Consider the following 55710-nt stretch of genomic DNA (forward strand, 5'->3'; position numbering starts at 1 on the left):
ATCACCCCGTCGGGGCCGGCCAGCATCGGCAGCATCTCCTGATACAGGTTGTCGCGCAGGAACGTCCAGCCGAGCCCGGTCTCCCGGATGTACTGCTCGGTGTACCAGTGGTCGCGGCCGAACGTGAAGGTGCAGTCCGGTGCCGCGCCGGTGAAGGACAGGTACACGATCCGCTGCACCCCCGCCCCGACCGCGGCGTCGACCGCGCTGCGGTGCTCGGCGAGCCGGTCGGCCGACTCCCGCCCGGACACCAGGAACAGGGTCCCGACCCCGTCGAGCGCCTGCCGCATCCGTGGCGTGTCGCGGTATGCCGCGTCCTTGCGCGTCAGCCGCCGTGCCTCCGGCAGCGCCGCGGCCACCCTGCCGCCGACCTGGCCGGACGATCCTGTCACCGCGATCATCTTCGTCGAGCTCCTCTGGTGCTGCCGGCAGAACCGGGTCAAACGGTGTGAGCGTTTGAAGTCCGTCCAATGGGTACCACACACTGTTGACCAGCGATCAGTAGCCGATCCGCAGCTCAGTTCGCGAAGGGACATGGCACAACGTGGTCAACGACGGGACGGTATGGGAGCTGGCTGTGCACCGCGCCGGCGGGCTGGTGCGCCTCGAGGCAGTGGGTGACCTCGATCTTGACACCGCGCCGAAGCTGCTCACCGAGGTGGTCAAACAGCTGGACGCGGGGATGACGGAGCTGGTGATCGACCTGACCGCGCTGGAGTTCATCGACTCGAGCGGCCTGGGCACGCTGGTCGGCTGCTGGCGCCGGATCCGGGACGCGGGCGCGACCCTGACCGTCGCCAACCCTAACGATGACGTGTCGATGACGCTGGCGATCACCGGTCTCGACCAGATCCTGCCGATCCGCAACGAGAAGCAGGCGGCCTGAGCCAACCGGCCGCTATACCAGCTCGGCCCAGACGACCTTGCCGGTCGGGAGCGGGCGGACGCCCCAGGAGCGGGCCAGTCGCGACACGATGAACATGCCCCGGCCCGAGGTGCTGGTCTCGTTGTCGATGTCGGTGATCCGCGGCAGCGCCGGGCTGGCGTCGCCGACCTCGATGAGCACCGCGCCTTCCCGGCGGCGCAGGCGCAGTGCCGCCGGCGGCATGCCGTGCCGCAGCGCGTTGGCGACGAGCTCGTGGCCGACCATCACCGCGGCCTTGGTGAGGTGGGTGAGCCCCCAGACGGCCAGCGTGCGGGTGATGACCCCGCGGGCCTGCTGGGCGGCGCCTACTGGCACCTCGACGGTGACCTCTGCGCTATCTGGCTCGGTGACCACATTGCTCATCGTGCCCGTTCGTGCCGGAGTTGAACAGTGACGCCGTGCCCAGAGTCGGGGATGAGTCAGGTTTGCGGGCGGTCCGTGGTGGGCACACCGGATTCCAGTCGAACGCGATTCCGCGCCAGTACAGGGGGCCCAGGATGCTCGTCCAGCCAGAAATGACGGTTGCCGGTGGCGCGCAGCGCTCCTCGGATCTTCGTTCCGCGCTGGGTGCGCGTCATCGGGAGCTCGCCGCCGAGTATGCCGACGCGGTCGCCGAGATGACCCTCGCGGGCGTGGTCGACGCCGGTGACGACGTCGCCGACCTGGGCACCAAGGCGTTCAGCCGGGATCAGGAGTTCGCGCTCGCGCAGTCCATCCGGAGCAGGATGGAGCAGGTGGAGCGGGCGATGGAGCGGCTCGACGAGGGCACCTACGGCCGGTGCGAGCGCTGCGCCGAGGACATCCCGGTCGCTCGGCTCACCGCGTTCCCGTCGGTCACGTCGTGCGTGCGGTGCAAGAGCCTCAGCGAGCGCCGCTAGCGCTGAGCCGTTCGACGACGCCGAGCGCCCGGTTGGCGGCGCTCTGCAGGTGCGGCAGGTAGTCCGCGGCGGCAGGGTTGTCGCCGAGGTCCTCCGACAGGAACGCCACATAGTTGAGGATTGCGCCCAGAGCGTTGGAAAGGTCATGGGTGCCGTCGGCGATCTCGGCCCGTAGTAGGGCGAGCTCGTCGGCCGGTTCCTGCTCGCCCATCCGTCCCCCTGGCTAGAGTGAGTCCCGTCTACTGTTACGGGGCGTAGTCGGATGATAACTCTAGTCACAACACTGCTGGTAGTAGCCGTGTTCCTGCGTGCGCTCGGCGGATTTCTCGCCACCAGGGACCCGGTCCAACGAAGCATCACGCTGATCTTCCTGCCGCCGGTGGCGGTGTGCGTCACCGCGGTGGCCCGCGAGGTCGTCGAGCGGCCGCTGCCGTCGGTCGTGGGCGCGACCGCGACCGCGCTGCTCATGCTGCAGCCGTACCTGACGCTGCGGCTCACCGCCCGGTTGCGGCACGTGCCGACCTGGCTGGACCGCACCCTGCTGCTCTCACTGGTGGCGAGCATCGTGGCCGTCGCGGCCGCGCCTCGCCCGCTCAACGTCGCGTATCTGCTGCTGGCCTCCGGCACGTTCGCCGTGACCGAGGGGATCGCCGGCACCTTCCTGCTGCTCGGCGCGCAGCGCCGCTCCGGTGCGGCCAGGGCCAGGCTGCGCCTCGCCGCGGTCGCCACCTACGCCTTCGTGCTGATGATGTTGCTGCTGTACACCGGCGCCGCGCTGTCGCCGAGCACCAGGACCTGGGTCGCGCCCATCGGGCGGGGCGTCGCGCTGGTGTCCGCGGTCGGCTACCTCATCGCGTTCATGCCGCCGGCCTGGCTGCGCCGGATGATGTCGGCCACCGTCTGGTACGAGGCGACCGAGGACCTCCAGCGGCTGCCGGCGGCCGTCAGCACCGGCCAGGTGTGGCGCCGGTTCGTCCAGGTGGTGCACGAGACGACCGGCACCGACGCGGTCGTGCTGGTCCGCACGGCGCCCGGCGGCCGCCTCGAGCAGGTCGCCGCCGTCTGCCGGTCCGGCGCGAGCCTGCCGCACGACCCGATGCCGGAGCTGACCGGCAAGGACCTCGAGCTGCTGCTCGCCGCCCGGCAACCGGTCTCGGCCGGCTCGAACCGCAGGCCCGTGCCCGCGCTCGCGGCGTATTTCGCGCAGACCACCGGCGCCCGCCTCGTCACCGCGCTGGAGCTGCCCCTGTCCTCGCAGGAGGGCGGCGCCGTGCTGCTGCTGGACCGCTACCGGGCCATGTTCACCGCCGATGACCTGCGCCTCACGGCCGTGCTCGGCGGCCAGGCGCAGGCGCTCGCGGAGCGCAGCACAATCCTCGCCGAGCAGCGCCACCTGACCGAGCAGCTGGCCGCGTCCGTCGAGGCACTCACCCACGCCAGCCAGGCCAAGAGCGACTTCCTCGCGGGGATGAGCCACGAGCTGCGGACCCCGCTGAACGCGATCATCGGGTTCAGCGACCTGATGCGCGCCGAGCACCCCGACGGCGACCGGCGCACCGTGCCGGCCGACTGGGTCGACCACATCCACAACAGCGGCCGGCACCTGCTCGGCCTGATCAACGACATCCTCGACCTGGCCAAGGTCGAGGCGGGGCGGCTGGAGCTCAACCCGGAGCCGCTCGCCCTCGACGTCGCGGTCAACGAGGTGATCACCGGGCTGCGCCCGCTCACCGACCGCAAGCGGCTGGAGGTGCAGATCGACGTGCCGCAGGTCGCGGTCCGCGCCGACCCGCTGCGCTTCCGGCAGATCCTGGACAACCTGCTGTCCAACGCGATCAAGTTCACCCCCGAGGGTGGCCGGATCGCGCTGAGCGCCGCCCAGGAGGTCGATGAGGTGGCTTTGACCGTCGCCGACAGCGGCGTCGGCATCGCCGCGGAGAACCACGTCCGGGTGTTCGAGGAGTTCCAGCAGGTCGGCAGCGCCGCCCAGCGGCAGGCCGGCACCGGGTTGGGACTCGCGCTGACCCGCCGGCTGGTCGAGGCGCACGGCGGCTCGATCGTGCTGCAGTCCGCGCTCGGCGAGGGCAGCCGGTTCACCGTCCGGCTGCCGGACGCGACCGCCGAGATGCCCGCCACCGCGCCCGCCGCGACGCCGGTCGCGGAGCCGTCCGGCACCGCCCGCGGCCGGGTGCTGATCATCGACGACGACGCCCGCGCCGCCGAGCTGCTGATGACCTACCTCGCCGCGGCCGGTTACCGGGTGCGCGTCGCACCAGGCGGGGAGGAGGGCCTGCGGGCCGCGCGGGCGTGGGTGCCCGACGCGATCCTGCTCGACGTCGTCATGCCGGGCCTCGACGGCTGGGACGTGATCCGGGAGCTGAAGCACGAGGAGTCGCTGCGCGGGATCCCGGTCTTCTTCGCCACGATCATCGACGACCGGAAGGTCGGCATGTCGCTCGGCGCCACCGACTTCTTCGTCAAGCCGGTCGACCACGACCTGCTGCTGGCGCAGCTCGCCCGGCACGTCGTGCCGGCGAGCGGGGGCGAGGCCGCCTCGGTGCTCGTCGTCGACCGCGACGACCAGACCCGGCACGTGGTCGAGCAGCACCTCCGCGACGGCGGCATCGACGTCGTCACCTGCGACGACGGGCCGGAGGGGCTGCGGCTGTCCCGCGACCGCCGCTTCGACCTGATCATCTGCGACCTGCAGATGGCCGACGTCGACGGGTTCGCGCTGCTGGCCGGCCTGGAGGGCGACCCGGCGACGCGGGGGATCCCGGTCCTGGCACTGACCGAGCCCGACCTGTCCGACGACGACCGGGTCCGCCTGACCGGCAAGGTCATCGGCACCATGCCCCGCAGCGCGGCCGCCTCCGACGGCGTCCGCGAGTGGGTCGACCTGGCCGCGGTGGCCAGCACACTGTCCGACGCGCGGGGAAACGGGGCGACAACATGAGCAAAGTGCTGCTGGTCGAGGACGAGGAGCTCAACCGGGTGCTGGTCCGGGCGATCCTGGCCCGCGCCACCGACGACGTGATCCGCGAGATCGAGCTGGTCGAGGCGGGCAGCCTGCAACTGGCCCGCGACGCGCTCACGGAGACCTCCGTCGACGTGATCCTGCTGGACGTCAACCTGCCCGACGGCAACGGACTCAGCCTCGCCGCGGACCTCAGCGCGCAGCCCGGGCGTCCGCAGGTCATCGCCCTGACCGCGAGCGTGCTGCCGCACGAGCGGGCGGCCGCGATGAGCGCGGGCTGTGACGCCTTCCTCGACAAGCCGTACGGAGCCCAGGACCTATTGAAGATCCTCGCTACGCATCTCCCCTCCTAGTCGCGTTTGAGCGTCACCTACCCGGGGGTAGGTGAGATGACGCTCACTCGTCGTCAAAGGGGAGGAACGGGTGGAGACTCTCGCCGAAGGTCTACGCCTACAGATGGACGCGCTGGACTACGTCCTCCTGTCGCTCTACTTCATCACCGTGCTGGGCGTGGGTCTCGCCGCCCGCCGCTCCATCAAGAACAGCGCCGACTTCTTCCTGTCCGGGCGCTCGCTGCCGGCCTGGGTGACCGGTCTCGCCTTCATCTCCGCCAACCTTGGCGCGCTGGAGATCCTGGGCATGGCTGCGAACGGTGCCAAGTACGGCATCATGACGGTCCACTACTACTGGATCGGCGCCGTGCCGGCCATGGTGTTCCTCGGCATCGTGATGATGCCCTTCTACTACGGCTCCAAGGTCAGAAGCGTCCCGGAGTACATGCGGCGCCGCTTCAACCGCCCGGCCCATCTGCTCAACGCGCTGTCGTTCGCGCTCGCCCAGGTCCTCATCGCCGGCGTCAACCTGTATGCCCTCGCGCTGATCATGCAGGCGCTGCTCGGCTGGCCGCTGTGGACCGCGATCGTGGTCGGCGCGGCCATCGTCCTCACGTACATCACCCTGGGTGGTCTCTCCAGCGCGATCTACAACGAGGTCCTCCAGTTCTTCGTGATCATCGCCGGTCTGTTGCCGATCGCGATCATCGGCCTGGTGAAGGTCGGCGGGATCGACGGGCTGTTCGACGCGGTCCGCAACACGAAGCTCGGCGAGGCCGGCCTGCACACCTGGGCGGACACCGGCGGCAGCGACAACCCGCTCGGCGCGCCGTGGTGGGGCATCGTGTTCGGCCTCGGGTTCGTGCTGTCCTTCGGCTACTGGACGACGAACTTCGCCGAGGTCCAGCGTGGTCTGTCGGCCCGCAACATGAGCGCCGCCCGCCGCACGCCGATCATCGCGGCCTACCCGAAGCTGGTCATCCCGTTCGTCACCGTCATCCCCGGCCTGGTCGCGCTCGTCACGGTCAAGGGGCTCGGCGCCGACAAGGGCGACCTGCAGTACAACAACGCCATCCCGCTGCTCATGCGCGACTTCCTGCCCAACGGGGTGCTCGGCATCGCCGTAACCGGTCTGCTCGCGTCGTTCATGGCCGGCATGGCGGCCAACGTGTCCGGGTTCAACACCGTCTTCACGTATGACATCTGGCAGGAGTACATCAAGAAGGACAAACCCGACGGCTACTACCTGCGCATCGGCCGCTGGATCACCGTCGTCGGCGTCGTGATCGGCATCGGCACCGCGTTCATCGCCTCCGGATACAGCAACATCATGGACTACATCCAGGCGCTGTTCTCGCTGTTCAACGCCCCGCTGTTCGCGGCGTTCATCATCGGCATGTTCTGGAAGCGGATGACCGCCTGGGCGGGCTTCTGGGGTCTGCTGTGCGGCACGCTCGCCGCGTTCATCACCTACGCCGGCTACAAGTGGTGGGGGCTGTTCAACTTCGGCTCCGACCTGGACGAGTCGTTCTGGGGCGCCGGGATCGCGTTCGTGACGGTCGCGATCGTCTCCGTCGTCGTCACCCTGTTCACCACCCGCAAGACCGACGAGGAGCTCAGCGGCCTCGTCTACGGCATCGGCCGCCACGACCTGAGCGCCGGCGCGATCGCCGGTGACCAGGCCTGGTACCGCTCGCCGATCCTGTTGGGCGTCGGCGCGCTGGTCCTGGCCGTCGCGTTCTACCTGCCGTTCCTGTAGTGGAGAGGGTGTCTGCACATGTCTGACCAGACGACGGAAGCGGAGACCGCCAGGGCGGCCCGGCTGTTCGACGTGCGCCGCGTGATCGGTGGGCTCTTCACCGTGTACGGCGTGATCGTGACGATCCTCGGCATCTTCGACTCGCAGGCGGAGATCGACAAGGCCGCGGGGGTCCGGATCAACCTCTGGATCGGCCTCGGCATGCTGGCCCTCGGGCTGCTGTTCCTGCTCTGGCAGTGGTGGCGCCCCGCCGAGCCGCCCCCGCCGAGCGACATCCCACCGGCCGACGAGATTCGGGAGTAACAGCCAGTTCCCCGGGTTCGGCGCGGTGCGGGAAACTGCGGCATGAAAATCGTGCTTGCGGACATCGCACCGGACCCGGATCCGGCCTCGGCCGGAGTGATCGTCGTGATCGTGCTCGGCGTTGTCGTGGTGATCGCCGCCGTCGTCCTGCTCGCCGTCTGGCTCCGCCGCCGGGCCCGGCCCTAGGTCACCAATCCGATGAGCAGCGACGCGGCGTTCGCGCCGAGACTCGCCACCAGCAGCAGCGCCGGGTCGCGGCGGGTGGCCAGCCACAGCACCCCCGCCTCCGCGACCACGACCGCCGCTTCCGCGGTCCAGAGCGCGCCGGCTGATGGGCTGGGGGCGAGCGACCACCACAGCAGCGGATGCGTCAGCAGGTTGACCGCCACGCCCAGCAACAGGGCGCGTCCGGCTGTTGCGAAACGCAACGCCGTCAGCGCCAGCACGTACAGCGGCACCTCCACGGCGAGGGTCAGCAGCAGCGCCCGGATCATCCGATGAAGGTAACGCTGCCGTTCCTGCTCGCGGCCGCCGCGGCGCTCGCCGTCGCGCTCGGCGCGCCGCTCGCCACGACCGTGCTGGGGCTGATCGCGTTCGGGGTGCTGCACAACGTCCTGGAGCTGCGGTACGTCACCGGCCGGTTCGCGCCGGTGCTCAACGGGCGCTTCCTGGTCGTGCTGTTCGGGCTGATCAGCGCGATCGTGCTGTGCCGTCTCGCGGCGCTGGTCGTCGGGCAGCCCGCCCGGTACGCGGAGATCCTCGTCGGCTACGCGGTCCTCGCCGCCGGGTGCGCCCACGCACTGCGGGGCTGGCTGCTCGCGATCGCCGGCGCCGTCCTCGTTGTCGCGGGGGCGGTCTCGCTGTCCTGGCCCGGATATCACTTCGTGGTCCTGGCGCACCTGCACAACGTGGTGCCGCTGTTCTTCCTGTGGGAGTGGGCCGCCGCGCTGCCTGTCGTGACGCGCCGCTGGTTCCGGACCGCCCAGGTCGGCTGGGTGCTCGTGCTGCCTTTTGCCATCCTCCTCGGCGCCTTCGACGGAGCGCTGTCCAACGTCTCCGCCTCGACGGTGGCAGCCTTCGCCGGCGACCCAGCGAAGATCATCGCGTTGAGTGCGCCGCCCGGGTCCGACGCGCTGATCGGCGCCCGGTTCCTGGTCGTGTTCGCGTTCCTGCAGACCATGCACTACTTCGTCTGGGTCTGGTTCCTCCCGCGCCACGCCCCTTCCGCGGCCCGGGCCTTCGAGCGGCGGGTGCCCTGGCTGCGCGGGCCACGGGCGTGGGCCCTCGGAGCCGGGCTCGGCGCCGCGCTCGCCCTGCTGTTCGCCGTCGACTACGCATCCGGGCGGGCAATGTACAGCGCATTTGCCTCATATCACGCGTATCTCGAGTTTCCGGTGTTGCTGGCGATGCTCCTTGGCGCCGGTGCAGCGCGTTCACAGCTGGTTTTCAGGGAAACCGCATCCAGTGGTCAGCAAGCGGCGGCAGGCTCGAGTTAGCAAGAGTGCGGCGCGCAGCGTCGCATGGGGGGTGTGGGGTGGCGCAGCCCCCCACGGAACCGCGGGGCGCAAGCCCCGGGGAGCTAGAAACTGCCAAGGAATTTTGACGGAACTGGGAGCACATCATGACGCGGCTGCTTGTGGTCGACGACGAGCCGGACATCGTCGAGCTGCTGTCCGCGAGCCTGAAGTATCACGGCTACGACGTGGCCAGCGCCACGAGCGGCCGCCAGGCGATGGAGGAGGCCCGCCGCTTCCGGCCCGACATGATCCTGCTCGACGTCATGATGCCCGAGCTGGACGGCTTCGAGGTGCTGCGCAAGCTGCGCGGTGAGGGCACCCGCGTGCCGGTGCTGTTCCTCACCGCCCGCGACGCCACCGAGGACAAGATCAAGGGCTTGACCCTCGGCGGCGACGACTACGTCACCAAGCCGTTCAGCCTGTCGGAGATCCTCGCCCGGATCCAGGCGGTGCTGCGCCGGGTCGCCGACCCCGCCGGCGGCGCCGCGGCTTCGTCGTCGCGGCTCACCTTCGCCGACATCGAGCTCGACGAGGACACCCACGAGGTGTTCAAGGCGGGCCAGGAGGTCCAGCTGTCGCCGACGGAGTTCAAGCTGCTGCGGTACTTCATGACCAACCCCGGCCGGGTGCTGTCCAAGGCGCAGATCCTGGACCACGTGTGGCAGTACGACTTCGGCGGCGACGCCGGCGTCGTCGAGTCCTACGTGTCCTACCTGCGCAAGAAGATCGACACCTCCGACCCGCGGCTACTGCAGACGCTGCGCGGGGTCGGCTATTCGCTGCGGCTGCCGCGGACATGAAGGCCTTGCCGCTGCGGGTCAAGCTGGTCGCACTGATGCTGGTGCTGCTGACTTCCGCACTGGTCGTGACCGGCGGCGTCAGCCTCTACAGCACCCGCTCCTTCGCCAGCCAGCGGGTCGACGAACAGCTGCAGAACAGCACCCGCTCCGCGGAGCAGGACTGCAGCCACGGCCAGATCATCGACCGCGTCGGGCCGGCCCTGCGCAGCGCGTATTGGGTCGGCTGCGCAACCTCGACCACCGGTCCGATCGTCGCCCTCGGCCTCACCCCGAGCGCGAGCAACACCAGTCAGGGCGAGCCGGACCTGCCCGCGGCCACCGTCCTGGGCCTGGTCGCCAGGGCCGATCGCGCGCCGCAGAGCGCGACCCTGTTGACCGTCCCGCCGAAGGGCGGCGTGGGCCACGACTGGCGGATCCTGGTGAAGCCGGCCGGCGGTGGCGGTGGCCCTCCCGGGGCGCCCTCCTTCCGCGGCTGGGTCGTGGTCGGCCTGAGCGAGGACGAGGTCGACGAGACCGTCAGCCGGCAGCTCTGGGTCACCGTCGGCGTCGGCGGCGGGGTGCTGCTGGTCCTCGCGGTCGTCGCGTACCTGCTCGTGCGGTCCAGCCTGCGACCCCTGGTGGAGGTCGAGCAGACCGCGGAGGCGATCGCGGCCGGGGACCTGACGCGACGCGTGCCGGAGGCGGACCCGCGCACCGAGGTCGGTGGCCTGTCGACCGCGTTGAACACGATGCTCGGGCAGATCGAGACGGCGTTCGAGGAGCGCCGGGCGTCGGAGGAGGCGGCGCTCGCGTCCGAGGAGCGGATGCGGCGCTTCGTCGCCGACGCCAGCCACGAGCTGCGCACCCCGCTCACGTCCATCCGGGGATTCGCCGAGCTGCACCGCCAGTCGGGGCGCGCCGACGACAACGTCGGGCGGATCGAGCACCACGCCACCCGCATGGGCCTGCTCGTCGACGACCTGCTGCTGCTGGCCCGCATGGATCAGCATCGGCCCCTCGAGAAGAAGCCGGTCGACCTGCTCGCGCTCGCCACGGACGCGATGATCGACGCCCGGGTCACCGGGCACGGGCACAAGGTGCGCCTGCGTACCCAGGGCGGGGAAGACGACGACGTCGAGCCGGCCATCGTGCTCGGCGACGAGGCCCGGCTGCGGCAGGTGCTGCAGAACCTGATCACCAACGCCATGACGCACACTCCGGCCGGCACCGAGGTCACCGTTTTCGTCGGTACCGAGGGCCGCGACGCGGTCCTGGAGGTGTCCGACAACGGCCCGGGCATGACCGCCGAGGACGCGGAGCGGGTGTTCGAACGCTTCTACCGCACCGACCCGAGCCGGACCCGCGCGCTCGGCGGATCCGGCCTGGGCCTGTCGATCGTGAGTGCCCTGGTGGCCGCGCACGGCGGCAAGGTAACGCTGCGCACTGCGCCCGGGGAGGGTGCCGCCTTCCGCGTCACCCTCCCTCTGGCGTAGTTACGGGTGCGTCCAGGTCTGGGCGCCCGTGCCGTTGCAGTCGTAGATCTGCAACTGGGTGCCGTTGGTGGTGGTCGAACCGGGGATGTCCAGGCACTTGTTGGCCTGGGGGTTGCGGATCGAGTTGTTCGCGCCGATCACCCACTGCTGGGCGGCGGTGCCGTTGCAGGTGTACAGCTGCACCAGCGTCCCGTTCGTCGTCCCGCTGGCCTTCACGTCGAGGCACTTGCCGGCCAGGCCGGTGAGGGTGCCGTTGGCGTTGACCGTCCACTGCTGGGCGCCGGTGCCGTTGCAGTCGTAGATCTGCACCTTGGTGCCGTCGGCGGTCTGGCTCGCGTTGATGTCGGCGCACTTGCCGAGCGCCGTCAGCGGGCCGGTCCGGGCGCCGGGGGTGCCGATGCCGGGGCCGGTGAACGTGTAACTGTCCAGGTCGAGGATCGCCCCGGAGCCGCCGGTGAACACGATGTACAGGTCGTGCGTGCCGTCGTCGGGCTTCGTCACCGGGCCGCTGACCTCGGCGTAGGTCTCCCAGCCGCCCGTGTTCGGCACGGTCAGCCGGGCGACCTCGGTGCCGGTCGGTGAGTCGTAGCGGAACGAGACCGTGCCGCCGCCACCGCCGGAGGTGACCCGCGCCTTGACGCCCGTGATGTTCTTCAGCGAGACCGCGTGGTGCCGGACGCTCTCACCGGACTGGATGTCGCCGAGCCGCTTGCCGCCGTCGGCCGCGGCCGCCGTGATGACCTGCGGGCCGGACAGCGACACGTAGTGCTCGGCCTGCCAGTACTTGGGCCACAGCGTGAACTCCGAGGAGCCGGTCAGCGGCACCGAGCCCGTCGCACCGTTGTCGGTGTAGGTGGCGCGCACGACGAAGAACAGCACCGAGTCGGGTCCGGCGTGCACCGGTCCGGTGTTGAAGGTGGCCGAGCAGCCGGTGCCGGCGCCCTCGTCGTGGGCGTGCTCCTGGTGTCCGAGGGCGACCGCGATCACGATCTTCGAGCAGTCGATCGGGCCGTCCTGCGGGTCGGTGGCCGAGGCGGTGACGGTGAAGTTGTCGTTCCAGTCGAACATGCCGCCCGCCGGTACACCGGAAATCGTGACGGAAGGACGGTTGTTGCCGACGGTGATCGGCACCAGCGTCGTCCCGGTGTGTCCGGCCGGGTCGCGCACCGTCAGCCGGGCCTGTTTGGCCCCGTTGGTGGTGTACGTGTACGCCGGGTTCGCCGCCGTCGAATCCGTGGTGCCGTTGTTGTCGAAGTCCCAGGCGTAGGTGATCGCGTCGCCGTCGGGATCGCTGGAGCCCGCGCTGGAGAAGGTCACCGCGAGCGGCGCGAGGCCGTTGTCCTTGTTCACGGTGGCCTTGGCGATCGGCGAGCGCCCGCCCTGCACATAATTGATCTTGTACAGGCCGGCGTCGGCGGCGCCGGAGAAGTAGCCGCTGCCGTACTCCAGCATGTACATCGAGCCGTCGGGGCCGAACTGCCAGTCGATCGGGTGCACGAACGGCGACCCGGCCAGCACCGGCTCGACCTGGCCCGCGACCGGGTTGCCGGTGGCCGGGTTGCCGTTGTCGAAGTTGACGGCCTTGACCCAGTTGCGGCAGTACTCCGAGATGATCCACTTGTTGTCGTAGTACTGCGGCCACTTCACCGCCGAGTTGAGGTTGGGGTCGTAGTGGTACACCTCGGTGTGGTTCGGTGATCCGCAGCCGCCCGGGCTGTCCAGCTGCGGCCACTGCACGCTGCCGCCGTGCTGCTCCCAGACCAGCGCCGGTTTGGTCGGCGGGAGCTGCTGCAGGCCGGTGTTGCGGGGCGAGTTGTTGACCGGCCCGGTGCTGCCGCCGCACGGGAACCAGCCGCGGGGCGCGTTGGCCGCGAAGTCCCAGTCGTTGTAGGCCACGTTCGGCCCGCCGCAGTAGGGCCAGCCGTAGTTGCCCGGCCCGGTCGCCCGGTTGAACTCGTCGAACGCCGCCGGCCCCCGGTTGGCGACCGTGGCACCCGCGTCGGGGCCGACCTCGCCCCAGTAGAGGGTGTTGTTCGCCTTCGTGTCGACCCAGATCCGGTACGGGTTGCGGTTGCCCATCGTGTAGATCTCGCCGCGGGTCTGCGCCGTCTGCGCGAACAGGTTCCCGGCCGGGATCGTGTAGGTGCCGTTGCTCTCCGGGTGGATCCGGTTGATCTTCCCGCGCAGGTCGTTGGTGTTGCCCGCGGTGCGCTGGGCGTCGTACTGCGGGTCGCGGGTGGTCCGCTCGTCGATCGGCGCCATGCCGGCCGAGTCGCCGCCGGAGTTGGTGTTGTCACCGACCGCGAAGTACAGGTTGTTGTTGCTGTCCCAGGTCATCGAGCCGGCCGAGTGGCAGCACAGGTTCCGCTCGGTGGGCCACTCGATGATCATGTCCTCGCTGGCGGGGTCGAGGACGTTGGTGGCGGTGTTGAACGTGAACCGGGAGATCCGGTTGACCAGCGGGGTCACCTTCGGGGAGTAGAAGATGAAGACCCAGCGGTTGGTGGCGAACTGCGGGTGCAGCGTGATGCCGATCAGGCCGTCCTCGAAGCGCGCGTCCAACTGGAGCGTGAGCGCCACGGTCGTGGCCTGGGTCGTGGGGCTGTACAGCCGGACCTGACCGCCGCCGGCGGTGGTGCCCCGGTTGATGTACAGGACCTTGCCGTCCGGCAGGACGGCCAGCTCGATCGGCTCACCCATGGTGAGCCCGCCGTCGAGCTTGACCTTCTCGAAGTCGCTGGCGGGCGGCGGTGCCGCGGCGGCGGCGGTGGGAGCGGCGGTCTCGACGGCCGCGAACGTCGCAAGACTCACGAGACTCGATGCGATCAGGGCCAGGGCTGACGTGCCGACGGTCCATCGTCGGCGGTGGGGTGGGTTCACCAGACCTCCTGTTAGCGGACTGCCCGATGGACTCCCGCCGACTGGAGGACATCGATGTGCGCCAGACAGTAGCGTCTTTCGTTCAGAAGCAACAGACTTTCCTCTATATCGACGAAAGTTGACGCGGGGTCGTTCACTCTTGTGAGGAGTGCGAGGGCCATCTGGCGCCAGTTGGGTATGGAATGGGCATGTTCGAGGACCGGGTCGACCTGTGGGACGTGACGCTGCGCGTCCGCCGCGAGGGCACCGGCCCACCGGTGCTCCTGTTGCACAGCCACGCCGGCACCCTGGACGTCTGGGACGACCTCGCCGCGACCCTCGCCGCCAGGCACACCGTGGTGCGTCCCGACCTGCGCGGCTACGGCGGGTCGGGCCGCGCCGGCGACGAGGCGTGGGCGGCGCTCGAGCACGAGATGGCGCTGGACTGTCTCGCCCTGATGCACGCCTCGGGGCACGACACCTTCGCCGTGGTCGGCGTCGACCTGGGCGCGCACGTGGGGGGCCGGCTGGCAGCGGAACACCCGACGAAGATCGACCGGCTGGTCGTCATCGACGCTGTTCCGCTGCCCCCACCGACCTGCCCGACCCTGGTGCTGTGGTCCGGCGGGGCCCCGTTCGGTGGGCCGCTGCTCGACTTCCTCGGCGCCGAACCTCAGGGCCGGTAGAAGGCGACGGCGCCGGCGTCGTGCGCCGGGACCGGGTAGGTGTGCACCACCTTCAGTCCCTTGTCGAGCACCTTCACCTGGGTCGCGGTGACCACCACGGCGCCATCGCCCCGGAACCAGACGTGCTCGAACGTGCCGAGCGACAGCCGCTTCCTGGCCACCGTGTCGTAGATCAGGACCGTGCTGTACACGTGCGACGGGTCGCTGTTGACGTTGCCCAGCGCGAGGTACCGGCCGTCGTCGGAGACCGCTTGGACCGAGGTCGGGCAGCCGGCGGTGTTCTGGCACTCGGCGAGCCCGGTGACGGACACGGTCCGCGGTGCGGTGCCGTCCACCTTCGCGATCTTGATGGCGTCGTACTGGGTCGGCGAGATGTACGCCATCGTCGTGCCGCTCGGGGAGTACGCCAGGTACTGCGGCGAGTCCGGGAACGGGCTGCTCGCGCCGGTCGTGGCGTCGTACCGGACACCGTCGGCGATCAGGGTCGTGCCGTCCGGCGTCCAGACGACGGTGCTGCCGCCGGACCAGTTGACGTTGCGCGCGACCGTGCGCCGTGCGCCGCCGGGGGTGACGACCACCAGGTCACCCGGGTGGATGTTGCTCATGTCCGGTGAGGTGTTGATCGCCAGGCGGGTCCCGTCCGGCGACGGCGTCGCGTATGCGTCCTTGCTGGTCGCGGTGCCGAAGGTGACCGTCTGCAGGGTGCCGTCGACGTAGCGGCGCAGCTCGATCGGCTTGCCGGCCTTCAGCGTGAGGAACGACAGCGCACCCGGGACCGCGTCCACAGTGGACGCCGGTGCGGAGGTCGGTGTGGACGTCCCAGTGGACGCCCCGGTGGACGGCGGCGACGGCGGCGGCTGCGACGGGGACGCCGAACCCCCCGGCAGGACCGGCGGCCTGTCCTCGGACTGGAGCTGCAGCAGGGTCGCGCCGCCGGTCAGCGCCGCCACCACCGCCACCGCGACCGCGGACGTGGCCACCGTCCGTCGGGTCCGCAGGCGCCGCGAGGTGCGGTCCACCCGGTGCCGGAGGTCGGCGAGGTCGGTGCCGGTCATCTCGTCGGCCAGGTCGTCGAACTGCTCGTGCAGGTTCATCGGAACATCCCCTCCGTCGCCAGGTCCGGCAGCGCCTTGCGCAGCGCCGCCAGTCCGCGCGCCGTGTGGCTCTTCAGCGTGCCGACCCGGCAGCCCAGCAGTTCGGCGGCCTCCGCCTCGCTGTGGTCCTCGAAATAGCGCAGCACCAGGGCCGCGCGTTGCCGGGCCGGCAGGGTCAGCAGCGCCTGTCGCAGCGCCAGCCGGTTTGCCGCGTCTCCGGCCTGGTCACGGCCGTCGCGGCGCTCAGGCAGGTCGCCGGGGAGCGACTCCGGGACGCGGTTGCGGCGCCATCGGCTGACCTGCAGGTGATACATGACCTGGCGGGCGTACGCCTCAGGGTTGCCCCCGTCACGCAGCTTCTTCCACGCGCGGTGCGTGCGGGCCAGGGCATCCTGGACCAGGTCCTCGGCGAGGTGCCGGTCACCGGTCAGCAGGTACGCCGTGCGCAGCAGCGCGGGAGTCCGGGACCGGTAGAAGGCCTCGAAGTCGTGCTCGTCCTGTTCCATCGCGGCGGGAACCTACGCGCTGTAGAAGAGTTCGCCGGCGGTGGGCGCCGGGAATGTGCCGGTGACGTGCCACGAGGCGTCGACGACGTGCAGCCCCTTGCCGTCGGCGATGACGGCGCCGCCGGCGGCGGTGAACCAGACGTGCTGGAGCTGGGGGTACGCGCTGAGGTCGACGGGCTCGCCGGTGCGGGTGTCCACGACGAGCATGGTGTTGGTGGTGTGGCCCGGGTCCGTGTTGCCGCGGCCCAGCGCCACGTAGTCACCGCTGTCGGAGACGGCCTGCACGGCGGACGGGCAGGCCGTTTCGCACTCGGGGAACTTGGAGACGTCGACGCTGCGGCGCTTGCCGCCGTCCGCGGCGGTGACCGTGACCCCCTGCTCGCCGCCCGCGTACGCCCGGGTGGTGCCGCTCACGGAGTACACCAGGTAGCCGGTCTCGGCGGGGAGCCCGGCCGTGGTGTGCGCCCCATCGGGCACCGCGTAGCGGACGCCGGCATGGATGACCGCCGTGCCGTCCGGGATCCAGGTCGGCGCGATGCCGCCGCCCCAGGGGAGGTTGTGCGCCAGCACGTGCCGCTGCCCGCCGGCGTCGACCACGACCAGGTCGCCGGGGGAGACGTTGCCGGCGTCCGGGCTGCTGATCAGGGCCAAGTGCTGCCCGTCGGACGACGGCCGCGGCACCCTGTCCCCGACCCCGGCGGTGCCGAACGCGATGGTCTTGCCGCCGCGCACCAGCAGGATCGGTCTGCCCCTTTCGAACGTGAGCGCCGAGAGGGTCCCGGGGAAGCCCTTGGCGGCCGACGTCGCGGCGGGGGGCGCCTTGTCCTGGACCGTGGACGTCGGTGCGGTGCTCGGCTGCCCGCCCTCGCAGGCGGCGAGTCCGGTGGCCAGTCCGGTGGCGAAGGCGACTGCGGCGAAGGTCCGGGCGATGCGGTTCATGAGGGGTGGCATTCCTTCCGTGGTGTGCCAGTGACCTCTATAAACGCCGCCCCTCCGTGAATGGGTTACACGGATCCAGAAAATCTTCTGGAAGACAGCCGGGTGCCCGGGATCCGGAGTGGATCCCGGGCACCCGACCCTGTGGGAGTTAGGCCTTGGTGATCGAGTCGCCGTTCACCTTGATGGCGACGGCTTTGAGCGCCTTGCTGGCCGGGCCGTTCGCGACGGAACCGTCCGCGACCTTGAACTTGCTGCCGTGGCACGGGCAGTTGATCGTGCCGCCGGACACGTCTCCCACGACGCAGCCGGCGTGCGTGCACACCGCGGTGAAGCACTTGAACTGGCCGGCGGTCGGCTGGGTCACCACGATCTTCTGGTCTTCGAAGATCTTGCCGCCGCCGACGGGGATGTCGGAGGTCTTCGCGAAGCCACCGCCACCGCCACCGGCGGGTGCGCCGCCGTCGCCCGTCGCGCCCGTCGCGCCACCGCCGCCGCCGGCGGTTGCGGTGTCGGCGTTCGCCGCGGGCGGTTCCGCCGCGTCGGTGCCGGTGTCGCCGTAGGCCGCGCAGCCCGCGAGGGCGGCGGTGAGCCCGATCGCGCCGGCGCCGGTCAGCAGGGTCCGTCGAGTCGTGTTGCTCATGATTCTTCGATTCCCTTTCAGATCTTGACGCCGAATGTGGTGAAGAACCACAACGCAGAGGTGACGAACAGGCCGGAGAGTGCGGTGAAGACGAGGCCGCCGAACAATGGCAGCGCCCAGCCGGGCACGCCCTTCTTCGCCAGGATCAGCATCTTCGCGGCGAACGTGCCGTAGAAGAAGCAGCCGAGCAGTGAGTGCATGAGCACCCGGGTGTCGAAGTCCGCGAAGCCCAGGGCGTACAGGCAGTGCAGGGCGACCGGGATTGACGCGATGAACGCCAGGCGCCCCGACCAGCGGTGCACCCCGCCGAGCCACGACGCGTTCTTCAACGGGATCTTGCCGTACATGACGAGTGCGGTGAACAGCTGCACGATCGCGAGCGTGAAGGCGAGGGTGGCGAGCCACACCTTGACCGTCTGCGGGCTGGAGAAGCCCGCGATGTTCACCGCCAGGTTGGTCGGCTCGTGCAGCTTGCCGTAGACGCCGAGGGCACCGGCGACGAGGCAGGCGACCAGCACCGGCACGATGAGGGTCGCGGCCGTCTTGGGGTTGGTGGGCTGGATGACCGGAGCGGTCTGGGTCTCATCCGGGGACATGGTGACGGCTCTCCTCTCAGTAACCGGAGCTGGCGTTGGGGTCGCCCGACTCGATCGGGATCTTGGTCCCGTCGACCGTGGCGGTCTTGCTGTTCACGTCGAACGGCGGAGCCTCACTGGTCTCGCCGTTCTTCTTCTGCACGCCGACCTGCTTGCCGTCCGGCAGGACGACCCAGCTGGCGTCGAGCTTGCTGCGCAGCGACGCGGCCGAGCGGTACAGGCCCGAGGGCGCGGTCGCGGTCTTGACCGTGAACCCCCACGACTTGGTGCCGGCGGCGACGGTGCCCTTGACCTGGCCACCGCCGTAGGTGCCCTTCAGGTTCCCCTGGGGTCCGGTCAGGTCGATCTGACCGTTGGCCATGGTGCCGTTGAGCCACGCCTCGACCTTCTTGCCGTCGCAGACGTAGGCGATCGCCTTGCCGTTGTTGACGACGATGGCGAGCGACGCCGCGCCGCCGTCGACGGACCCGGCGTAGGTGACCGTGCCCTGCTTGCCGGCGTTGCCGGTGCCGTCACCGACCGGCGCGCTGGACGCCGGGGCGGTGTTCGGCGGCGGGTCCGCGCCCGGTTGCGTGGAGGCCGGTGTGGCCGGCGCCGCGGCGGTCGTGGTCTGGTTCGCCGCCGCCTTGTTCTTCGCGACATCGTTGCTGAGGTCGACGTTGAGCGTGTACAGGACGCCGGCAAGGACAAGTCCGGCGCCGAGCGTGATGAGCGGTGCCTTGAACTTCATCGGTAACTCCCACAGTTGATCGCACCCGTCAGGTGCTTCGGTGAATATGAGACCGAGGTTGGCGTACGGTGTCTGCGTCCAAAGACGCACAACGCAACTGCTGCAATGTCGCCAAAGTGACCAGCTCAGAGAATGGTGCGTGCGATGCCTCGTGTCGTCGTGTGGGCAACCCACCTGGCGCTGCCCCTCGCCGGTCTGTGGTTGCTGCTGACCAGGCCCGGGGCCGACCGGATCTGGCAGCACCACGACACCCACTTCTGGCTGGTCATCACGGTTGCCGCGGTCAACGTCGCGGTCGGCGTCGCGATGAGCGTCGCCGCGCACCGCCGCCAGGACGGGCGATTGTTTCTCGTCTCGCTGGTGTTCCTGGCCGGCGCGGGTTTCCTTTTCGCGCATGCGCTCGCCACGCCAAAGGTCCTTATCGCGCACCCCAATGCCGGCTTCGACATGGCGATGGCGGTCGGCCTGATCATCGGTTCGGTGCTCGCGCTGGTGTCGTCATTGCGACTGCCGGCCGGCATCACGCGATGGCAGCTGGCCCTGCGCCCCGCTTTGGGGCTGGTGCTGTTCGCCTGGATCGTCGTGTCGGTGCTGGACCTGCCGCCGCTCAACCGGCAGACCCAGGTGCGTGACGTCGAGGGGCCGATGGTCGTCGCCTCGTACGTTGCGGTCGCGCTGTACCTGATCGCCGCGGTGCGCTTCTACCTGCGGTACCGGCGCGCGCCCGGCGTGGTGCTGATGTCCGTGGTGACCGCGTTCGTGCTGCTCGCCGAGGCGATGCTGGCGGTGACCCTGGCCGACAAGTGGCGGCTGTCGTGGTGGGAGTGGCACCTGATCCTGACCGCGGCGTTCCTGTTCGTCGGGTACTCCGCCTACGTGCAGTACCGGCGGGAGGGCAGCGCGGCCGGCCTGTTCGACGGCATCGCGGTTGCCGAGACCACCCGCCGCATCCGGGCGCAGTACGAGACGGCCCTCGAGGAGCTCGTCACCGCGCTGCAGGAGTCGGAGGCGGGGGGCCGCCCGGAGCGGCTCGCGGCGCGGATGGCGGAGCGCTTCGGCCTCACCGAGAAGCAGGCGGAGGTCCTGGACCGGGCCGCCGCCGCGCTGCTCACCGAGCGGGACCTGTCCGGCCGGCTCGGCGCCCTCGTCACCGTCGGCGAGCAGGCCCGCGTCGGCGCCGGCGAGGAGGAGTTCCTGCGCTCGGCGGTCGAGGCGGTCCGGCCGTCGTTCGGCGACGTCGAGATCGGCCTCGTCTCCGGCGGTGTCCCCGCCGTCACCGGCCCGGACGTGCTGCCGCTGACGGTCAAGGGCAAGGTCGCCGGCGGGGTGCGCATCCCCGCCACCGGGCGCCCCGAGCTGCGCGCGACCCTGGCCAACCAGCTGTCCATCGGCCTGGAGAACTCGCGCCTGTACGGGGAGCTGTCGACGCTCTTCCGCCAGTACATGTCGCCGGACGTCGCGGCGGCCCTGCTCGCGGACCCCGACCAGGCCGCGCTCGGCGGGCAGCTGGTCGACGTGACGGCGCTCTTCGCCGACCTGCGCGGCTTCACGACCTTCTCCGAGGCGGTCGAGCCGGGCGAGATCGTCGAGATGCTCAACCGGTATCACGGGGTCGCGGTGCCCTGCATCCTCGACAACGGCGGCACGATCGTGCAGTTCGTCGGCGACGCGCTGCTGGCGCTGTTCAACGCGCCGGCCCGGCAGGACGATCACGAGACGCGGGCGGTCCGGGCCGCCCTGCAGATGCAGGACGCGGTCCGCGTGATCGCCACCGGGCACCCCGACTGGCCGCGCTTCCGGGTCGGCGCCAACACCGGGCCGGCGCTGGTCGGCAACATCGGCAGCGAGCTGCTGCGCGGCTTCAACGCGATGGGCGACGCCGTCAACGTCGCGGCGCGGCTGCAGACGATCGCCGAGCCGGGCCAGGTCGTCATCGGCGGCGCCACCTACGACGCGCTCCGCGACGTGGTCGCGACCCCGCTCGGCGACCTTGAAGTGAAAGGTCGCCGACAGACAGTCCGGGCATATGTGGTGGAGACTCTGGCGTTGTGACCGAGTTCTATGAGCGCTTGAACGCTGACGAGCAGGCCGCCCTGGAGGCGGCCGGGCATCGCCGGCAGTGGAAGCGCGGCGCGGTCATCTACCGCGAGGCGAGCCGCTCCGAGTCGGTGATCGTCCTGCGGGCCGGCCGGGTGAAGGTCTCCTCCGACACCGCCTCCGGCACCGAGGTGGTCCTCGCCGTGCGCGGGCCCGGCGCGTTGCTCGGCGAGTTCTCCGCCGTCGACGGCGGCCCGATGTCGGCGACCGTCACCGCGCTGGAGCCGGTGACCGCGCTCGCCGTGCCGACGCCGGAGTTCGAGCGGTACCTGCTGAGCCACGCCCGCGTCTCGATGCTGCTCATGCGCGAGGTGATTCGCCGGGTCCGGGACGCGGACCGCAAGCGGATCGAGTTCGGCGCCTACGACACCACCGGACGGGTCGCGGCACGCCTCGTGGAGCTCGCGGAACGCTTCGGCGAGCAGACGGAGGAGGGGCTGCGGATCAGCCTGCCGCTGTCGCAGGACGAGCTCGCGGGCTGGACCGGATCGTCCCGGGAGGCGGTCACGAAGGCGTTGCGCACGCTGCGTGAGGAGGGCTGGATCCAGACCGGACGACTGCACGTGATCGTCCATGACCTCGCCGCATTGAGAGACCGCGCTCAATAGCTGGGTTCACCCTTGCTTTGACCCTTGCAACTATGTGCATACCCGCTTGTTGATCTTTACAGGCGACAGGGACCACCTAGTCTCTCGCGACAGGTGCATCGAGGCATCGACATCATGCCTGGGTGCTTTCGCCCCACCAGGGAGGTACCTGTGCGTAAGTTGACCGTGGGACTTTTGAGTCTCACGCTTGCGTCGGGTATGGGGGTGTTCGTCGGCGGTGGTGCTGCATTCGCGGTGCCGGCAGCCGGGGGACCGTCCGTAGCCGACGCCGCGTCACCCTCCGACGAGCTGCCTAACCCGTTGGAGGACAAGCGGCGCGAATCCCGTGAGGTCGCGATCTCGCAGATCCTGAGCGGCCAGGCGACGCCGGAGAAGCGTGGATCCAGCACGGTCGTCAAGATCGGCCAGAAGGGCCAGACCGGTAAGGGTGGCGACACCAAGACCAAGAAGGCCCGTGTCGACCAGTACGTCGAGCTGAGCCGCGAGAAGACCGACAAGATCTTCGTCGTGCTCGCCGAGTTCGGCAACCAGCGGCACCCGAGCTACCCGGACCAGGACACGAGTGCCGCCACTCCGGGTCCCGTGGTGTTCGACGGGCCGCTGCACAACGCGATTCCCGCCCCGGACCGGTCGGTCGACAACTCGACCGTCTGGGAGCAGGACTTCAGCCAGCAGTACTTCTACAACAAGTACTTCGCCACCGGCAGCGGTGCGGAGTCACTGAAGACGTACTACGAGAAGCAGTCCTCGGGTCGCTACAGCGTCGAGGGTCTGGTGACCGACTGGGTCAAGGTCCCGTACAACGAGGCCCGCTACGGTCGCAGCAACGGCTTCCCGTGTGGCAGCAACGTCTGCAGCAACACCTGGAACCTGATCCAGGACGCGATCAACGCGTGGGTCGCCGGCCAGCAGGCCCAGGGCAAGACCGACGCGCAGATCAAGACCGCCCTCGCCTCCTACGACCAGTGGGACCGGTTCGACTACGACGGCGACGGCGACTTCAACGAGCCCGACGGCTACATCGACCACTTCCAGATCGTCCACTCCGGTGGCGACCAGGCCGATGGCGACCCGTACCAGGGCGAAGACGCGATCTGGAGCCACCGTTGGGCGGCGTTCCAGAACTTCACCAGCGGCCCCTCGTTCAACCAGATGGGCGGCACGCAGATCGGCACCACCGGTCTGTGGGTGCGTGACTACACGATCCAGCCCGAGAACGGCGGCCTGAGCGTGTTCGCGCACGAGTATGGCCACGACCTCGGCCTGCCGGACCACTACGACACCTCGGGCGCCGGCGGCAACGCCGAGAACCCGGTCAACTGGTGGACCATCATGGCGCAGAGCCGGGTCAGCAAGCCGGGCGACCAGAACATCGCGGACCGCGCGGCGGACCTCGGTGCGTGGGACAAGCTGCAGCTCGGCTGGCTCGACTACGAGATCGTCGTGGCGGGGCAGAACAAGACGCTCGACCTCGGGCCGCACGAGTACAACAGCAAGAAAGCCCAGGCAGTCGTTGTCGTGCTGCCGAAGAAGCAGCTCGTCACCCAGCTGCCGGCCCCGCCGGAAGGCACCAAGTCCTGGTGGAGCGGCTCCGGTGACAACCTCAACAACTCGCTGACCCGCAGCCTCACGGTGCCCGCGGGCACGACGACGCTGAGCTTCCAGGCGGCGTGGGACATTGAGGACTGCGGCCCCGACGCGTGCGACTACGCCTACGTCGAGGTGGACGACGGCACCGGCTTCAAGTCGATCCCGGGTTCGATCACCACCGCGGCCGAGGGCAACGGCATCGACGGGACCAGCGCGGGCTTCGTGCCGGCGACGTTCGACCTGTCCGCCTACGCGGGCAAGACGGTCGGCCTGCGGTTCCACTACTTCACTGACGGTGCCGCCGGCGGCCAGGGCTTCTTCGCCGACGACATCAAGGTGACCAACGGCGCGACCACGGTCTTCGCCGATGGTGCCGAGGCCGGGGCCAACGGCTGGACCGCGGTCGGCTTCACCGCCGTGGGCAGCACGCTGACCACCGCGTTCGACAACTTCTACATCGCGTCGAACCGCCAGTACGTGTCCTGGGACCAGTACCTCCAGACCGGGCCGTACAACTTCGGGTTCGCCGACAAGCCCGACCTCGTCGAGCACTTCCCGTACGAGCAGGGGCTCCTGGTGACCTACTGGGACACCTCCTACTCGGACAACAACACCAGCCAGCACCACGGCGGTGGCCTGATCCTGCCGATCGACGCGCACCCTGACCTGATCTACAAGCTGGACGGCACCCCGTGGCGTCCGCGCATCCAGGGCTACGACGCGCCGTTCGGCTTGACCAAGGCCAGCTCGTTCACGCTGCACTACGGCGCGAACAGCACCGCGAGCTACGTCCGCGGTCAGAACGGTGTCGCGACGTTCGACGACAGCAAGAACTACTACCGTGAGGACCCCGCCACCAGCACGTACTACGGTGTCAAGGTCCCCAACAACGGTGTGAAGATCAAGGTTGTCTCCACGAACGGCACCACCGTGAAGATCCGTATCACCGGCTGAAGCACTAGCCGCTGATTCGTCACCGCGCGGAACCGCGCACGGCCGGAGGAGGTCCAAGTGCTATGAAACGAGCACTGGGCCTCCTCCTCGCCGTCGCCGTCCTTTCCGGGTGTGCCGCCAAGTCCGCCGAGAAGGCCGCCGCGCCGCCCTCCGTCAGCCCCACCGCCGCCGCGCCGTCGGTGTCGGGTTCGAAGGGCGCGCCCAGCCCCGATGCCTCGGTGCTCACCACGCTGCCGTCCGGGGTGCCGAAGACCACCGCGCCGCATGAGCCGACCGACGACTTTGCCGTCCTCACCACCACCGGCCAGATCCGCCTCGAGGGCGCCTGCGTCGAACTGGTCACGGACAAGGTCGTGTGGCTTCTGATCGGCCCGCCCGCCGCCGGGCTGCGTGCAGGCCAGCGGGTCAAGGTCACCGGCCTGCCGGACCCCGGGTTCGAGTCGCAGTGCACCGGCAGTCCGTTCAAGGTCACCACGGTCACCCCGGCCTAGTGACCCGTCCCGCGGCGGCGCGGCGAACCGTTGAGGGATGAGCGGTTCTGTATCTCAGCCCGTGCCCCAGGCGGTGCTTCGTGCCGGACAGCGGGCGCCCGACTTCCAGTTGCCCGCCGCACCCGACCAGCAGGTCGGCACGTCCCAGTTCCGTGGCCGCCCGACCGTGCTCGCCTTCTACCCAGCCGACTGGAGCCCGGTGTGCGGCGACCAGATGGCGCTGTACCAGGCGGTGATGCCGGAGTTCGAACGCTACAACGCCAGTGTGCTGGGCATCTCCGTGGACAACGTCTGGTCGCACCGGGCGTTCGCCGAGGACCGGGGGATCACGTTCCCCCTGCTGGCGGACTTCGAGCCTAAAGGCGAGGTCGCCCGGCGCTACGGCGTCTACGACGAGGAGGGCGGCGTCTGCCAGCGGGCCCTCTTCGTGCTCGACGGCGAGGGGATGGTGGCCTGGAGCCAGGTCTCGCCGCCCGGGGTCAACCCGGGCGCCGACGGCATCCTCAACGCCCTCGAAGGCATCGACAGCGGACGGCGGCCGGTGCTGTGACCACGACTCCGTTCCAGGTGACCGTGGCCCGGCTGGTGGTGCCGGTCGGGGCCGAGGACCACACCCTGTCCGACGGTCCGGTGTCGCTGGTCGAGTACGGCGACTACCAGTGTCCCTATTGCGGCATGGCCCACGCGATCGTGCAGGACCTGCTGCGGCTGCGGCACGAGACAGTCCGGTACACCTACCGGCACTTCCCCCTCACCAACGTGCACCCCTACGCCGACCTGGCCGCGGAGGTCGCCGAGGCGGCCGCGGCCCGGGGGAAGTTCTGGCCGGCGCACGACTGGCTCTTCGAGCACCAGCGCAACATCAACCCGCGCCAGCTGATGGTCGGGGTCGAGCGGCTCGGCCTGCCGTCGGAGGAGATCGCCGACGAGGTCGGCGCGCACGTCCACCTCGACCGGGTGCGGCGCGACTTCGTCGGTGGGGTCCGCAGCGGGGTCAACGGCACGCCGACGTTCTTCATCAACGGCATCCGCCACGACGGCGGCTACGCACTGGAGGAGCTCCTCGAGGCGGTCGACGAGGCCGCCGAGACTATCGTCTGACCTTTGCCGCATCATGAGGCCGGCTCCCATTACGCGCCGTGTGGGAGTCGGCCTGCAGGCGTGTCCGTCGCCGGTTACCCAGCGCGATATCGATGGGTGACTTCTGTACCGCAATCATCAGCGGATAAAGCTCAACAATGCCCGTGCCGTACGGATCCGAATGTTACCCAGGGTGTGAATGGGCGACGTTTGGACCCGAATTACGCCCGGTCACGCTCGGTAGCGTTGGCTGGCTGAGCCAGCCGTCAATATCACTTTGCTGGATGCTGATCATTCAATTCCTCATTACGTAAGTTGCGGAGCCCTGTCCCGCAGTGCATGCTTTCGCGTTGGGTCTGTGAGATCTTTCAGAACCAACTGAGCTGAAGACGGAAGTGTGGTGACGGTGCGCGCCGGCTGGGGTTTGTGGCGCCCTTCACCCTGCCCTCTTCGAGGAGTGCGGGCGGATGCTGCTTGCGGATGACTTCTTCCTGATCGCGCACGACGACCGGGACGGCCGCTCCCGCCTCTCGCAACGGGCGGTCGAGCTCGGCCTTGCCGGTGCGATGCTCGGCGAGCTCGTCCTCGAGCAGCGGATCGTCTGCGAGGGCGACCGGCTCAGGGTCATCAGCCGCGAGCCTCCCTCAGACCCCCTGGCGCACACCAACCTCGCCACCATGATCGCCGAGACGCAGCACCGCGAGATCCGCACCTGGCTGCTCTTCCTCGGCCAGACCGCGGTCGACGCGGTCGGCCAGCGGCTCGCCCGCGTCGGGCTGGTCGAACAGACCCAGGTGCGGCGCCTGCTACGCACCTCGACCCGCTGGGTGTCCACCGACATCAACCTCCCGGCCGGACGGGTGGTGCGGCTGCGCCGCCTGCTCACCGGCCAGGAGCCGATGCGGGTCGCCGACACCACCCTCGCCGGACTGGCCGACGCGACCGGACTCAGCGGTCACGTCCTGTGGGACACGGACCAGACCAGCCTCAGAAGACTTCAACAGGCGGTCAGTGCCCTGCCGCCACCGCTGCGCGACCTGATCCTCCAGGTCGAGTCGGCGGTCGGCGATGCGGTGCTGTCGCAGCGCGGCTAGCGGACTTTCCTCTCCCCTTCCCCCCTCAACCCCCTGGAGGACCGATGTCCGCAACGTCGCCTGCGCGACCGAGCGTGGTATCCCAGGCACTGGCCCGAGACCGTCTCGGCGTGCCATCCGTCATCATGTTCGCCCTCACGGCGGCCGCCCCCCTCATGGTGGTCGGCGCCCTCGTCTCATCCGCGTGGGGCTGGGTCGGCGTGACCGGCTTCCCCCTCGCCTTCGTGATCATCGCGGTCGTCCTGGCGGTGTTCAGCTTCGGCTACGTCGCCATGTCCCGGCACATCACCAACGCCGGCGCGTTCTACAGCTACATCTCCCAGGGCCTCGGCCGCCCGCTCGGCGTCGGTGGCGCGCTCGTCGCGCTGCTCGCCTACAACCTGCTGCAGATCGGCCTCTACGGCGCGTTCGGCTTCTTCGCCTCGATGATCCTCGAGACGAAGAACATCGCCACCATCGACTGGTGGATCCTGGCGCTCGCGCTGTGGCTGGTCATCGCGGTGCTCGGCCTGCTGCGGGTCGACGTCAACAGCAAGGTCCTCATGGTCCTGCTCGGCGCCGAGCTCATTGCCGTGACGATCTTCGACTTCATCTTCCTCGGCAACCCCGCGGAGGGTGGCGTCAGCCTCGAGCCGTGGGCCTGGGGCTCGCTGAAGGACGCGGCCGGACCGGCGTTCGCCGTCGCCGTCACCGCGTTCGTCGGCTTCGAGGCCGCACCGGTCTTCGCCGAGGAGGCCCGCGGCAAGAACCGGACCGTGGCGATGGCCACGTTCCTCGGCCTCGCCGTCATGGTCATCTCCTACGCCGTCACCAGCTGGGCCGCCGCGGTCAGCATCGGCGTGGACGCCCTGGTGCCGCTGGCGCAGACCCCGGAGATCGCCCAGGCCGGTGGCCCGTTCTTCCCGACCCTCGCGGAGAAGGGCGGCAGCTGGGCCGCCGACCTCGGCCTCGTCCTGCTGACCACCAGCATCGCGGCCGCGGCCCTGAGCTACCACAACACGACCGCGCGCTACGCGTTCGCGCTCGGCCGTGAGCGGGTCCTCCCGGCGTTCTTCGGCCGCACCCGCGCCCGCTCCGGCGCGCCGGCGTCCGGCTCGCTCTTCCAGACCGCGATCGCGCTCGTCGTCCTCGTGCTCTTCGCGGTCCAGGGCTGGGACCCGATGCTCAACCTGTTCTTCTGGCTGGGCACCTCCGGCGGCGTCGGCGTGCTGTTCCTGGTCTTCGCGACCTCGATCTCGGTGATCTTCTACTTCCTGAAGGACGCCCGCGGCGAAGGTGCCTGGTCCCGGCTCATCGCGCCGATCCTGTCGTCGGTGGCGCTCGGGTACATCATCTGGCTCGTCGTCGACAACTTCGGCGGCCTGCTGGGCTTCGCGCCCGGCACCGAGAACGCCGCGGTGTGGGCGTTCCCGGCGGCCTACGGCGCGGTCGCGGTCATCGGCGTCATCTGGGCGCTGATCCTGCGCGGTATCAGCCGCCAGGACTACGACTCGATCGGTCTCGGCGCCCGCGCCAACACCGCCCGGTCCGACGCCCCGGACTACGCCCGGCAGTCGTAGTTCCACGGGTGCAACGCGAAAGAGCCGGGGCAGTCGCCCCGGCTCTTTCTGTTCAGCTACCGAAATTACCCGTAGGTCAGGGCCGGCGTGGGCTCGACTCGGTCGGCCGCGCGGCGCAGCGTGCGAGCGGTGAAGTTGCGCATCTTGCCCATGGTCGCCGACTCGCGGGGACGGTCGTCGATGACGGGGGCGTTGGGCATGGCCGAGTGCGCCTCCAGGCGGACGGCCTCCAGCGACATGATCAGGGCGATCGGGGTCATGACTTCTCCTTGGCAGTGTTGGGTCCGGTGGTCGACCTGACCACCAGGGATACGGGCAGCGTCAGGCGACGCAGCGCCGGGTCTTCGGGCGGGTCGAGCAGGAGCTCGCCCGCCAGCCGCCCGCGCTCGACGCTGGGCTGGCGGATCGTGGTGAGCCCGGCGGCGTCGGCCTCCGGGATGTCGTCGAAGCCGGTCACCGAGGCGTCCCGGCCGGGCTGCAGCCCTCGCACCCGCAGCGCGTCGAGCACGCCGAGCGCGAGGACGTCGGAGGTGCAGAGGATCGCGGTCGACCGGTCGAGCCGGTCGAGCGCGTGGGCGGCCGCCTCGGCGCCCTCCTCGCGCTGGTTGCCCGCCGCGTTGATCAGCACGACCCGCTCCCACGGCACGCCCGCGGCCAGGAACGCGTCGCGGAAGCCGCGGACCCGCTCGCCGGTCACGTAGTAGCGCAGGTCGTCGGGGTCGGCGTGCACCTGGCCGGTGACGCCGTCGTCGACGATCCAGTGCGCCACCACCGCGATGTCGCGGTGGCCGAGGTTGACGATGTGCTCGCCCAGCCGCCGGGCCGCCGCGCGCTCGTCGATGCCGACGTAGCTCGCCTCCGGCCCGAACGCCTGCGGGTCCTCACCGATCACGACCGGCACGCCGCGGGAGCGGACGAGCTCCAGCGCCGAGTGCCAGTCGGGCACGCAGTAGAGGCAGAAGGCGTCGACGGCGGCGTTGCTGATGACGCGCCGGCCGGCCGCCTCGTCCTTGGGCAGGTTGAGCAGCAGCAGCGAGGTCTCCCTCGCCGAGGCCGCCTCCGCGAGCCCGCGCAGGTAGGCCACCGCATAGGGGTCGGTGAAGGCCATCGACAGGTTGTCGGTCAGCAGCACACCGATCGCGTTGACCTTGCCGCTGCGCAGCGAGCGTGCCGTCGGGTTCGGCCCCGAGTAGCCCAGCCGCTGCGCCGCCGAAAGAATCCTGGCGCGCAGCTCGGGGGAGAGCTGATCCGGTCGGCTGTAGGCATTGGACACCGTGCTGCGTGACACGCCGAGCTCGTCGGCGATGGTCTGCAACGTCGCTTTCATGGTTCAGGTCCCTCCCTTCTCTGCATCGATCCAGTTCCTTCTGTATCGATACAGTACGTCGGGAGGGAGCCCATCCGCCAGCCATTTGTCGGGTCCTGGCATGTGTGCCCTGACACGTGCCCTGACCTGGTCATTTAATCCTTACGCAATCGAGCGCCACCACGGTTCAACTGCCGGCAATGCGTCGATGTTGAGTCGGTCACCTGGACGGGGGATCGCCAGGGTGATGTCCCGGGCCGCCGCCTCGTCCAGCAGCCGCTCGACCGGCTCCGACCACGCGTGCACCGCCAGGTTGAACGTGCACCAGTGCAGCGGGATGAGGACCCCGGCCCGCACGTCCAGGTGCGCGCTCGCGCCGTCCTCGGGCTTCATGTGGATGTCCGGCCAGGCGTCGCCATACGCGCCGACCTGGATCAGCGACACGTCGAACGGCCCGTACTGCTCGCCGATCTCCTTGTAGCCGCCCCAGTAGCCGGAGTCGCCCGTGTAGAACAGGCTGCGCCGCTCGCCCTTGACCGCCCAGGACGCCCACAGCGTGCCGTCCCGGCTGAACCTGCGGCCCGAGAAGTGCCGGGCCGCCGTGGCGGTCAGCGTGATGTGCCGGACGTCCACCGACTCGTCCCAGTCCAGCTCGACGATCCGGTCCAGCGGCACGCCCCACCGCTCCAGGTGCGCCCCGACGCCCAGCGGGACCAGGAACGGCGCCTGCTGGGTCCGCGCCAGGGCCTTGATCGATGCCAGGTCCAGGTGGTCGTAGTGGTCGTGCGAGATCACGATCGCGTCGATCCTCGGCAGCTCCTGCACGCCGAGCGGCATCGGGTGCAGCCGCTTCGGCCCCACGAACGACGTCGGCGAGCACCGGTCGCTCCACACCGGGTCGAACAGCACCCGCACGCCCTCGATCTCGGCCAGGGCCGTGGAGTGCCCCAGCCACGTGACGTGCAGCTCGCCGTCCTGCTTCGCGGGGAACACCGGCTTCACCACCGGAATCACCCCTTTCGGCCGCCGCGGCTGCTGGCCGAAGATCAGCTCGCGGAACGCGGCCGCCATCGCGCCCTCCGGCAGGACCTCCCGCGGCACGGGATTGACGAACCTGTCCTCCCCGTACTGCGGGGAACGCCGCATCCGCTCGGCCCTCGCACCCGAGGCCACGGCGCCCAGCTGCGCCGGAAGGTCACGCAGCGCCCACGCCACTCCACCCGCCGCAGCCGCGATCGCCGCCACGGTCAGGACCCGTGTCGTCTTGCCCATGCTCCGTCGACCTCCAGTTCACCCGCTATGTCGTGAGCTTCAGCACCAAGCTTTCCATCGGCACCACATCAACGGTTGCACGGATTTTTCGCAGTACCGGCCGTCACGGCCCGTCACATGCCCTCTCATCAGCGCAAATGCCTCCGAAGGCGGCGGTGGGCGCCGGTCGCCGGGTGAGCGAACAGACAGAACCGGCAGGTCGTGCCGTCTTTCCGGCTCTGTTGCCGAGCATCGAGGTATGGAAGGCTGCCCGCAAACTTTCCCCTTCACGCGTCGGTCACTTTCCCCCGGAGGCCCGTCGTGACCTGGTTCATCAACCAGTCACTGCTCTTCATCGTCATCGCATTCCTACTCGGCCTGCTCGTCGGTTACCTCTGGTGGGGCCGTCAGGTGCGCCGGATCCGTTCCCAAGAAACCACCACCACCCCCTCCACCGCGCAGCCGCTGGTCGCCGCTGCGCCGGTCGCCGTTGCGCCGGCCGAGCCCGTCGAGGACGAGGCGTTCGCCGCCGAGCCGCTGCCGGCCGAGCCCGCGGCCGCCGACCCGCTCGTCGACGAGCCTGCCCCGGCGCCGGTCGCCGTGATCGACCCGGAGCCTGAGCCGGTCGTGGAGCCTGAGCCTGTCGCCGCAGTTGCGGCGCAGGACGTTGCGTCCGATGTGGACGACGAGCTGGTCGCGGACGTCGAGTCCGCGTTCGCGGCGGCGCCGGTCGTCGAGAATGCGCCGGCGGCCGACGAAGACCTCGCCCGGATCGAAGGCATCGGACCGAAGATCGCCGCGGCGCTGAAGGCGGCGGGCATCACCACGTTCGCGGCCCTCGCCGACGCCGAGCGGTCCACATTGGAGGATGCGCTCGCGAACGCCAATCTGCGGTTCGCGCCGAGCATCGGCTCGTGGGGCCGGCAGGCACGCCTGCTCGCCGACGGTGACGAGGAAGGCTTCAAGGAGCTGACCGACTGGCTGATCGCCGGCCGCGAGCCCACGGCGAAGCCGTCTGCCGCGCCGCCCGAGGTCGCGGTGGCGCCGGCCGAGCCCGAGGTCGCCCTGGCCGCCGAGCCGGTTGCCGAGCCTGTCGTGGAGCCCGTCGCCGAGGTTGAGCCGGAGCCGGTCGCCGAGCCCGAGCCGGTTGTCGAGCCCGTCGTGGAGCCGGTCGCCGAGGTCGAGCCGATCGTGGAGCCGGAGCCAGTCGTCGAGCCCGAGCCGGTCGTCGAGCCCGTCGTGGAGCCGATCGCCGAGGTCGAGCCCATCGCGGAGCCGGAGCCGGTCGCCGTTGTCGAGCCCGTTGTCGAGCCGGAGCCGGTCGTCGAGCCCGAGCCGGTCGTCGCCGCGGTGGTGGTCGAGGACGGGCCGCCGGACAATCTCCAGCGCATCGAGGGGATCGGACCGAAGATGTCGGCCGCGCTCCTCGCCGCAGGGATTCGCACGTACGCGAAGCTCGCCGACTCCGACGTCGACACGCTGCGCACCGCGATCGAGAACGCGAACCTGCACTTCGCGCCGAGCATCGTCACGTGGGCCCGGCAGGCCCGCCTGCTTGCCGACGGCGAGGAGGAGGCGTTCAAGGAGCTGACCGACTGGCTGATCGCCGGCCGCGAGCCCATCGCGAAGCCGACCGCCAGCAGTGACTCCGGGTCGGTCTGATGGCGGGCACGACGACGACCCGTACCGTGCGGCATGAGCTGCGCAAGGTCAACCCCTGGGTGCCGATCGTGGTCGGTGTCGTGGGGCTGGCCGCGCTCATCGGCGGCGCCGAGGTGCCGTTCCGGCACCACATCGAAGCGGTCCTGACGGATCACACGAAGGTCGCGCTGAGCAACGCCGGGATCGACGCCGACGTGTCGTTCACGGGGCGGGACGGCACGGTCCGCGTCGACTCGGCGGACGAGCAGCGCAAGGCCGAGGACGTCTCCCGCGCCGTCGAGGGCGTGCGGGTCGTGACGGTGATCGCGCCGCCGAAGGTCGAGGTGCCGCCGGCGCCGGTCGCGGTGAAGCTGCTCGTCGACGTTGGCAAGGTCACGCTGACCGGCACGGTGTCCGACGCCGCGGCCAAGTCCGCGCTCAGTGACGCGGCGAAGACGGCGTTCGGCGCCGAGAACGTCCTGGACGAGGTGACCGTCGACGCGAAACGCAGCAGCGACGGCGTCAAGATCGCCGCGCTCGCCCCGGTGCTCACCGCGCTCGGCAAGGAGACCAAGGCCGGCGTCGTCGACCTGCAGGGCGGCACCGTGACCCTGACCGGCACGGTCGTGTCGCAGGAGGTCAAGGACCGGGCGGAGGCGGCGGCGCGCGACGTCACCGGCATCGTGCGCAACGAGCTCGCGGTCGGCGAGGCGAAGGCCGAACAGGTGCAGACGCAGTTGGTGGCGCTGCCGACGGTCGAGTTCGAGAACAACAGCGCGACGCTGACCCCGCAGGGTCAGGCGGTCGTGGCGAACGTCGCGTCGATCCTCAAGGCCAACCCCAGCATCCGGATCAGCATCGAGGGTCACACCGACAGCACCGGCACCGAGGCGCGCAACCAGGCGCTCAGCGAGGCCCGGGCCAAGACGGTCCTGGACACGCTGGTCTCGCAGGGCATCGCGGCGGAGCGGATGAGCTCGAAGGGCTTCGGCGAGTCCCGCCCGAAGGTCCCCGACACCAACGACGCCGCCAAGGCGATCAACCGGCGGGTCGAGTTCATCGTCCAGCAGTAGCCACACACACGAAAGCGGGGCCTCCGACCATCGGAGGCCCCGCTTTTTGTCGTTGCTAGTGGTGCACGGGGTACAGCGGCTCGCGCGTCAGGCTGTCCGCCCGCAGCGACTTCGCCTGCAGCGAGACCGCGGTCGGGTCGGGCTGCGGCAGCGCGTCACAGGTGGCGTCGGGCTTGTCGCCGGCCTTGCGCTTCGGCAGCTTGCCGGTCGCGAGGTAGTCGGCGATCACGTTGTCCACGCACTCGTTCCCGTTGAGCGAGTTGGCGTGCGTGGTCTGGCCGACCTCCGCGAGGAGCGAGCCGTGCGGGAAGCGGCGACGGGCCTCGAGGCTGCCCTCGAACGGCGTGGCCGCGTCCAGCGTCGTGCCGACGAACAGCACGCTCTGGACCTTCGAGCCGTCGACCTTGACCGGCTTGGACACCTTGCCGGGCCAGTACAGGCACGGCGCGTTGTACCAGGCGTTGTCCCAGGTCATGAACGGCGCCTTGAGGAACGTGCGCCAGTTGTCCCGCTCCCAGGTGCTCCAGCTCTGCGGCCACTGCGTGTCGGTGCACTGCACCGCGTTGTAGACCGCGAAGCCGTTGTCGTCACCGGGGGCGACGTAGTTCTCGTACGCCGCGACGATCAGGTCGGTGTTCTTGTCGTTGGCCCAGCCCGCGAACGCCTCGGCCAGCTCCAGCCACGTCGACTGGTAGTACCCGGCGTAGAGGAAGATGTCGGCGAACTCGTCCGGCCCGACCACGCCGCCGGCAGGCGTGCTGCGCAGCTTGTTCTGCTCGGCGTACCAGCGCAGCTCCACCTGGTTGGCGGTCTTGCCGAGGTGGTAGACGTCGTCATACTTGGCGAGCCAACCGAACCAGATCTTCTCGTTGCGCTCGAAGTTCACGTCCTGGTCCAGGTTGGCCTGGTACCAGACCTTCCGCACGTCGACGTTGCCGTCCAGCACCATGCGCCGCACCTGCTTCGGGTGCAGCGTGCCGTAGACCTGGCCGAGGTACGTGCCGTAGGAGAAGCCGTAGAAGTTGATCTGGCTGGCGCCGAGCGACTTCCGGATCGACTCCATGTCGTTGACCGAGTCGACGGTCGTCATGTGATCCAGCAGCGCACCGCCGGCCTTACCGCAGGCCTTGGCGTAGCCCTTGGACCGGTCGAGCCAGGTCTTCTCGATGTTCTGGTTCCACGGGATGTACTCCGGGCGCGGCCCGTTGAAGTAGTCGTTGTCGCACGACAGCGCGGGCACGCTCGATCCGACGCCGCGCGGGTCGAAGCCGATCCAGTCGTACGCCTCGCCGGCCCCGTTGGGCACGAACTCGCCCAGCACCGACAGGGTCAGCCCGGATCCACCGGGCCCGCCCGGGTTGACCAGCATGACGCCCTGGTAGTCCTTCGCGGCGACCTTGGCCTTGATCCGCGAAACGGCAATCTGGATCTTCTTGCCGTTGGGCTTGCTGTAGTCGAGCGGCACATCGAGCAGCCCACACTCCGCGCCACGACGCTGCAGCCCAGGGCTCTCGCACTGCCCCCAGGCGATCTTCGCAGCCCCTGCAGTGTCCCCTGCCGGCGCCGCAGAGGCACTGTTGCTCGGGGCGATGGCCATCATCGTGGCCGCCGCGGTGAAGAGGACGAGCCCCTTCACAGTTCTTTGCTCCACAGATCCTCCCAAAGTTGCCCCAATGGGTGTCTTCGGGCAACTGATTCGGGCAAAACAATGTCACGTTGATCGTTGAGCCCCACGCTGACGCGCGGAAGGCGTACGACCCTTTCCTCCACCCGAGCAACCAGCAACAACGCCAACAGCAGCGACGCGGTACCGTCTCGAACTCCGGCTCACCACCTGATGGAGCGACGATGGACGAGTCAGCCGAGGGGGACCTCGGACGGGGGCCGCACGCCTTGGTCGTCGATCCTGCGTCGGCACCGCCTGGTCGCTCCCTACGGCGCCGCTGGATCACGGTGACACTTGCCGGGGTGGCGGTTCTCGCGGTTGCCTCGATTCCGCTGCTGGATCGGCCGTCCCCGCACAGGCCCCCGGCCGCGGTCGGCGAGCAGCCCTCGGAGTCCGGCTCGCGCACGCCGACCTACGATCCGGCGACAGATCCGACCCGCTTCCCGGTGGTGCACGAGAGCGGCGGCGACGGCATCCAGCGCGGCCCGAGCCAGGCGAAGATCGGCACGCCGTATCCGTTCGACCTGCATGTCCACTGCGGCATCCGGTACGCCGACTTCACTGGGACGTGGTGGATCGCCGACCCGGTCCAGCCGAACTATCACCCCACGTCGAACTACCGCGGCCTGAATTACGTGCTGGGCACCATGACACTGGTCGCCCCCGACGAGGCCCGGTTCGACGGCCCGGCAGAGGACCTGCACATCACGCTCCGCCCGCTGACCACACAACTGGAGCCCTGTGACTGACACCCCGTTGGAGCGGCTCTGCGCGCATCGCGGGGTCGCGGTGCCGGCGCCCGGGCACCTGCTCGACCTGGCGGCGGAGCTGGAGCTGCGCCCAGCCGACCTGCTGACGATCGCCGGCGGTGCGGTGCCCGCCGAATACCTCCCTGCAGACCCCGAGGCAGCTGTGCTGATCGAGTCGTTGCCGGAGCGCCGCCTGAAGGTCGCCCGGGCCGAGGCCGCACGCGACCATGCCCGTTCCCTGGCCAAGCCGCCGGTGGCTAGCGGATCGCCTGGTCTGCCTACGCTCGAGGTGGTGACGTTCGGCGCGGTGTTCAGCCGGCTGATGCAGATCCGGAACATCACCCGCTGGGGCATGGCGTACGCGACGAGCTCCGCCATCAGCACGGTAGCGAAGGTGATGGGCGGCGGTGTACCAGGTCCGGAACGAGTGGCGCTCATGGCCGCGACGCTCTGCCTACGGTCCGACGACGTCGAGGCGATGGCGGCACGAGGGACGCAGGCTTCGCCCCCAGATGCATGGGTCCACGATCACCTGCCGCAGCTGTGGGCGGTCGGCGAGCTGATCCTGGCATTGGTGCCGCTCCAATGCGACCAGATCAAGGCCGTGCTGGCCCACGCCGCAGACTGAGATCGCGCACCGCATGCCGGACATGATCGCCACGGCCCCGCCATGCTGCTGGGGCATGAACGGCACAACCTCAGCGGGCAGGAGAACAAGCTCAGGCAGCGGGGGTCGGCCCCCGCCGTCGCCGGTCACGTGAAGCACCCATGCAGCTTCAACGACTGGGGTCCGGGCCGCTCGCGCATGGGTCAGCCGGCGATGGAGAAGCTCTTGCCGCCGCAGATAGAACGGCATTGCCCTGCTGGATCCCGCTCGGCTTTCCGCCCGAAATCGCGTGAGAGCGAAACCTGGGCGGCTCGGGGGAGACTGAGTATCAGCCCAGTGTTGATCGACTTGCGCGCCCGGGAGGTGTCGATCCGGCGGGTCAAGAAACGTGCATGTGTTTGGTCGGCTCCAGGCAGCTACCCTGATGTCGTTTTCCAGGGCGGGAGGAGCATGCGTGGCAGTCGAAGGGCACATCTTCATTAGCTACGCGCATGCAGATCGTGGGTACGTCGAGGCAGTCGTGGAACACCTGCGCGACCAGGGCTTGACCGTCTTCCACGACGCCGAGATCGCTACCGGCGAGCGATGGGCGACGGTTCTCGAGGAGCGCATTGACACGTGTCGGGCGGTCGTCGTGGTCATGTCGATCGCCACGAAGACTTCTCGGTGGGTTGAAGTCGAACTGGACCATGCCCGCAAACGCGGAAAGCCGATCTTTCCGCTCCTTCTCAGCGGTGAACCGTTGTTTGGAACGGGGCCGATCCAGTACGAGTCTGTTGTCGGTGGACAGTTGCCGTCCAGCAGGTTCGTCGAGTTGCTGCGCACGATCACACCGTCGCCGCCGCACGCATCCGCAGAAGCCGATACACCGCCGTCGGACGGCCGGGACGTGATCCGCCAGCTGCCACCGAGAGCGGCGGATTTTACTGGCCGCGATGATTTGGTCGGCGCCGTGATGGACGCCCTAAAGGCGCGGCCGAGGCCACCGGTGAACCTGTACGGGCTGCCCGGCTCTGGCAAGACCACGATCGCGGTGGAGGTGGCGGCCCGACTCGGTCCGTCACGGGGCGACACGCAGCTCTACTTCGACCTGGCCGCCGACGACGTTGAGGGCTGGCTCGGCCGGGCCCTGGGTCGGCTCGGGTTCACGCAGTCGGAGCTGCCGCCGGGGGCCGCGCTGCGCGGCCAGGAGTTCCGAGACCGGCTGCATCGTCGGCGTCCGCTGGTGTTTATCGACAACGCGACGTCGTCGGCCGATCTGTGGAACCTCTTGCCTGGCCAGTCTGACGCGGTCGTACTGGTGGCGAGTCGGGAACCAATCTATGACCTTCCCGGCATCCGGCAGTTCCCCGTGGAGCCCATGGCCGAGGACGAGGCGGTGGCGTTCCTTCGCGCCGTGTCCGGAAGAGACGAGCCCGATCAGGACAAGGCGGTGCGTGCGGTCGCGCGGATCACCGGATATCTGCCGCTCGCGATCCGGATCGTCGGCGCGCTCATCCGGGCCCGACCGCACTGGGCCTGGTCCGACCTGGTCGACCGCCTTGGTACCGACGGCGGGGCGACGAAGCAGCCGGCGATCCGCCGTGCCCTTGAGGCGGCGTACCGGGATCTAGACCGAGACTCCGCGCTCGGCTTCCGCCTTCTTGGGCTGGCCCCGGCGCCCGACATGAACGTCGGGCTGGCGATGGCGACCCTCGCCGCGGACGGTACGTATCCGCGGGATGTCTTTGACCGCCTTGCCGTCCGCCAACTGCTACGTGTTGAGGGCGACGTGTGCCGGATGCACCGGCTGCTGTGGATGTACGCCAGTGAACTGGCGCTGTCATTGGACTCAGATGAACGCCGAAACGCCGTCGAACGCATGACCGCTTGGGCGGTGCGCACGCTCGACACCACGTACGCCGCATGGCTGAGCAAGTCTTCCAATCGGGCCCCGATTGTCGTTGCTTACGAGCAGCTGGATCTTCCGTTGAGTGAGGTGTATGTCGAAGGCCAGGTCTCATCGGCCGATCTAACGGGCGACCTGGCTGGGATGTGGCAGGCCCGTCAACGACTGGTCCTCGTCGGCGCCGGCGGCAGTGGCAAGACCACGATGGTCAATCATCTCAGCACGCTCGCCGCTCACGCCCGGCTGAACGGGCGCGACACGCTCCTGCCCGTCGTGCTCTTCGCCCGGGACGTGAAGCCCGAGGACGATTATGGCTCCCTGACCGAGCTGCTCGTCCGCAGCCTTCGGCAGCGGGCGGGCGTCGACCTTCCCAGCGAGGTGCTCGACTTCGTTTTCAAGCCGGGCCGCCTCGGCGTGATCATCGACGGCCTCGACGAAGTTGTAGATGAGCCAGCCCGACTCCGCTTGGTGCACGCCATCGAGATATTCGCCCAGCAGTCAGACGCCGCGATCCTCGTGACCACCCGTCCTCAGGCCGACCTGCCGGTGTCGCTTACGGGGTTTGGCACCGCCTTCGTGCAGCCTTGGGACCCGGCCACGGGTCGCGAATACCTACGGCGTCTCGCCGCCCGCCTGCCGATCGATCCCAGCATCGTGAACAGCGGGCTGGCCGAATTGCTCGAGCTGCGAGACACAATCGGAGACCCGCTCGCCCTACAGCTCTTCGCCATGCAATCGAGATGGGGGAACCTGAGAGCGAGATCAGCTACCGCGCTGCTCGAAGCGTATGTCGGTGAGGTACTGACCAGCCGGGAGTTGAGCCGCGTACGGTCGCAGATATCCGTCGACTCCACCCGCAGGCTACTGACGACACTCGCCTTGACCCTGCAAACCAGCGCATCGGACCGGGTATCGGCCCCGATGGAGGCGATCGAGGCGATGGAGCCCAGGTTCGGTCCGCCACTGCGACTCGACCGCTTCGAGCGCCAACAAGTCCTTGAAACCGTGGCTCGTCGCAGCAGCGCGCTCCACATGTATGAGTTCGCCGATGGACAGGTTCGGGTCAGCTTCTCCCACACGGCGTTCCGGGAGTACCTTGCTGCGTCGGCGCTGCTGGATCCGGACTGGCCGGCGCCGGCGATCGTGGACCTCTTCGGCCGGCACAACCGCGATGCAAGCTGGACGTCGGTCCTGCTCGCCTTCGCGGAGCTGGTTGCGGGAGGGTCGACAGGTCGAGACTCGGCAGCCTGGACGGCGCTCACCGAGCTGGTCGGGCGCTATCCCGACCAGCTCCCTCACCAGCTGCGAGAGGCGGTAGGCGATCCCGACTCTGACTGATCTCGTTGGTGGCCCAGGCCGAATAGGGAGATCCATTACTGCGGGGCTGCCCGCGTGAGTACGGACCGCAACGTCCGCGACCACGCTCGGCGGCCCCGGCGCTGGCCTGTTGGCTTTGCCTGGATGACGGGGATGCGGCGGGGCGGCCTCCTCCGGAACCCAGAGACCCCGGCTGGAGGCTTCGCCGGAGGCAAAGAGCGCAACTACACACGAGGATGGCAGGGAGCGCAGCGACCGGTGTCCGTGGGGGCGACGGTCTGCACCTCGTCGGACCGTGGAACGGAACAGATTGTTGAGCGTCGGATCGGACGCTAGAAGTCTCGTTGTTCGATGACTAGCGTCACGTCTCCCCCCGGCGCGGTCGGACCAATATGCATACAGACTCAACTCGCGCGCTGGCCCATCTGATCCTCCGTTGACCTGTGCACTGCCTCGGCACCACACATGGTGCGGCAGCACTGACATCTGCGACTGTGTCCCTACGCCAAGCAGCGGTGCCGACGTTTCTTGGGCAGAAGCCCACTAAAGAAGCCGACCGTTATAGCCAGCTTCCATTAGAGACAAGTAGGCTTCGTTAACGCTTCGGGACATTTCTTGACGAACCGAAAATCCTCGATCTGCATAAACCTCTACTCGCTGCGTGTCCCCCACCAGCATGTTGATGACCGAGGACGGCGATGCTGCACCAAGTGCCGCAGGCAGCCAGTTCGAGGTGGCGATGATGGCTGCGCGCAGCGCAGGAGTCTGCCGCGCGCAGCGCAGGCAGTGCGACGCGCAGCGGAGCATGGGGGGCTGCGGGGTGGGAACCCCCCGCCCTGCGGCGAAGCCGCAGAGCCAGGTTGTGGGCCGCCAGGGACTCGAACCCTGAACCTACGGATTAAAAGTCCGCAGCTCTGCCATTGAGCTAGCAGCCCGCGGAGACAGGTTACCTTGTCGCCCGCCCACAGCACGCGGGTGTTTCCGTCCGTGGTGTCGTGGCAGGTCAGAGCGGGATCAGGTACAGGATGAAGCCGCGGTTGACGGCCACCTGGTCATACAGGCGGCGGGCGGTCGCATTCGACTCGTGGGTCGACCAGTAGACGCGGTTGCAGTGCTGCGTGCGGGCCCAGTCGGAGACCGCGGCGATCAGCGCTCTGGCCACCCCCTTGCCGCGGGCTTCCGGGGCGGTGAAGAGGTCCTGCAGGTAGCAGACGTCATCCGTGGTGGTGCTGGCGTGGGTGAGGAAGTGGGCGATTCCCACCAGCTGCCCGTCGAGCTTCGCGCCGAGGGCGTGGATGCGGGTGTCCTCCTGGAAGCCGGCCCACGCGATGTCGAACCGGTCGGCTGGCAGGACCCGCTCGTAGAACGTGTTGTACCCGGTGAACAGGACCTCCCAGGCGGCACGGTCCGCGGCGTCCAGCTTCGCGACAGTGATCATGAGAGCTGACCCTATCGACCGGGAGAGGTCGATGAGAAGCTGTCCGGCGTGGCGGTGACGGAGGATGCCGAGGAGACGATCACCGGTGAGGTGCGTCTGCTGGCGATGCTGCTCGGGGCGGTGCTCGGGACGTGGATTGCGTGGACGAGTCCGCAGCATGGGCATGAGCCGCGGTGGGTGTTGTTCGCGGTGCTGGCGGCGGTGCTCGGGGCGGCCAGCGGGGAGGCGTTCGGGTTCGGGGCGGCGCGGTGGCGGGACCTCGGCACGGTGCACCGGGTCCGGTTGTTCCACGTGCTGCACCTGGTGCTCGCGTCGGTGGCGGTGGCGGTCGGGTTGGTGGCGGCCACGCCGTACGTGCTCGGCGAGCAGGGGCTGACGAGTCGCGGGCTGGCGTTGTCGGCGATTGCGATCTGTGGGGCGTTGCCGTCGGCGGCGACGCTGGGTGCGGTGCAGCGGGTGGCGCGGCGCAGGATCGAGGGGTCGCCGGGGCAGCAGCTCAACACGTTGTTGAGCCTGCGGCGGCTGGTGAGCCGGCTGCTCAACCAGCTCGGGTTCCTGGTGCTGCTGGTCACGCTGGTCAACGGTGCGGCGACGGGGTGGGGTGCGGAGCTGCCGAAGGCGGCGGTGCTGTTCTCCGGGGCGGTTGCGTCGTTCGTCGTCGGCGTCATGTACGTGCCGGCGAGCACGACGCTGCGGCGCCGGTGTGCGTTGTTCGTCGACCGGCACTTCCCGCTGACGGAGGTGGCGCTGGAGGACCTGGTCGACAAGGCGGAGGAGCGCGCGAAGCTGGAGAAGCTGCTCGGCATCGATCAGACGACGTTCGGGGAGCTCCGCAGCGGCCTGGTGATCATCAGTCCGTTCGTGGTGAGCGCACTCGCCGCGATCATCCCCACCAAATTCTGAAAAGGGGGCCCCGGGACGGGACCCCCTTTTGCGAAGTAGAGCGTCAGTTCGAGGCGTAGGTACCCTCGGCGAACGCGGCGTCGAAACGGGCCTGCAGGGCGTCGAGCTGGTGGAACTCGCTGGACGACGCGGACTCGGAACCCTCGGCGGCGAAGATGTGGTCGGCCTCGGCCTCGCTGTGGTCGTAGGAGGTGAAGTCCGACTCCTCGTAGTGCCCGCCGTTCGGGTCGGTGTACTCGACGTGGTGGCCCTGGTCGAAGGACGTCGACTCGGCCGACGCGTGGTCCTGCTCGTACACGCCGAACTGCGACTGGTAGTCCTGCTCGCTGGCGTCGACCTCGTGGACCTGGTCCAGGGCCTCGTGCTGCTCGCCGGTCTCGAACTCGCCGTACTCGCTCATGTCATTTCCCCTTGTTGTGAAAGCTACGGTTTATGTGGTGTTCGGTGCGCTCTTGCGATGTGCTGAACACTACGGACCTTGGTGGAAGGTCAAATCCCGGAAACGTGCCACGAGAGGAACTGCTGAAGATGCGGGTAAGCGAGCTGCTGATCGAAGGGTTCGGACGGCTGCCGGACCTCGTGGAGAGCGCGGTCGAAGGGCTGAGCGCGGAGCAGCTGCGGTGGGCGCCGGCGCCCGGCGCGAACACGATCGGCTGGCTGGTCTGGCACCTCACCCGGGTCCAGGATGATCACGTCACCGACCTGATCGACGGCGCGGAGCAGCTGTGGGTCAGTGGCGACTGGGCGGCGCGGTTCGGGCTGAAGCCGGACCCCGACGACACCGGCTACGGGCACACCGCGGCGCAGGTCCTGGCGGTGCACCCGGACGGTCCGGAGGCGCTGATCGGGTACTTCGAAGCGGTGTCGGCGCGGACCCTCGAATGGCTCGCGACCCTGACCGAGCAGGACCTGGACCGGGTCGTCGACGAACGGTGGGACCCGCCGGTGACGCTCGGGGTGCGGCTGGTCAGCGTCCTGGACGACGACACCCAGCACGCCGGCCAGGCGGCATACGTGCGCGGCCTGATCCCCTAACCAAAAAACCTGACCGGCAGCCGGGAGAACCTGAGAGGCACCCCCGGAACGTCGCGGAGGACACACGGCCACGGACGCGAAGTGGTGGTGTACTTGATCTGCACGATCCACACTCTGATCGGGAGATGTAGATGGACGAGCGTGCACAAGGACGTCACCGCGTCGTGGTCGTGGGCGCGGGGTTCGGTGGGTTGTTCGCCACCAAGGCGCTGAAGAACGCGCCGGTCGACGTGACCCTCATTAACGGCACCGCCTATCACCTGTTCCAGCCGCTGCTCTACCAGGTGGCCACCGGCATCCTGTCCGAAGGCGAGATCGCGCCGCCGATCCGGGAGATCCTCAAGCGGCAGGACAACGCGAAGGTGCTGCTGGGCACGGTCACCGAGATCGATCCGGAGGCGAAGACCGTCACCGCGGTCGCTCCCGGCACCAGCTACACCGTGGAGTACGACACGCTGATCGTCGCCGCGGGCGCGTCGCAGTCCTATTTCGGCAACGACAAGTTCGCCGAGTTCGCGCCCGGCATGAAGAGCATCGACGACGCGTTGGAGCTGCGCGGCCGGATCTTCGGCGCGTTCGAGCTCGCGGAGCTGGAGTCCGACCCGGCCGCGGTCGAGCGGTGGCTGACGTTCGTCGTGGTCGGCGCCGGCCCCACGGGGGTCGAGATGGCCGGTCAGATCGCCGAGCTGGCCCACCGGCACCTGCCGGGGCAGTATCGCAACATCGACCCGAAGCAGGCGCGGATCATCCTGGTCGACGCGCTCGACACGGTGCTGTCGACGTTCGGCGACCACCTGTCGACGAAGGCGCTGCGCCAACTGCACAAGATGGGCGTCGAGGTCGAGCTCGGCACGAAGGTCGTCGGCGTCGACGAGACCGGCATCGAGGTCGAGACCCGCAACGGTCATCAGCGCATCGAGTCGATGACGAAGATCTGGGCCGCGGGCGTGGCCGCGCCGTCGCTGTCGACGCAGCTGGCGAAGGCGACCGGCGCGTCCACGGACCGTGCGGGGCGGCTCGAGGTCAACCCGGACTGCACGGTGCCGGGCCACCCGGAGATCTTCGCGATCGGCGACATGATGGCCCTCGACCGGCTGCCGGGCGTGGCGCAGGTCGCGATCCAGAGCGGCCGGCACGCCGCGGGGCAGATCAAGAAGCGCCTCGCCGACCAGCCGACCGGGCAGCCGTTCAAGTATTTCGACAAGGGCAGCATGGCGACGATCTCCCGCTTCTCGGCGGTGGCGAGCGTCGGCAAGCTGCACTTCTCCGGGATCATCGGTTGGTTCATGTGGCTCGCCGTGCACCTGCTGTACCTGGTCGGCTTCAAGAACCGGGTCACCGCGGTCATGCACTGGTTCGTCAGCTTCATCGGCCGCGGCCGCTCGGAGCGGGTCGCCACGTTCCAGCAGGTCTTCGCGCGGCGCGCGCTGCAGGAGTACCGGCAGCACCTGCCCTGACCACTAGGGTGGCGGGGGTGGCAGCGTGTCCCGAGCAGACCAGCGATGGTCTCTCCGGGGTAACCCCGGGGACGCAGGATTGAGCACGGCAGCGCATCGCCGGCGCGCCCCCGCGCTTCGCGCGAGTCGGCGCAGGCACGACCGGGATTCGTCGGGGCACGCTGCCCGCGTCGTCGCCGGTGCGCTCGCCGACGCGTTCCTGACCGTCGAGTGGGCGCGCGGGCCGCTGCTCGACGTCGGCTACGAGGTGCTGGGCCGCCGGCCGCGGTGGCTCGGCCCGGTCGTCACCGCCGTCCTGCGGGCCTACCGGGAGGCGCCCGCGGACCGGCCCCGGGAGCTGGCCGAGTTCATCAGCGCGCCATCCCGCCAGCCGGTCCGCGTCCGCCGGGCGACCGCCACCCGCACCGTGCGGCAGCGGTGGGACTCGCCGCGCATCGACGACCTGGCGGCGCTCGCGGAGTTCCTCGACCTTGACCCGGACGAACTGGACTGGTTCGCCGACCGTCGCGGGATCAACCGGAAGCACGCCGACAACACGGTGCGGCACTATTCGTACACCTGGATCGGCGACAGGCTCATCGAGGCGCCGAAATCACGGCTCAAGGCGATCCAGCGCCGCGTGCTCGACGAGGTGCTCGGGCCGTTGCCGGTGCACGCCGCCGCGCACGGATTCGTCCCTGGGCGCTCGGTGCACACGTTCGCGGCGCCGCACGCCGGGCAGAAGACCGTGGTGCGGCTCGACCTGCGCGCGTTCTTCACCAGCATCACCGCCGGGCGGATCTACGGCCTGTTCCGCACCGCCGGTTACCCGGAGCCGGTCGCGCACGCGCTGACCGCGCTGTGCACCACGCGGACCCCGCACGCGGTCTCCGGCCGCATCGAGCACCGCACCCCGCACCTGCCGCAGGGCGCGCCGACGTCGCCGGCACTCGCGAACCTCGTCGCGTTCCGCCTCGACCGTCGGCTCGCGGGACTTGCGGCCCGGTTCGGCACCACCTACGGCCGCTACGCCGACGATCTCGCGTTCTCCGGCCGGCTGCGGTACCCCTACCGCCTGGTCGAAGCCGTCGGCGCGGTCGTTGCGGACGAGGGGTTCCACGTCAACCCGGCGAAGACCCGCGTCCGGGGCAGCGGCGACCGGCAGCGGCTCGCCGGCCTCGTCGTCAACGCGCACCCAGCGATCCCCCGCGACGACTACGACCGCCTGCGTGCCGTGCTGCACAACGCCGCCCGCGACGGTCTCGACGCCGCCAACCGCGACGGGCACCCGGATTTCGCGGCCCACCTTGCCGGCCTGGTTTCGTGGGCCTCGCACGGACACCCGGCGCGAGCGGCGCGCCTTCGACGCCTGCTGCACGCCGCACTCGCGTGAACAGAAGCATGAACAGAAGAAGGGCGCCCCAATTCCCCCCGGGGCGCCCTTCTGGTCTTTCGTGATCAGCAGCTCAGCGAGCCCGCTCCGACGCCCACGCCGAGGATGCCGACGAAGCGCTGGTACGCCGCCACCCGGCTCTGCACCTGCACGGGGTTCCGTCCACCGCACTCGAGGCTGCCGTTGATGCTGCGGATCGTCTCGCCGAACCCGGCGCCGTTGACCATCGCGTTGTGCGGCGTCATCGTGCCCGGGCCGGTAGACGTGTTCCAGTACCAGAGCCCGGTCTTCATCGCCACGGCCGGATCGGTCTGCACCAGGTTCGGGTTGTGCAGCAGGTCGATGCCGAGCGCGTCACCGGCGGCCTTGTAGTTGAAGTTCCAGCTCAGCTGGATCGGCCCGCGACCGTAGTAGGCGGCCTGCCCGGCGGGGCACCCGTACGGCTGGCTCGCGTCGCAGTAGTGCGGGTAGTTGGCGGTGTTCTGCTCGACGATGTACACCAGCCCGCCGGTCTCGTGGTTGACGTTCGCGAGGAACGCGGCCGCCTCCTGCTTGCGCACCGCGTCCGTGCCGGTCTTCGCGAACGCCGGATACGCGCTCAACGCCGCAACGAGGCCGTTGTACGTGTAGAACGGGTTCCTGTTCGGGAACATCTGGTTGAACTGCGCCTCGCTGACCACGAACGCCCCGTTCGTCGGGGGATTGGTCGTCGGGTTCGTCGGCGGCTGCGTCGTCGGGTTCGGCTGGCCGTTGCAGGTGTACGGGTCCCAGTACCAGGTGCTGATCGTCGGGCTGTAGCCCGGGTTGTCGTGCTCGGCGACGTAGTACTTGCCGTCGGTGAACTTCACGACGTCACCGGTGACGTAGTTGCGACCCTGCACCCAGGCCGGGAAGCTGCACCCGCCAGCCGTCCCGGTCTGCGTCGGCGGCTGCGGGGTGCTCCCGCCGCACGCGCCCTGGTCCTGCCAGACCCCGGTGGTGCCGGGCGGTGCCTCGTTCTGCGTCCACCACTTGGCGAGGAAGTTGTGGCCGTTGCGGGACACGGTGGCGCCCCCGGTGTAGACCGCCGACGACTGCCACGCGACCGCGCAGGTGGCGGCCGACGCCGGCAGCATGTTGAAGACGGCGACGACCCCACCGGCGACGGCGGTCGCGGCGAGCATCGCCAGCAGGCGCACTCTGGACACCTGATCACTTCCGTTCAGATCGACACTGGTCCCTCATACGACCAGCCGAACTGACCCCGGAGCGCCGGCAACACCTATTTATGAAGAAACTTTACGGTTTCCCTAACGTTCGGCCCCGGAGGCCCTGTGCGGCCCGGCGCTGGGCGGCGCGGCTTGGCGCGGCCCGGCGCGGCCCCGTCGCAGGACTTCGGGCATTTGTGGGCATTCAGTACGCCACCAAACAGCCGCAACCGAATTGCGGGATTTGCGCGATTGACGGCATTCCACCGCATCTGGAACGTGACACTGCGCGATCGGCAGGTTGCGTAGAACAATGGACGCGGCGAAGCGGTTCCGGAAGCGTGAAAGTATTATAGTGATTTCTATCACGTCGATGTCTTTCGGAATGCTTAGGCGACCTGCTGGAGTGCCACCGTTTCGAGAGGCGCGTCACCACAACCACACAATCGGTGCGCTGCGCAGGCGAACCGCCCTGAGTAGGCTAGCCGTCGGTCTCGTCCGACAGGCACTGCTTCCCGCGGCGCCGGGCGCGACTGCCGCCTAATTGCCGGCTCGACACCGGCGAATCGGGGACCCAACCGTAACTGGGGTGAATCCGCGGGCAACCGCGGTAGGGATTGTTCCGTCCCGAACCCGTCAGCTAACCCGGTCGGCGGCCGACGGAAGGAACAACGAGCCAGATGTCATCACGACATCCCGGATGGCGGATCTTCGCCGTCCTGATGACGGCCGCCGTCCTGAGCGGGATGGTTGCCGCGCCGGCCGCCGCCGAGCCGGGAGACGACACCGGCGACGAGGGTTCGAACGCGACCCTCGCGCAGGTCCTCGACGAGAGCACCCGCGGTTGGATCGAGGCCAAGGACAAGTTCGACGCCTCGGTCAAGAACCAGGCCGATCTCACCGCCAAGCTTGCCGCCACCGAGGCCGAGCTGGCCAAGGTCACCGAGCAGGTGTCCGCGATCGCCGTTGCGGCCTACCGGACGGGGCCGCTCACCACGTTCGTGGCGCTGATGGACTCGGGGAGCCCGACCGGATTCGCGGAGCGGGCCGGCTCGATCGACGAGATCGCCCACCACAACGACAACCTGCTGCGCGACCTCAACCAGCTGAAGAAGGACCAGGCGGCGCAGAAGGCCGCGCTGGAGGCCGAGGTCAAGCTCCAGCAGGAGCAGGTCGCCGTCATGGCGACGAAGAAAAAGGAAGCCGAGAAGGGGCTGGCCCAGGCGGGCGGCCCGAGCAACGGCTTCGTCTCCGCCAACCTGCCCCTCGCGCAGCCCTCGCCGCGCAACGCGAGCGGTGGCTGGTCGGCGGAGTCCTGCAAGACCAAGGACCCCACCACCAACAGCGGCTGCATCACGCAGCGCACGCTGCACGCGATGCAGCAGGCGCAGGCGGCCGGCTTCAAGCGGTTCGTCTCGTGCTTCCGGCCCAGCGGGCCGTATGAGCACCCGAAGGGTCGTGCCTGCGACTTCTCGGTGCAGTCGAAGTCCGGCTTCGGCGGGGTCGCCGCCGGCGAGGACAAGGTCTACGGAGCCAATCTCGCGACCTACTTCGTGAAGAACGCGGACCGGCTCGGCGTCATGTACGTCATCTGGTTCAAACAGATCTGGACACCCGCGGTCGGCTGGCACCACTACAGCGGCGTCGGCGGGGATCCCTCCAGCGACCACACCAACCACGTGCACCTTTCGGTCCTCTGAGACCTCACGTCTGCGAGCGGCCGGCCGATAGGGCAACTGTCGACCGGCCGACGCAGGTGAGGGGAATTCTCGTGAAGCACCGACTCGTGACGCGCAGCGACTTCGACGGTCTGGTGTGTGCCGTCCTGCTGCGTCACTTGGACCTCATCGGCGACATCACGTTCGTGCACCCCAAGGACGTCCAGGACGGCGCGGTCGAGGTCGGCCCGAACGACATCCTGACGAACCTGCCGTATGCGCCGGGCGCCCACCTCGTCTTCGACCATCATCACTCGGAGACGCTGCGCAACACCGGCGAGAAGGACAACCACATCATCGACGCCGAGGCCCCGTCGGCGGCCCGGGTCATCTACGACCACTTCGGCGGCGCCGGACGCTTCCCGAACGTGTCGGACGAGCTGATGGAAGCGGTCGACAAGGCCGACTCCGCCCAGTACGACATCGCGGACATCCTGCAGCCGGTCGGGTGGACGCTGATGAACTTCCTCATGGACAGCCGCACCGGCCTGGGCCGGTTCCGCCAGTTCCGGATCTCCAACTACCAGCTGATGATGCAGCTCATCGACGCGTGCATCGATCATCAGGACGTCGAGGAGATCCTGGCGCTGCCGGACGTGGCGGAGCGGGCCGAGCTCTTCCGCGAGCAGCAGGAGCTCTTCGTCGACCAGCTGCGCCGGGTCAGTCACGTCGAGGGCGACGTGGTGATCGTCGACCTGCGCGACGAGGAGCTGATCTTCGCCGGGAACCGTTTCATGGTGTACGCCCTGTTCCCGGACGCTCGGGTCTCCATCCACGTGATCTGGGGCAAGCAGAAGCTCAACACCGTCTTCGCGGTGGGCAAGTCGATCCTGGACCGCAGCTCCCCGACCGACATCGGCTCGGTGATGCTGCAGTACGGCGGCGGCGGGCACCTGGCCGCCGGCACCTGCCAGGTGCCGCACGACGAGTCGGAGCGCGTCCTGCAGGAGATCATCGCCAAGGTGGGCGCACCCCGAGCCGCGGCGATGAGTTCCGGCGCCTCCTGACGTACACCTCATATGACCTTCACCATTGCGCTGCCGATCGCCGACCGGTCCGCCTCCCACGCCTTCTACCGCGCCGTCCTGGACGCCGAGCCGTTCGGCCCGCCGGGCGGTGACGGGCTGCCCGAGCCGCTGCAGTTTCCGGTCGCCGACGGCGTCAGCCTGATGCTGGTGCCCACCGACGGCTTCGGCTGGGTGATCGGCGACCACCGGGTGGCGCCGGCCGGGACCAGCGAGTGCGTCCTGAACCGGTCGGTGCCGGCGCATGCGGACGTGGTCGCCGTCATCGAGCGGGCCCGGGCCGCCGGCGGCCGGGTCGTCACCGAGCCCGCCGACCAGCCGTGGGGCTACGCCGGGGCGTTCGCCGACCCCGACGGCCACCTGTGGATGGTCATGCCGGCACCCGACGAGGGCTAAAGCATCTCGGTGTCGCGGAGCAGCCGCCAGAGGCCGGCGCCGTCTGGGGCGCGCAGCCAGCGCTGCGCGGCGCTCGCGTCGGACGGCAGCCGGCGGGTGCTCTCGACCGGGGTCGGGAAGCCACCGGCGAGGACCGCCTGCGTCGGGGACAGGTGCCGGATCGCGACGGCGGCCACGCTGTCAGGGTGTTCGGCCACGAACTCCGCGTAGATCTCCGGGTCGTGCTGGCCGTCGTCGCCGACGAGCAGCCACCGGATGTCGGGGAACTCCTGCGCCAGCCGGGCCAGGGACGCGCGCTTGTGCGCCTGCCCGCTGCGGAAGAACCGGTCGGGCTGCGGACCCCAGTCGGTCAGCAGGAGCGGGCCCGCCGGGTACAGGTGGCGCGACAGGAACCGGGTCAGGGTCGCCGCGACGTTCCAGGCGCCGGTCGACAGGTAGAAGACCGGAGCGCCGGGGTTGGCGTTGACCAGCCGCTCGTAGAGCACCGCCATCCCGGGGACCGAGGCGCGCGCGTGCTCGTCGAGGACGAACGTGTTCCAGGCGGCCAGCAGCGGCCGCGGCAGGGTCGTGACCATGACGGTGTCGTCGACGTCGGAGACGATCCCGAAGCGCACGGACGGGTCGATGATCCGCACCGGCGCCTCGACCGGGGCGCTGTCCTCGCTCTGCAGCGTGACTGTGGCCCAGCCGGGGGCAAGGTCGGCCTCGATGACGGTGTCGATGAAGCCGCCCCGGTCGCAGCGGACCTCGCAGGTCCGGTCGCCCGCGGTGATGCGCACCGGCGCGTTCGCCACGGACACGGCGGTGAACGAGCGCCAGCCCCGCAGCTTCTTGAGGCGCCGGCCGGGCTTCGGGTCCAGGCGGCCGAGCAGGACCCGGCCGAGGACGCGGACCCACCCGGGACCGCCGTAGCCGGTGTACGGCGTGACGGCGACCTTCCACCCGCGCAGCCGGAGCCGCCGCTCCAGCACGTCGTGGAAGGCGTCCTCGATGCGTGCGGCGCGGTGCAGGCGGACCGGACCTGACGGGGTCAACGACACGCGCTCACCCTGTCACAGCACCTACGCCACCGCACCATCACACGCACGGTGACGGTTACACGACGGTGGCATGAAACCGTGAGCCCGAACACTTTGGACGCTTCTAGCGTTGGTGTTATCAGGAACACACACCAAGGGGTGCGAGATGGCAATCACGACATTCGAGGCGGTGCGGGCCGAGGCACTGTTCGTTTCCAACCTGCAGTGCTCACAGGCGCCGAAGAGCGACGAGATCCGCACGGCGGTGGCGACGACGTTGCGGCGGGTCGGCATCAAGGGCTGCGCGGCCCAGGTCGCCGGCGAGTTCGGCGATCACCCGGACACGGCGGTGGCGCGGATGGCGTGGGCCCTCGCGCTGGTCCGCTCGACGTACCCGGCCCGGCGCAACGCGCCCCGGTCGGCCCGGCTGCTCGCACGCAGCGCTTGAAACGCGCGGCACATGGGTATCGCCCGCTCATGCAGGAACTTCACGTCTCACTCGACGACGCTCAGCTCAGCCCGGCGGCGCAGAAGCTGCAGGAGCCTCTCGAAGCCCAGCTGAGCTCGGCGTTGCAGCGCGCCGCCGAACAGCTCGCGCAGGACTACCACGGCGAGTCGGCCGCCGAGGTCAGCGCCCGGTTGCTGGAGATCGCCAGGTCGAGCCTCCACCCGGACATCGCCGCCGCCTTCCGGCCGGACCCCGCCGAGCTCGACCGGGCCGCCAGAGCGGTCATCGAGTCAGCCTCACCGGGCCGTGAGTGATTTTCACGAAATGCCCTGATTGCGCAACTCAACCGCTCCACACTGAGGTCCTACCGCCGCAAAACCCTGGAGGACAGCCGTGGAGCAGCACAAACTCACGATCGATATGAACGAGGCCACGATCGAGCAGCTGCGCGACCACCACTTCGCGCTCTTCGGCCTCCACGCGATCGCCACCTCGGCGAGCGGCGCCCCGACCATCTGGCTCTCCGTGCACTACCTCGAACGCCATCTCGAGGTCACGTGGCAGGAGACGTACTCGATGTTCACGGCCCGCCACTCGACCATGGCACCGAGCACGAAGGTGGTGCCGACGCACAACTACCCGGCGCCGCTGGGCAGCGTCCTCACGGTCGCCGGCAACGACGGCGCGGGCATCGTCACGCCGGGCGGCCCGGCCGGCCACATGGAGATCGACAACACCGGGCGCGTCGAGCTCGGCGCCGGCCTGTGCATCCACGACACCCACGGCATGTACCAGCCGGTCGGCATCTTCGACCTGATCGACGTGGATCTCTTCCAGCCGATCCCGAAGGTCGCGTTCTTCTTCTCACCGATCCCGCACATGGCCGGCGAGGTCGCCACCCGCGCACTCGGCCCCGGCATCCTGCTGGACTACGCCAAGTCCGGCAGCCGCAGCTTCTCCGTCGAGTACAACCTGCACGACGGCTGGTCGGTGGAGAACCGCCCCTACGCCAAGGCGATCGCGGCCAACGAGCCGCTCAACCCGCTGCTGCTGGTGCGCTCCTCCGCCCTGCAGGCCCTGGCGATGCAGCGGCAGCGCACCACCGCCGCCGTCACCGGCACGATCAGGCGTTGAGCACCCAGTCGACGCGGTGCGCCTCGGTCGGGTCGGGCGTCTCCCAACGCCCGACCATCCGGTCGACGACACCGTCCGGCACCGGTCGCGGGCGGGCCCGGTTGCGCCGCCGCATCACCTCGGGCGGCGCCTCGACGCTGACGATCTCGACCCTCCCGCCGTAATCCGCGACCAGCCCGATACACCTGGCCCGCAGTTGCCGGGTCAGGTTCGTCGCGTTCCAGACGAACGGCGTGCCGGCCCGCAGCAGCACCTTGGCCTGGTCGGTCGCGGCGGCGATCACCGGCCCTTGGTCGTCGGTGGGTTTGACCCGCAACCGCTCGCGCCAGTCGTCGAGGCTGACCACCGCCACGCCCGGCCGGTTGGCGGCGATCCAGTGATCCTTCCCCGATCCGGGCAGCCCCGACATGACGGTCACGGTGACCTTGGTGTCGTCGTACGCCGCGTAATCCGCGACCCGATCCAGGCTCCGGAAATAGGTGAACCTGGCATGCTCCGACGGGAACCGCCGAGGCTGGTCGAGGCAGCCGTCGTCGGCGGCGTACTGGAGAAAGAGCGCGACGTTGTCGAGCATCTCCGTGGCGTCGGCGCAGACCCGCCCGAGAATGTCGGCGGTGGCGAGCAGCCCAAGGTCGTCGTTGCGGGCGAGCAGGCTGACCCGGTGGATGATCCGGTCGAGGTCGCCGCGCGGCCGTTCCAGGGCCCAGAACGGCACCTGATGGTGGCGGATCAGCGCGGCCACGTGCTCCCGCCAGGCGATCGGCACGCCGGCCTCCCACAGCACCCGCCGCGCGATGAGGTCGCCGCGGCGGGAGTGCCCGTGCGCGGTGATCCGGCCGTCGCCCTCGACCTGGGTGCAGTCCGGCTTCGCCACGTCGTGCAGCAGCACCGCCGCGAAGAGCCGGACCCGCTCACCGGCGGCCCGCTCCCGCCAGGCCGGCAGCGCCACGAGGGCCTCGCACGCCATCCGCGTGTGCGTGGCGACGTCCCCTTCGGCGTGGTGCACGGCGTCCTGCGGCACCCCGTCGAGCCGGCGCACCCAGTCGAACGCGGCGTGGATCTCCGGCCACGGCACCGACCACGCCGGCCCGTCCGGGCAGAGCCGCTCGAAGACGTTCACCCCCGCACCCGGTTCGCCACGATCGGCCGGTCCTGCCAGTGGCTGCCGGAGTCCAGGATCGCGGTGTGGAAACTGGGCCGCACCCACTTGTAGCGGCCCAGCACCGTGCCGGCGGCCTCGAGCTTCAGGTACAACCCCTCCATGTCCTCCGACATGTCGGTCTCCTTGACGACCTGGTCAGGGTCGGCACCTCCGGCGACGGCCGCCTCCCGCAGCGCGTCGCGCCACCCCGACGTCCGGCAGGTCGACGGCCCGACGAACGCCGTCAGCTCGGCGAGTTTGCCCAGGCGCCCGGTGTACAGCACGGGCACGGAGCTGACCGGCAACCCTTCCAGCAGCTCACGCCGCCGATCGGTGGACAGGAACTCCTCCGCCACCCGGTCGAAGACGTCAAACTCACAGAAATGATGCGGCAGCGCGTCGTAGAAGACGGTGTGTTTCGCGTACAGCCATTCGCCGTACATGACATAGCGGTCGGTGAGGACGGGCTGCAGCTCATACCGCACGGTCGCGGCCCACGCCTTCAACGGCCCGAACTGCTTCTCCCGCGGCCCACCGGTGAGATAGTGCCCCCGCGACTGCAGCAGCAACTCCCCGCCGGCGCCGAAACTCACCGCACAGTTGGCCCCGTCAAGCTTCTCCTCAACGACGAGCACCTGCCCAGCAAGCTGCGCAAACGGCACCTGCGCCAGGTCATGATCCCCCGGCTGCAGCCGCGACCCCTGCAGATGCGGCGTCCTCGGATATTTGCGCAACACAGAGCAGTTGTAGCCGACCCCGATCACCAACGGACACCGGTTTTCCCTCACCGCGACTCCGTGTCGAGGTCATGGGCGTGACGCCGGGACGGATCAGCCAGATCGAGAACCGCAATCAGGCTGCCAGCGTGATGGACAGCTCGCGAGGAACTCCGAACTCCTCGATGATGCCGATGACTTTTGCGAAGAGTTGACAGAAAAAGTTGGAGCCTGTTCGTTGGTGTAGAGATCTCTGTGCCATTTAGGGTGTAGGTGGAGGGTTCGGGCGAGGGAATCCTTGACGTGGATGGCGTGTTCTGTTCAATATTTACGGAACATGTGCAATCCGGCGCTGCCGCCAAGGTGCCGGAGCGACGCCATCCCGCGCCCGCCAGCGCGTCACCGTCGGAGCCGCCACCGATGTTCACTGCAGCCAAGCGACTTGCCGTCCTGACCGCCGCCGCCCTCGTCGGGAGTGTGCTCGTGCCCGTCGCGGCCGGCGCCGCGATCCCGGACTACACCACCGCCGAGGCGGGTAACCCGTTCGTCGACGGGTGGTACGCCGACCCTGATGTCGCCGTGTACAACAACACGTTCTGGGTCTATCCGACGACGTCGAAGGGGTATTCCGAGCAGACCTACCTCGACGCGTTCTCCTCGACGGACCTGGTCAACTGGACGAAGCATCCCAACGTGTTGACCAAGGCCAACGTGTCGTGGGCGAGTTACGCGATGTG

The 55710-nt window shown here is 69.4% G+C and carries 55 protein-coding genes, 1 tRNA gene, 1 pseudogene and 1 riboswitch (2 of these 58 only partly in view); of the genes and pseudogenes, 35 read left to right on the forward strand and 22 right to left on the reverse strand.

What is annotated here, in order from left to right; translation table 11 throughout:
- Positions 1-401, reverse strand: the 5' portion of a protein-coding gene (locus tag AB0K00_RS03340) for an SDR family oxidoreductase (protein WP_363514441.1). Its footprint begins 346 nt before the window's first position; the window shows 401 of its 747 coding nt (coding positions 1-401); the start codon lies at positions 399-401; its stop codon lies beyond the left edge, outside the window.
- A 143-nt stretch (positions 402-544) separates the two neighbouring features.
- On the opposite strand from AB0K00_RS03340, the gene AB0K00_RS03345 reads away from it, so the two are divergent.
- The gene (locus AB0K00_RS03345; RefSeq protein ID WP_363514444.1) at positions 545-886 is read left to right on the forward strand and encodes an STAS domain-containing protein; all 342 of its coding nucleotides are present in this window, start codon (positions 545-547) and stop codon (positions 884-886) included.
- Positions 887-898: 12 nt separating this feature from the next.
- Here AB0K00_RS03345 and AB0K00_RS03350 read toward each other — a convergent pair whose 3' ends face one another.
- The gene (locus AB0K00_RS03350) at positions 899-1288 is read right to left on the reverse strand and encodes an ATP-binding protein (RefSeq protein ID WP_363514447.1); all 390 of its coding nucleotides are present in this window, start codon (positions 1286-1288) and stop codon (positions 899-901) included.
- A gap of 134 nt (positions 1289-1422) precedes the next feature.
- Between AB0K00_RS03350 and AB0K00_RS03355 the strand changes: the two genes are divergently transcribed.
- Positions 1423-1803, forward strand: coding sequence for a TraR/DksA family transcriptional regulator (locus AB0K00_RS03355; protein WP_363514450.1), 381 nt, complete (start codon positions 1423-1425; stop codon positions 1801-1803).
- Here the strand turns inward: AB0K00_RS03355 and AB0K00_RS03360 are convergent.
- Positions 1787-2014, reverse strand: a complete 228-nt coding sequence (locus AB0K00_RS03360; protein ID WP_363514453.1) for a hypothetical protein — start codon at positions 2012-2014, stop codon at positions 1787-1789. The genes AB0K00_RS03355 and AB0K00_RS03360 overlap by 17 nt on opposite strands.
- Before the next feature lie 87 nt (positions 2015-2101).
- On the opposite strand from AB0K00_RS03360, the gene AB0K00_RS03365 reads away from it, so the two are divergent.
- From AB0K00_RS03365 to AB0K00_RS03385, 5 genes are all read left to right on the forward strand, one after another.
- On the forward strand, positions 2102-4759 hold the full coding sequence (locus AB0K00_RS03365) for a response regulator (protein ID WP_363514456.1): 2658 nt from the start codon (positions 2102-2104) through the stop codon (positions 4757-4759).
- Positions 4756-5133, forward strand: coding sequence for a response regulator (locus tag AB0K00_RS03370; protein WP_363514459.1), 378 nt, complete (start codon positions 4756-4758; stop codon positions 5131-5133). Before AB0K00_RS03365 ends, AB0K00_RS03370 begins: the two co-directional genes overlap by 4 nt.
- A 103-nt stretch (positions 5134-5236) precedes the next feature.
- Entirely contained in the window at positions 5237-6871 is a 1635-nt protein-coding gene (locus AB0K00_RS03375; protein WP_363514462.1) for a sodium:solute symporter family protein, read from the forward strand.
- Positions 6872-6889: 18 nt separating this feature from the next.
- The gene (locus tag AB0K00_RS03380) at positions 6890-7174 is read left to right on the forward strand and encodes a hypothetical protein (RefSeq protein ID WP_363514465.1); all 285 of its coding nucleotides are present in this window, start codon (positions 6890-6892) and stop codon (positions 7172-7174) included.
- A 42-nt stretch (positions 7175-7216) separates the two neighbouring features.
- The gene (locus AB0K00_RS03385) at positions 7217-7360 is read left to right on the forward strand and encodes a hypothetical protein (protein ID WP_363514468.1); all 144 of its coding nucleotides are present in this window, start codon (positions 7217-7219) and stop codon (positions 7358-7360) included.
- Here the strand turns inward: AB0K00_RS03385 and AB0K00_RS03390 are convergent.
- On the reverse strand, positions 7357-7668 hold the full coding sequence (locus AB0K00_RS03390) for a hypothetical protein (RefSeq protein ID WP_363514471.1): 312 nt from the start codon (positions 7666-7668) through the stop codon (positions 7357-7359). The genes AB0K00_RS03385 and AB0K00_RS03390 overlap by 4 nt on opposite strands.
- Positions 7669-7671: 3 nt before the next feature.
- On the opposite strand from AB0K00_RS03390, the gene AB0K00_RS03395 reads away from it, so the two are divergent.
- From AB0K00_RS03395 to AB0K00_RS03405, 3 genes are all read left to right on the forward strand, one after another.
- Positions 7672-8670 carry a hypothetical protein gene (locus AB0K00_RS03395; RefSeq protein ID WP_363514474.1) on the forward strand — a complete coding sequence of 333 codons (999 nt, stop codon included), beginning with the start codon at positions 7672-7674 and terminating at the stop codon, positions 8668-8670.
- A gap of 125 nt (positions 8671-8795) precedes the next feature.
- Complete coding sequence (locus AB0K00_RS03400) at positions 8796-9491, forward strand: response regulator transcription factor (protein WP_363514477.1); 696 nt, start codon at positions 8796-8798, stop codon at positions 9489-9491.
- The gene (locus AB0K00_RS03405) at positions 9488-10963 is read left to right on the forward strand and encodes an ATP-binding protein (RefSeq protein WP_363514480.1); all 1476 of its coding nucleotides are present in this window, start codon (positions 9488-9490) and stop codon (positions 10961-10963) included. The genes AB0K00_RS03400 and AB0K00_RS03405 overlap by 4 nt, the downstream gene beginning before the upstream one ends.
- On the opposite strand, the gene AB0K00_RS03410 is transcribed toward AB0K00_RS03405, so the two are convergent.
- A complete protein-coding gene (locus AB0K00_RS03410) occupies positions 10964-13774 on the reverse strand; it encodes a PQQ-dependent sugar dehydrogenase (protein WP_363514483.1) in 2811 nt (936 codons plus the stop codon). It lies immediately after the preceding gene.
- Between the two features lie 257 nt (positions 13775-14031).
- On the opposite strand from AB0K00_RS03410, the gene AB0K00_RS03415 reads away from it, so the two are divergent.
- Positions 14032-14508 carry an alpha/beta fold hydrolase gene (locus AB0K00_RS03415; protein WP_363514486.1) on the forward strand — a complete coding sequence of 159 codons (477 nt, stop codon included), beginning with the start codon at positions 14032-14034 and terminating at the stop codon, positions 14506-14508.
- On the opposite strand, the gene AB0K00_RS03420 is transcribed toward AB0K00_RS03415, so the two are convergent.
- The 6 genes from AB0K00_RS03420 to AB0K00_RS03445 all read right to left on the reverse strand — a co-directional run bounded on the left by AB0K00_RS03420 (position 14496) and on the right by AB0K00_RS03445 (position 19013).
- Complete coding sequence (locus tag AB0K00_RS03420) at positions 14496-15602, reverse strand: hypothetical protein (protein ID WP_363514489.1); 1107 nt, start codon at positions 15600-15602, stop codon at positions 14496-14498. The two genes, AB0K00_RS03415 and AB0K00_RS03420, sit on opposite strands and share 13 nt — an antisense overlap.
- A complete protein-coding gene (locus AB0K00_RS03425; RefSeq protein WP_363514492.1) occupies positions 15599-16108 on the reverse strand; it encodes a SigE family RNA polymerase sigma factor in 510 nt (169 codons plus the stop codon). The genes AB0K00_RS03420 and AB0K00_RS03425 overlap by 4 nt, the downstream gene beginning before the upstream one ends.
- A 12-nt stretch (positions 16109-16120) precedes the next feature.
- Positions 16121-17047 carry a hypothetical protein gene (locus tag AB0K00_RS03430; RefSeq protein WP_363514495.1) on the reverse strand — a complete coding sequence of 309 codons (927 nt, stop codon included), beginning with the start codon at positions 17045-17047 and terminating at the stop codon, positions 16121-16123.
- Positions 17048-17195: 148 nt separating this feature from the next.
- Positions 17196-17687 (reverse strand): Rieske (2Fe-2S) protein, encoded by a 492-nt coding sequence (locus AB0K00_RS03435; protein ID WP_363514498.1) that lies wholly within the window; start codon positions 17685-17687, stop codon positions 17196-17198.
- A 17-nt stretch (positions 17688-17704) separates the two neighbouring features.
- Positions 17705-18283, reverse strand: a complete 579-nt coding sequence (locus tag AB0K00_RS03440; RefSeq protein WP_363514500.1) for a DUF6529 family protein — start codon at positions 18281-18283, stop codon at positions 17705-17707.
- A 16-nt stretch (positions 18284-18299) separates the two neighbouring features.
- Positions 18300-19013 carry a hypothetical protein gene (locus tag AB0K00_RS03445; RefSeq protein ID WP_363514503.1) on the reverse strand — a complete coding sequence of 238 codons (714 nt, stop codon included), beginning with the start codon at positions 19011-19013 and terminating at the stop codon, positions 18300-18302.
- Positions 19014-19157: 144 nt separating this feature from the next.
- Here AB0K00_RS03445 and AB0K00_RS03450 point away from each other — a divergent pair, with 144 nt between their 5' ends.
- From AB0K00_RS03450 to AB0K00_RS03485, 8 genes are all read left to right on the forward strand, one after another.
- Positions 19158-21065, forward strand: coding sequence for an adenylate/guanylate cyclase domain-containing protein (locus AB0K00_RS03450; protein WP_363514506.1), 1908 nt, complete (start codon positions 19158-19160; stop codon positions 21063-21065).
- Positions 21066-21082: 17 nt separating this feature from the next.
- Positions 21083-21718 (forward strand): Crp/Fnr family transcriptional regulator, encoded by a 636-nt coding sequence (locus AB0K00_RS03455; RefSeq protein ID WP_363514509.1) that lies wholly within the window; start codon positions 21083-21085, stop codon positions 21716-21718.
- Between the two features lie 198 nt (positions 21719-21916).
- Positions 21917-24262, forward strand: coding sequence for an immune inhibitor A domain-containing protein (locus tag AB0K00_RS03460; RefSeq protein WP_363514512.1), 2346 nt, complete (start codon positions 21917-21919; stop codon positions 24260-24262).
- A 62-nt stretch (positions 24263-24324) separates the two neighbouring features.
- A complete protein-coding gene (locus AB0K00_RS03465) occupies positions 24325-24753 on the forward strand; it encodes a hypothetical protein (RefSeq protein WP_363514515.1) in 429 nt (142 codons plus the stop codon).
- 37 nt (positions 24754-24790) lie between these two features.
- Positions 24791-25303, forward strand: coding sequence for a peroxiredoxin (locus tag AB0K00_RS03470; RefSeq protein WP_363514518.1), 513 nt, complete (start codon positions 24791-24793; stop codon positions 25301-25303).
- On the forward strand, positions 25300-25854 hold the full coding sequence (locus tag AB0K00_RS03475; protein WP_363514521.1) for a DsbA family protein: 555 nt from the start codon (positions 25300-25302) through the stop codon (positions 25852-25854). Before AB0K00_RS03470 ends, AB0K00_RS03475 begins: the two co-directional genes overlap by 4 nt.
- A gap of 446 nt (positions 25855-26300) precedes the next feature.
- A complete protein-coding gene (locus AB0K00_RS03480) occupies positions 26301-26927 on the forward strand; it encodes a GPP34 family phosphoprotein (protein ID WP_363514524.1) in 627 nt (208 codons plus the stop codon).
- A 110-nt stretch (positions 26928-27037) separates the two neighbouring features.
- A complete protein-coding gene (locus AB0K00_RS03485; protein ID WP_363514527.1) occupies positions 27038-28486 on the forward strand; it encodes an APC family permease in 1449 nt (482 codons plus the stop codon).
- 65 nt (positions 28487-28551) lie between these two features.
- Here AB0K00_RS03485 and AB0K00_RS03490 read toward each other — a convergent pair whose 3' ends face one another.
- From AB0K00_RS03490 to AB0K00_RS03500, 3 genes are all read right to left on the reverse strand, one after another.
- On the reverse strand, positions 28552-28746 hold the full coding sequence (locus tag AB0K00_RS03490; RefSeq protein ID WP_363514530.1) for a hypothetical protein: 195 nt from the start codon (positions 28744-28746) through the stop codon (positions 28552-28554).
- On the reverse strand, positions 28743-29813 hold the full coding sequence (locus tag AB0K00_RS03495; protein ID WP_363514533.1) for a LacI family DNA-binding transcriptional regulator: 1071 nt from the start codon (positions 29811-29813) through the stop codon (positions 28743-28745). The genes AB0K00_RS03490 and AB0K00_RS03495 overlap by 4 nt, the downstream gene beginning before the upstream one ends.
- Before the next feature lie 141 nt (positions 29814-29954).
- Positions 29955-31064: an MBL fold metallo-hydrolase gene (locus tag AB0K00_RS03500; RefSeq protein WP_363514536.1), complete on the reverse strand. Its 1110-nt coding sequence runs from the start codon at positions 31062-31064 to the stop codon at positions 29955-29957.
- A 300-nt stretch (positions 31065-31364) separates the two neighbouring features.
- On the opposite strand from AB0K00_RS03500, the gene AB0K00_RS03505 reads away from it, so the two are divergent.
- On the forward strand, positions 31365-32705 hold the full coding sequence (locus AB0K00_RS03505) for a helix-hairpin-helix domain-containing protein (protein ID WP_363514539.1): 1341 nt from the start codon (positions 31365-31367) through the stop codon (positions 32703-32705).
- Complete coding sequence (locus AB0K00_RS03510; RefSeq protein ID WP_363514542.1) at positions 32705-33757, forward strand: OmpA family protein; 1053 nt, start codon at positions 32705-32707, stop codon at positions 33755-33757. Before AB0K00_RS03505 ends, AB0K00_RS03510 begins: the two co-directional genes overlap by 1 nt.
- A 55-nt stretch (positions 33758-33812) precedes the next feature.
- Here AB0K00_RS03510 and AB0K00_RS03515 read toward each other — a convergent pair whose 3' ends face one another.
- Positions 33813-35408 (reverse strand): alpha/beta hydrolase, encoded by a 1596-nt coding sequence (locus tag AB0K00_RS03515; protein ID WP_363514545.1) that lies wholly within the window; start codon positions 35406-35408, stop codon positions 33813-33815.
- Between the two features lie 65 nt (positions 35409-35473).
- Between AB0K00_RS03515 and AB0K00_RS03520 the strand changes: the two genes are divergently transcribed.
- The 3 genes from AB0K00_RS03520 to AB0K00_RS03530 all read left to right on the forward strand — a co-directional run bounded on the left by AB0K00_RS03520 (position 35474) and on the right by AB0K00_RS03530 (position 40005).
- Positions 35474-36172 carry a hypothetical protein gene (locus tag AB0K00_RS03520; protein WP_363514548.1) on the forward strand — a complete coding sequence of 233 codons (699 nt, stop codon included), beginning with the start codon at positions 35474-35476 and terminating at the stop codon, positions 36170-36172.
- Entirely contained in the window at positions 36165-36800 is a 636-nt protein-coding gene (locus tag AB0K00_RS03525) for a hypothetical protein (RefSeq protein WP_363514551.1), read from the forward strand. Before AB0K00_RS03520 ends, AB0K00_RS03525 begins: the two co-directional genes overlap by 8 nt.
- 433 nt (positions 36801-37233) lie before the next feature.
- Positions 37234-40005 (forward strand): TIR domain-containing protein, encoded by a 2772-nt coding sequence (locus tag AB0K00_RS03530; RefSeq protein ID WP_363514554.1) that lies wholly within the window; start codon positions 37234-37236, stop codon positions 40003-40005.
- Positions 40006-40847: 842 nt separating this feature from the next.
- Here AB0K00_RS03530 and AB0K00_RS03535 read toward each other — a convergent pair.
- Positions 40848-40919, reverse strand: a tRNA-Lys gene (locus AB0K00_RS03535).
- Positions 40920-40987: 68 nt separating this feature from the next.
- Entirely contained in the window at positions 40988-41422 is a 435-nt protein-coding gene (locus tag AB0K00_RS03540) for a GNAT family N-acetyltransferase (RefSeq protein ID WP_363514557.1), read from the reverse strand.
- 48 nt (positions 41423-41470) lie between these two features.
- Here AB0K00_RS03540 and AB0K00_RS03545 point away from each other — a divergent pair, with 48 nt between their 5' ends.
- Positions 41471-42325 carry a hypothetical protein gene (locus AB0K00_RS03545; protein WP_363514560.1) on the forward strand — a complete coding sequence of 285 codons (855 nt, stop codon included), beginning with the start codon at positions 41471-41473 and terminating at the stop codon, positions 42323-42325.
- A 43-nt stretch (positions 42326-42368) separates the two neighbouring features.
- Here AB0K00_RS03545 and AB0K00_RS03550 read toward each other — a convergent pair whose 3' ends face one another.
- The gene (locus AB0K00_RS03550) at positions 42369-42725 is read right to left on the reverse strand and encodes a hypothetical protein (protein ID WP_363514563.1); all 357 of its coding nucleotides are present in this window, start codon (positions 42723-42725) and stop codon (positions 42369-42371) included.
- Positions 42726-42853: 128 nt separating this feature from the next.
- On the opposite strand from AB0K00_RS03550, the gene AB0K00_RS03555 reads away from it, so the two are divergent.
- The 3 genes from AB0K00_RS03555 (at position 42854) to AB0K00_RS03565 (ending at position 46189) form a co-directional block, all read left to right on the forward strand.
- Positions 42854-43360 carry a DinB family protein gene (locus AB0K00_RS03555; RefSeq protein ID WP_363515058.1) on the forward strand — a complete coding sequence of 169 codons (507 nt, stop codon included), beginning with the start codon at positions 42854-42856 and terminating at the stop codon, positions 43358-43360.
- Between the two features lie 131 nt (positions 43361-43491).
- Entirely contained in the window at positions 43492-44817 is a 1326-nt protein-coding gene (locus tag AB0K00_RS03560; RefSeq protein ID WP_363514566.1) for an NAD(P)/FAD-dependent oxidoreductase, read from the forward strand.
- A gap of 79 nt (positions 44818-44896) precedes the next feature.
- On the forward strand, positions 44897-46189 hold the full coding sequence (locus AB0K00_RS03565) for a reverse transcriptase family protein (protein WP_363514569.1): 1293 nt from the start codon (positions 44897-44899) through the stop codon (positions 46187-46189).
- Positions 46190-46254: 65 nt separating this feature from the next.
- Here the strand turns inward: AB0K00_RS03565 and AB0K00_RS03570 are convergent, their stop codons facing one another.
- Positions 46255-47376 carry a glycoside hydrolase family 19 protein gene (locus AB0K00_RS03570; protein WP_363514572.1) on the reverse strand — a complete coding sequence of 374 codons (1122 nt, stop codon included), beginning with the start codon at positions 47374-47376 and terminating at the stop codon, positions 46255-46257.
- A 535-nt stretch (positions 47377-47911) separates the two neighbouring features.
- A riboswitch (cyclic di-AMP (ydaO/yuaA leader) is annotated at positions 47912-48047 on the forward strand.
- 9 nt (positions 48048-48056) lie between these two features.
- Here AB0K00_RS03570 and AB0K00_RS03575 point away from each other — a divergent pair.
- The 3 genes from AB0K00_RS03575 (at position 48057) to AB0K00_RS03585 (ending at position 50515) form a co-directional block, all read left to right on the forward strand.
- Positions 48057-49076, forward strand: a complete 1020-nt coding sequence (locus AB0K00_RS03575) for a hypothetical protein (protein WP_363514575.1) — start codon at positions 48057-48059, stop codon at positions 49074-49076.
- Positions 49077-49147: 71 nt separating this feature from the next.
- The gene (locus AB0K00_RS03580) at positions 49148-50101 is read left to right on the forward strand and encodes an exopolyphosphatase (protein WP_363514578.1); all 954 of its coding nucleotides are present in this window, start codon (positions 49148-49150) and stop codon (positions 50099-50101) included.
- Positions 50102-50113: 12 nt separating this feature from the next.
- Complete coding sequence (locus AB0K00_RS03585) at positions 50114-50515, forward strand: VOC family protein (RefSeq protein WP_363514581.1); 402 nt, start codon at positions 50114-50116, stop codon at positions 50513-50515.
- Here the strand turns inward: AB0K00_RS03585 and AB0K00_RS03590 are convergent.
- The gene (locus tag AB0K00_RS03590; RefSeq protein ID WP_363514584.1) at positions 50512-51555 is read right to left on the reverse strand and encodes a phosphatase domain-containing protein; all 1044 of its coding nucleotides are present in this window, start codon (positions 51553-51555) and stop codon (positions 50512-50514) included. The genes AB0K00_RS03585 and AB0K00_RS03590 overlap by 4 nt on opposite strands.
- Positions 51556-51700: 145 nt before the next feature.
- Between AB0K00_RS03590 and AB0K00_RS03595 the strand changes: the two genes are divergently transcribed.
- The 3 genes from AB0K00_RS03595 to AB0K00_RS03605 all read left to right on the forward strand — a co-directional run bounded on the left by AB0K00_RS03595 (position 51701) and on the right by AB0K00_RS03605 (position 53116).
- Positions 51701-51982, forward strand: a complete 282-nt coding sequence (locus tag AB0K00_RS03595; RefSeq protein ID WP_363514587.1) for a hypothetical protein — start codon at positions 51701-51703, stop codon at positions 51980-51982.
- 29 nt (positions 51983-52011) lie between these two features.
- Complete coding sequence (locus AB0K00_RS03600) at positions 52012-52296, forward strand: hypothetical protein (protein WP_363514590.1); 285 nt, start codon at positions 52012-52014, stop codon at positions 52294-52296.
- 79 nt (positions 52297-52375) lie between these two features.
- On the forward strand, positions 52376-53116 hold the full coding sequence (locus tag AB0K00_RS03605) for a hypothetical protein (protein ID WP_363514593.1): 741 nt from the start codon (positions 52376-52378) through the stop codon (positions 53114-53116).
- Here the strand turns inward: AB0K00_RS03605 and AB0K00_RS03610 are convergent.
- Both AB0K00_RS03610 and AB0K00_RS03615 read right to left on the reverse strand, forming a co-directional pair.
- Entirely contained in the window at positions 53106-54236 is a 1131-nt protein-coding gene (locus AB0K00_RS03610; protein WP_363514596.1) for an AAA family ATPase, read from the reverse strand. The two genes, AB0K00_RS03605 and AB0K00_RS03610, sit on opposite strands and share 11 nt — an antisense overlap.
- Positions 54233-54994: an RNA ligase family protein gene (locus AB0K00_RS03615; RefSeq protein ID WP_363514599.1), complete on the reverse strand. Its 762-nt coding sequence runs from the start codon at positions 54992-54994 to the stop codon at positions 54233-54235. The genes AB0K00_RS03610 and AB0K00_RS03615 overlap by 4 nt, the downstream gene beginning before the upstream one ends.
- Positions 54995-55519: 525 nt before the next feature.
- Between AB0K00_RS03615 and AB0K00_RS03620 the strand changes: the two are divergent.
- Positions 55520-55710, forward strand: a pseudogene (locus AB0K00_RS03620) (family 43 glycosylhydrolase) (its annotated part continues 1603 nt past the right edge of the window); the annotation flags it as partial.

The organism is Dactylosporangium sp. NPDC049525 (genome assembly GCF_040676755.1).
Lineage (GTDB): Bacteria > Actinomycetota > Actinomycetes > Mycobacteriales > Micromonosporaceae > Dactylosporangium.

Bases quoted from the DNA above. Each gene is read 5' to 3' on its own strand.
- AB0K00_RS03500 (WP_363514536.1), bottom strand. From the start codon at position 31,064: ATGGGCAAGACGACACGGGTCCTGACCGTGGCGGCGATCGCGGCTGCG.
- AB0K00_RS03450 (WP_363514506.1), top strand. From the start codon at position 19,158: ATGCCTCGTGTCGTCGTGTGGGCAACCCACCTGGCGCTGCCCCTCGCC.
- AB0K00_RS03460 (WP_363514512.1), top strand. From the start codon at position 21,917: ATGGGGGTGTTCGTCGGCGGTGGTGCTGCATTCGCGGTGCCGGCAGCC.
- AB0K00_RS03540 (WP_363514557.1), bottom strand. From the start codon at position 41,422: ATGATCACTGTCGCGAAGCTGGACGCCGCGGACCGTGCCGCCTGGGAG.
- AB0K00_RS03400 (WP_363514477.1), top strand. From the start codon at position 8,796: ATGACGCGGCTGCTTGTGGTCGACGACGAGCCGGACATCGTCGAGCTG.
- AB0K00_RS03550 (WP_363514563.1), bottom strand. From the start codon at position 42,725: ATGAGCGAGTACGGCGAGTTCGAGACCGGCGAGCAGCACGAGGCCCTG.
- AB0K00_RS03495 (WP_363514533.1), bottom strand. From the start codon at position 29,813: ATGAAAGCGACGTTGCAGACCATCGCCGACGAGCTCGGCGTGTCACGC.
- AB0K00_RS03350 (WP_363514447.1), bottom strand. From the start codon at position 1,288: ATGAGCAATGTGGTCACCGAGCCAGATAGCGCAGAGGTCACCGTCGAG.
- AB0K00_RS03595 (WP_363514587.1), top strand. From the start codon at position 51,701: ATGGCAATCACGACATTCGAGGCGGTGCGGGCCGAGGCACTGTTCGTT.
- AB0K00_RS03370 (WP_363514459.1), top strand. From the start codon at position 4,756: ATGAGCAAAGTGCTGCTGGTCGAGGACGAGGAGCTCAACCGGGTGCTG.
- AB0K00_RS03440 (WP_363514500.1), bottom strand. From the start codon at position 18,283: ATGTCCCCGGATGAGACCCAGACCGCTCCGGTCATCCAGCCCACCAAC.
- AB0K00_RS03395 (WP_363514474.1), top strand. From the start codon at position 7,672: ATGAAGGTAACGCTGCCGTTCCTGCTCGCGGCCGCCGCGGCGCTCGCC.
- AB0K00_RS03555 (WP_363515058.1), top strand. From the start codon at position 42,854: ATGCGGGTAAGCGAGCTGCTGATCGAAGGGTTCGGACGGCTGCCGGAC.
- AB0K00_RS03430 (WP_363514495.1), bottom strand. From the start codon at position 17,047: ATGAACCGCATCGCCCGGACCTTCGCCGCAGTCGCCTTCGCCACCGGA.
- AB0K00_RS03470 (WP_363514518.1), top strand. From the start codon at position 24,791: ATGAGCGGTTCTGTATCTCAGCCCGTGCCCCAGGCGGTGCTTCGTGCC.
- AB0K00_RS03425 (WP_363514492.1), bottom strand. From the start codon at position 16,108: ATGGAACAGGACGAGCACGACTTCGAGGCCTTCTACCGGTCCCGGACT.
- AB0K00_RS03390 (WP_363514471.1), bottom strand. From the start codon at position 7,668: ATGATCCGGGCGCTGCTGCTGACCCTCGCCGTGGAGGTGCCGCTGTAC.
- AB0K00_RS03435 (WP_363514498.1), bottom strand. From the start codon at position 17,687: ATGAGCAACACGACTCGACGGACCCTGCTGACCGGCGCCGGCGCGATC.
- AB0K00_RS03465 (WP_363514515.1), top strand. From the start codon at position 24,325: ATGAAACGAGCACTGGGCCTCCTCCTCGCCGTCGCCGTCCTTTCCGGG.
- AB0K00_RS03385 (WP_363514468.1), top strand. From the start codon at position 7,217: ATGAAAATCGTGCTTGCGGACATCGCACCGGACCCGGATCCGGCCTCG.
- AB0K00_RS03480 (WP_363514524.1), top strand. From the start codon at position 26,301: ATGCTGCTTGCGGATGACTTCTTCCTGATCGCGCACGACGACCGGGAC.
- AB0K00_RS03560 (WP_363514566.1), top strand. From the start codon at position 43,492: ATGGACGAGCGTGCACAAGGACGTCACCGCGTCGTGGTCGTGGGCGCG.
- AB0K00_RS03380 (WP_363514465.1), top strand. From the start codon at position 6,890: ATGTCTGACCAGACGACGGAAGCGGAGACCGCCAGGGCGGCCCGGCTG.
- AB0K00_RS03600 (WP_363514590.1), top strand. From the start codon at position 52,012: ATGCAGGAACTTCACGTCTCACTCGACGACGCTCAGCTCAGCCCGGCG.
- AB0K00_RS03405 (WP_363514480.1), top strand. From the start codon at position 9,488: ATGAAGGCCTTGCCGCTGCGGGTCAAGCTGGTCGCACTGATGCTGGTG.
- AB0K00_RS03415 (WP_363514486.1), top strand. From the start codon at position 14,032: ATGTTCGAGGACCGGGTCGACCTGTGGGACGTGACGCTGCGCGTCCGC.
- AB0K00_RS03360 (WP_363514453.1), bottom strand. From the start codon at position 2,014: ATGGGCGAGCAGGAACCGGCCGACGAGCTCGCCCTACTACGGGCCGAG.
- AB0K00_RS03490 (WP_363514530.1), bottom strand. From the start codon at position 28,746: ATGACCCCGATCGCCCTGATCATGTCGCTGGAGGCCGTCCGCCTGGAG.
- AB0K00_RS03585 (WP_363514581.1), top strand. From the start codon at position 50,114: ATGACCTTCACCATTGCGCTGCCGATCGCCGACCGGTCCGCCTCCCAC.
- AB0K00_RS03420 (WP_363514489.1), bottom strand. From the start codon at position 15,602: ATGAACCTGCACGAGCAGTTCGACGACCTGGCCGACGAGATGACCGGC.
- AB0K00_RS03445 (WP_363514503.1), bottom strand. From the start codon at position 19,013: ATGAAGTTCAAGGCACCGCTCATCACGCTCGGCGCCGGACTTGTCCTT.
- AB0K00_RS03355 (WP_363514450.1), top strand. From the start codon at position 1,423: ATGCTCGTCCAGCCAGAAATGACGGTTGCCGGTGGCGCGCAGCGCTCC.
- AB0K00_RS03575 (WP_363514575.1), top strand. From the start codon at position 48,057: ATGTCATCACGACATCCCGGATGGCGGATCTTCGCCGTCCTGATGACG.
- AB0K00_RS03510 (WP_363514542.1), top strand. From the start codon at position 32,705: ATGGCGGGCACGACGACGACCCGTACCGTGCGGCATGAGCTGCGCAAG.
- AB0K00_RS03375 (WP_363514462.1), top strand. From the start codon at position 5,237: ATGGACGCGCTGGACTACGTCCTCCTGTCGCTCTACTTCATCACCGTG.